Below are 40707 nucleotides of genomic sequence, written 5' to 3' on the forward strand. Positions count from 1 at the left end.
GCGCATGACACCACGAGTCTGGTCCTTGGCGGCATCGATGGCCTGTACTGGTATGACGGAACCCTGGTTGCGATCGAAAACGGCATGTGGCCACAACGCGTCATCCGTCTGACCCTTGGCAAGGATGGCAAGAGCATCACCAAGATGATGCCGCTCGATGTCGCCAATCCGGCATTCGATGTTCCAACCACGGGCACGATTGCCGGTGACGGCCTCTACTACATCGCCAACAGCCAGAAGGGCTTGTATGGAAAGTATGGTGATCTCAAGGATGACGCTGCGCTGCAGCCGGTCAGGATCTTCAGAAGCAACCTGCGATTCGCCTGGGACAAGAACGGTATCAATGCGGGAGGCATGCAGCCGGTGCAGCAGGCCACCCCGGAAGAGGGTCGAAGAATGATCCAGGAAGGGCCGCGCGGCATGAACGAGCCCGCACCTGCAGTCAGCGAGAAGAAGAGCGACTGATCAGCGAAAAACACCCGGCTTGACCGGGTGTTTTTTTGTGTCGCCGGCTGTCCGGGCAAAACCGCCGCTCAGCCTTGCGCTGCGATCTGACGCAAGGCGTTTGCGAAGACTTCTGGCGGCTGCCCACCCGAGATCAGGTGTTTGCCATTGATGATCACCGCAGGAACCGACTGGATGCCGTTGCTGGTGTAGTGCTGCTCTTGTTCATGGACTTCCTGGGCAAATTCATCAGACTCGAGAATCTGCTCGGCACGTTGGCGATCAAGACCTGACTCGCTGGCGATGCGGGCCAGCTCGGCATGCGATGAGACATCGACTCCATCGGTGAAATAAGCGCGCAGCAAGGCGTGCTTGAGCGCAAGTTCGTTTGCGCTGCCCTCAAGCGCAGCCCAATGCAGCAGACGATGGGCATCGAACGTGTTGTAGATGCGATCACGCGCATTGAAGGTGAAACCGAGTGCCTCGCCACGCGCACGAATCGCTTCGCGGTTGGCGGCCAGCTGTTCGGCCGTCGAGCCGTATTTCCTGGCCAGGTGTTCGCCGGTGTCCTCACCTTCGGCAGGCATCTGCGGGTTCAACTCGAATGGCTGAAAGTGCAGATCGACCCTGATTTCGTCGCCGAGCTGATCGATCGCCCGCTCAAGTGACTTGAGGCCGATCGCGCACCAGGGGCAGGAGACATCGGAAACGAAATCGATACGAAGATTTGCGGTCATGGACGGTGCTCCGGGTCAGCGGGGGATGACTGAAGCAGATTGCGGCTAGCTGGCGGAGTATCAAGCTTGAGAGTCATCGGGCGACCGGAGCGTTCGATTGTCGGATGCTGAGAATAGCCATTCGCGATTCGTGCCCGTCAGCAGGTCCTGCCATGCCGACACAGGGCTACCGCGGCCACCACACCACCGTCGTCCCTGCACTGGCAGGGACCCAGTGCCCCTGGTTTGGAACCATTGGAGGTCAGTGCGCTGCCAGTGCAGCGGTTGCTGGAGTCAGCCGTTGACGGAAATGCGATCGCCACGCCATTGAGTGGCCACAAGCGCGAGCACCAGATGGGTTGGCAGCAGCAGCAGAATCCAGGCCAAATTGGCTTGCGGGAACGCCGAAAGGATCTTGCTGAATAGCCCGAACGCAGCGAGCAGGGCGATGATCGCGGCGATTGCTCGGGCGAATGCCGAAACCTTGCTGGGCAAGCGCCAGGATCGCCACCACGTCGGCAGCATAAGCAGGCACAGCGGGCTGAAGATCAGCAGGTTCTCATTGCGCCATGCGGACAGGTGCTCGGTGAAGCTCCAGAGCCCGAGCAGGATCAGGCCGATCAAGCCGCAGCTGAGCGAGATCAATACGGCGAGTACGGAAAAGCTGCGTCGGGCGAGGGCGGACTCGCGGCACGAGGACAGGTACAGCATCAATGCGCCGAGGCCGAGACCGAGGCCGAGGAATGGCCAGCGCAGATCGGGCGGCAATGCCGGCGGTGCAGGCAGACGGGCCTTGGCCAGTACGGTCTCTGACTCGACCAGGGGCAGCAGCGCGCCACTGGCATCCTCGACCTTCATCTCGCGCAGGTGGGCCATGAATTCCATCGGCACGAAACTGTCCTTCCAGTAGGAAAGGCGCTGGTCGGCGAACGGACCGAGCCCGATGTCGATCACCGCCATCAGCATCGGGCTGGGCGAGGTCAAGGCATCGGCCAGCATGCGGTAGGTGTAGCCGCGTGATGGTGAGGTCATATGCATTTTCAGCGAGCCGCCAAGCACCTCGTTGAGCGCATCGCGAATACGTGTCGAGCAGTTCGAAGTGAAGTAGTCGTATCGGTAGTGGCGGTTTTCAGGAAGAAGGTTGGTATCGAGATAGGTTTTCAGCGCGCGCGCCTGCTCGGGCGAGAGGCGAAGATTCTGCCGGGTAACCGAACGCCCCTCACTGGCGTACCAGTTGATTTCGTCCGCGGGGTCCTCAACGGCAATCTGGTAGAACATCCGCCCGCGCAGGAAATTGAGGAAGAAATCTTCCTCGTCGAAATCGAACATGCCGTAGTTGTAGCTGTTCGTCTCGCCACTGGCCGGGTCGTGGATGACGATGGCGTTGTGGCCGAAACGCTGCCAGTAGATCTCGCCGGGGCCGAAGGTCAGCAGGCTGACTTCGAGGGCAGGCGAAGTCGTCGATTCACTGACTTCGGACTGGGCGAGCGCAGGCCAGGCTGCGGCAACGAACGCAAGGCACAAGCCAAGGAAAACGAGGCGTATCACGCCTCCTGGATCCGCACGACCAGTTGCTGCAGGCGTCGGCTGTCACCCTTGGAGACCCGAAACAGGAAGCCATCCAGCTGGATTTCCTCGCCGGGCTGGGGCAAATGACCGAATTCCGCGGTGATCATGGCCCCGATGGTGTCGTAGTCCTCGACCGAAAAGCGTGATTCGAAGCGATCATTGAAACTTTCGATAGGGGTCAGGGCATTGACCAGAAAACGGCCATCAAGCTGCGGCAGGATCAGATTCGGGGTTTCTTCCTCGTCATGCTCATCATCGATATCGCCGACGATCTGCTCAAGCACGTCCTCGATCGTGACCAGGCCGGCGACGCCACCGTATTCATCGACGACAACGGCCATGTGATGGTGGGCAAGGCGGAATTCCTTGAGCAGGATATTCAGGCGCTTGGCTTCCGGGATCAGTGCCACCGGGCGCAACAAGGTGCGAATGTCGTCTCCGCCATTTTCGGCGAAGCACCGCAGCATGTCCTTGGCCAGCAGGATGCCGACGATCTCGTCACGATCTGTTCCGTGGACCGGAAAGCGGGAGTGGCCGGACTCGATAACGATCTCCAGTACGCTGCTCAACGAGGCGTCGGCGGCGATTGAGACCATTTCGGAGCGTGGAACCATGATGTCGCCGACGGTAAGATCGGTGACCTTGATCGCTCCTTCGATCATTGTCAGGGTGTGATTCGAGAGCAGGCCGTTGGCTTGGGCGAGGCGAAGCTCGTCGATCAGCTCTTCGCGGCTGCTGACTTCGCCGGAGAGTGCGTGGGTAAGGCGTCCAAACCATGAACGGTGTGAATTGCTACTGGGGGGATCCTCGCTCATCTTCCACAAACGCATGCCCGATCGGGCGGAACGGCGAAGTGTAGCAAAGATGTGCTTGAATCCATCTACCTGACCTGGTCGTGTTGCCTTGAATTGACCGGGGAGACTTGATCAGCGTTGCCTAAGCCGCTATCATCGCGCGCCCCTCTTGAGCCCGGCTCCTTGCCAGGTTTGGATCGAGGGCTGATCCCAGAATAACTACATAGGCAAATCAACAATGTACGCAGTCGTACTCATATCCGGTAAGCAGTACCGGGTGACCCAGGGCGAGACCCTGCGCGTCGAAAAGCTCGCCGGCGATGTCGACAGCACGGTCGATTTCGACCAGGTGCTGATGGTCGGTTCCGGCGAAGGTGTCAGCATCGGTGCCCCGCTTGTCGCGGGCGCTGCAGTCGGCGCCAGGATCAAGTCGCACGGTCGTGCAGACAAGATCCGCATCATCAAATTCCGTCGCCGCAAGCATCACATGAAGCAGCAGGGGCATCGGCAGCATTACACTGAAATCGAGATCACCGGAATCACCGGTGCATCCGACAAGAAGAAAGCGACCAAGGAGTAAGTCATGGCACATAAGAAAGCAGGCGGCTCAACCCGCAACGGTCGCGACTCGAATCCGAAGTTTCTCGGTGTGAAGATGTCCGGCGGCCAGGCATGCAATGCCGGCAACATCATCATCCGCCAGCGCGGTACCAAGTACCGTCCCGGTACCGGCGTCGGCCTCGGTCGCGACCACACGATCTTCGCGATCGTCGATGGCGTCGTCGAGTTCAAGACCAAGGGCATCAACAAGCGCAAGCACGTCAGCGTGGTACCGGCTGCTACGGTCAACTGACATCGTTTCGCCCTTGTTATGACAGAGCCCCGCCCTGCGCGGGGCTTTTCATTGGTGCCAGCTCGTCGCATTACCGCTTGTCGGATTCCCGTAGGAAGCGGCTTCAGCCGCGATGCTCTTGCTCCTGATGTTCAAAACAGAAAAGCATCACGGCTAAAGCCGTTTGCTACGGGACAGCGAGCGATTGCTGTACGCTTTTCCGAATCCCGTCATCCCCAATCCCGAATCCCGAGCTTTTATGCAATTCGTCGACGAAGCCACCATCAAGGTCCATGCCGGTAACGGCGGCAATGGTTGCGTCAGCTTCCGGCGCGAGAAATTCATTCCCTTCGGCGGCCCGGATGGCGGTGACGGTGCCGATGGCGGCAGCATCTGGCTGGTCGCCGACGAAGGCTTGAACACGCTGGTCGATTTTCGTCACATGCGCAGCTTCAAGGCCGTGCGCGGCGAGAACGGCATGGGTCGCCAGATGGCCGGCAAAAGCGGTGAGGACACCTTCATCCGTGTTCCTGTCGGCACCGTGGTTTCGAACGTCGAAACTGACGAGCAGATCGGCGATCTGACCGAGCATGGCCAGCGCCTGCTGGTTGCCCAGGGTGGCAGGGGCGGGCAGGGCAATATCCATTTCAAGAGCTCGACCAATCGCGCGCCACGCAAGGCCACACAAGGCTCGCCAGGCGAAGAGCGTGAGTTGCGCATGGAGCTCAAGGTGCTCGCCGATGTCGGCATGCTCGGCTTTCCGAATGCCGGCAAGTCGACCTTCATCCGGGCTGTATCGGCGGCAACACCCAAGGTCGCCGACTATCCGTTCACAACCCTGCAGCCGCATCTCGGCGTGGTTCGCATCGAGACTGACAAGAGCTTCGTGATTGCCGATATCCCCGGCCTGATCGAGGGTGCGGCCGATGGTGCCGGCCTCGGTGTGCAATTCCTCAAGCATGTGGCGCGTACGCGGTTGTTGCTGCACATGGTCGATATTGCCCCGCTCGACGGGGAAACCGACCCGGTCGAGCAGATTCGCATTATCGAGATGGAGCTCAAGGGCTTCGACCCCGAGTTGCTCAAGCGCGAACGCTGGCTGGTTTTCAACAAGCTCGATCTGATTCCGGTCGAGGATCGCGAGAAAACCGCCAAGGCGATCGTCAAAAAGCTCAAGTGGAAGCAGCCCTGGTATCTGGTTTCCGCAATCAGTCGCGACAATACCTGGCCGATTGCGCTGGATATCCAGCGCTTCTTCGACGAGCAGCGCCGTGATGCCGCCGAGGCGGCCATCGCAGCAGGCCAGGGCTAAGCCATGCGAGCCAGTGCCTGGCTTGCCGGATTGGGTCAGCGTTGCCTCCAGGCAACAAAAAAGCCGGCTTGCGCCGGCTTTTTGCGTCAAGCAGTGGCGATGGGATCAACCCAGCGCGCGGATGCTCGCGTTCAGGCGGCTCTTGTGACGAGCGGCCTTGTTCTTGTGGATCAGGCCACGTGCGGCGTAGCGATCGACGAGCGGAGCAGCGGCCTTGAATGCCGATTCGGCCTCGGCCTTGTCCTTCGCGTCAATCGCCTTGACCACTTTCTTGAGGGCGGTGCGGACCATGGAACGGGCACTGACGTTGCGCTGGCGAGCCTTTTCAGACTGACGGGCGCGCTTCTTCGCGGACTTGATGTTTGCCAAGGTAAAACTCCAAAAGCGGGGGGCGGAAAAAGGGGCGGGATTATGCCGGTAACAGCGCAAAGAGTCAATTGGAGCTGCCAATGAAGGCGCCGAGTCTATTGCGCTCGCTGTTGACCATGAGTGGTGGAACGTTTGTATCACGCATCCTCGGTCTGGTGCGTGAGATGGCGATTGCCTGGGCTTTTGGAGCCTCGGCGGCTACCGACGCATTCTGGGTCGCATTCCGGATTCCCAATTTCATGCGCCGACTTTTCGCCGAAGGCTCGTTTTCGGTGGCCTTTGTGCCGGTTCTGACCGAGGTCAAGGAAACCCGGTCGCATGCTGAACTGAGGGAGTTGGTTTCGCGCACCATCGGCACCCTTGGCACCATTCTCCTTGTTGTTGTCGCCCTCGGAATACTCGGCGCCGGCTGGGTCACGCGCGGCTTTGCGCCCGGATCGATCGATGAACCGGCCAAGTTCGCTCTGACCACGGATCTGCTGCGGCTCACGTTTCCGTTTCTGCTATTCGTCTCGTTGACCGCGTTGGCTGGAGGAATCCTCAACAGTTTCAACAAGTTCGCGCTGCCAGCGTTGACCCCGGTGATCCTCAACATCTGCATGATCGCCGGTGCATTGTGGCTGTCACCGCTTCTCGAAGTGCCGATCATGGCGATGGGCTGGGCCATCCTCGCTGCGGGAATCCTGCAGTTGCTGATTCAGTTTCCGACCTTGCGCAAACTCGATCTGCTGACTCTGCCGCGCTGGGGCTGGAAGCACGCAGGGGTGCAGAAGATCCTGCGTCTGATGGTGCCGACCCTGTTCGGGTCGTCGGTCGCCCAGGTCAACCTGTTGCTCGACACGCTGATTGCCTCATTCCTGATCACCGGCTCGCAGACCTGGCTTGCACAGAGCGACCGTCTGCTCGAGTTTCCACTGGGAATCTTTGGAATTGCCCTGGGTACGGTGATCCTGCCGACCTTGTCACGGCATCACGTCTCGACCGACCGCGAAGGATTCTCGAATGCGCTCGACTGGGGCCTGCGCATGACCTTGCTGATTGCCGTGCCCGCCATGATTGCCCTGGTCCTGCTGGCGCGGCCGATCCTGTTTACCTTGTTCCAGCACGGTGAATTCACCCCGCACGATGTCGACATGGCATCGATGTCGCTGTCGGCGCTTGCCCTCGGCCTGCCTGCCTTCGCCCTGGTCAAGATTCTCGCCCCGGCGTTCTATGCGCGGCAGAACACCAAAACACCGGTTCGTGCCGGCATCATCGCGATGGTTGCGAGCATGCTGCTCAACGTGATTTTCATTGGCGCCTTGCTGGCGTTCTGGCAGACGCCGGATTCTGCGCAAATCGGCTGGTTTGATCGCCTGTCTTCGGTGCCTGGGCTGCATATGGGTCTGGCTCTGGCCAGTGCTTGCGCGAGCTACGTCAATCTTGCCCTGCTCTGGCGTGCGCTCAAGCGGGATGGGGTCTATCAGGCGCGGCCGGGCTGGTTCAGGCATTCCGCACGCCTCGGCATTGCCTGTGCCGTGATGACGGCTGTTTTATGGCTGGGTCTGGAGCACTGGGCGGATTGGGCGGCAGTGTCAGCCGCTTCGCGGGTGGCGCGCCTCGCGGCGTTGGTAGTTACCGGCGGCGGCAGTTTCGTCGCCGTGATGTTTGCTTGCGGATTCCGTCTGCGTGATCTGCGCGGGCAGTAAGGCCGCTCGCGCAAGCTTTCATGCCGTTGATGTTGATCCGGCGCCTTGTGGCGGTGAACGGGCTGGCGACAAGCCTCGTCGGTAAACGGGCTCCCTTGGTGGATTTCATGCTCGAAACCAATCGTTGCAACGAACGCCATTCCAGGCCCGCCAGCCGTTATACTTCGCCGATGTTCCGGCTTTTTCGCGATAGCCTTGGTGCCTGTCTGGCGCCGCGAGGCAGTGTTGTCTGTATCGGTGCTTTCGATGGCGTGCATTGTGGCCATCGGGCGCTGTTGCAGCGCGTGCGCGAACGAGCGGATGCGCTCGGTGTCGAGGCGGTTGCGATCAGCTTCGAGCCGATTCCACGCGAGTTTTTTGCGCGCTCGACACCGGTGCCAAGACTCGACGATGTGCGCGGCAAGATTCGCCAGATTCGTGCGACAAAGATGGATCTTCTGCTCCTGTTGCGCTTCAACGCCGAACTGGCGGCAATGCCCGCCGAAGCATTTGTCGAGCAGATTCTGCTCAACCGGCTCGAAGTGCAGGAAGTCTGGGTTGGCGAGGATTTTCGTTTCGGCCATGCGCGCAGCGGCAATGTGGATCTGTTGCGCACGATGGGCGCAGTGCATGGATTTCGCGCAGAAGTATTTTCCGAGTTCACTCTTGGCAGCCAGCGCGTTCGCAGCAGCGCCATTCGTGAGTTGCTCGCTGAAGGTGACTTCGTTTCGGCCAGGCATTTGCTTGGGCGGCCATTCAAGATCGGTGGCCATGTTGTCTACGGCCAGCAACTGGGTCGCAAGCTCGGCTACCCGACAGCCAACATCCGCCTTGGATGCCGCACTTCGCCGATCAGTGGAATCTTCGCCGTGCGCGTTCATGGCGTAGCCGAGCACTCGCTGCCGGCCGTCGCCAGTCTGGGTATCCGACCGACGGTCAATGGTGTCGAACCCCTGCTCGAAGCGCATCTGTTCGATTTCGATGGCGATCTTTACGGCCGCCGCATCGACGTCGAATTCGTCGCCAAATTGCGTGACGAGGAAAAATTCAGCACGCTTGAAGCCATGGTCGAGCAGATCGACCTGGATGCAGCCGAAGCACGCGCGTTGCTGGCGACACCTCAATCAGATTTCCCACCCGATGCGGCCAACAAAGACGGTCGTGTCCGATCCAGCGGAGTTTTCGCGTGAGCAAGGATTACAAGAACACCATCAACCTGCCGAAGACCGATTTCGCGATGAAGGCGAATCTCGCCACGCGCGAGCCGGGCATCCTTGCCGATTGGTACGCGAACAACCGCTACGAGGAAATCCAGAAGCGCACCGCATCACGCGAGCATGCATTCATCCTGCACGACGGCCCGCCGTATGCGAACGGCGTGATTCACATTGGTCACGCGGTCAACAAGGTGCTCAAGGATATTGTCGTCAAGTCGAAATTGCTGGCCGGCTTCCGCTCGCCGTATGTGCCGGGTTGGGATTGCCACGGTCTGCCAATCGAGATTGCCGTCGAGAAGAAATTCGGCAAGGTTGGACAGAAGCTCGACGCAACGGAGTTTCGCCAGAAATGCCGTGAATACGCCGCCGAGCAGATCGATCTGCAGCGCGCGGATTTCAAACGCCTCGGCGTGCTTGGTGACTGGGATCATCCGTACAAGACCATGGACTCGAAGTTCGAGGCCGACATGCTGCGTGCGTTGGCGAAAATTTATGCCAACGGCCACATCACGCGCGGTTTCAAGCCCGTGCACTGGTGCTTCGATTGTGGTTCGGCATTGGCCGAGGCAGAGATTGAATATGCCGACAAGGTTTCACCTGCGGTTGATGTCGCCTACGACGCGATCAACCCGAAGGCATTGGCGGCGAAGTTCGGCGTCGAGGTCGATGACGAGACCATCGTCGCCGTACCGATCTGGACGACCACACCGTGGACGCTGCCGGCCAGCCTGGCCATCTCGCTGGGTGCCGAGCTCGATTACAGCCTGATCGTGGGGCCGCAACGCGGTGGAAAGCAGGTATGGCTCGTTGTCGCCACTCTCCTGGCTGACAAGGTGGCCAATCGATACGGGTCGGCGGACGAGAACGGCGCGGCAAATGCGGCTTCGAAATCAATCCGTGGTGCCGAACTAGAGGGGATGGTGCTCCAGCATCCGTTCTACGCGCGCGAAATTCCACTCTTGCTCGGCGATCACGTCACCGCCGAAGACGGTACGGGCGCCGTGCATACCGCGCCCGGACACGGTGCCGAGGATTTCACTGTCTCCAGGCACTATGGCCTGATCGAAAAATACAGCGCCGCCGAACTCAACCCGATCGGCGCCAACGGCGTCTATCTGCCGGGTACGCCGATTGTCGAAGGCCAGTTCATCTGGAAGGCCAACGATTCGATCACCGAACTGGTGCGCGAGAACGGTCATTTGCTTGCGCATTCAAAGCTCGAGCACAGCTATCCGCATTGCTGGCGACACAAGACCCCGGTCGCATTCCGGGCTACGCCGCAGTGGTTCATGAGCATGGAAAAGGAAGGCTTGCGCGCGACCGCGTTGAAGTCGATCAAGGATGTGCGCTGGATCCCGTCCTGGGGTGAAGAGCGCATCACCGGCATGATTGCCGGCCGTCCGGATTGGTGCATTTCGCGCCAGCGCACCTGGGGCGTGCCAATCGCCCTGTTCGTCGACAAGACCACACAATTGCCGCATCCGCGCAGTGAAGCGCTGTTCGAGGAAATCGCAAAGCGGGTCGAGCAGGATGGCATCGATGCCTGGGCCGAGCTCGATGCGAAAGAGCTGCTCGGCGACGAAGCTGGTCAATACGAAAAAGTCAGCGACGTGCTCGATGTCTGGTTCGATTCCGGCGTCACCCATTTCACCGTGCTCGATCAGCGTGACGCGCTGGCGCGCAAACCGGGTGACAAGGTGTTGTACCTGGAAGGTTCTGATCAGCATCGCGGCTGGTTTCATTCCTCGCTGCTGACCTCCTCGGCGATGCACGGCCACGCACCCTACGATGAAGTGCTGACCCACGGTTTCGCGGTTGACCAGAACGGCCGCAAGATGTCGAAGTCGCTGGGCAATGTGGTCGCGCCGCAGAAGGTCGTCGATTCGCTCGGTGCCGACGTGCTGCGCTTGTGGGTTGCCTCGACCGACTACCGCAACGAGATGACCGTTTCCGACGAAATCCTCAAGCGCGTCGCCGATGCCTATCGACGCATCCGCAACACCGCACGCTTCCTGATCGGCAATCTCGACGGTTTCGATCCGGGCAAGCATTTGCTGCCCGTCGATCAATGCCTGCTGCTCGACCAATGGGCGGTGCAGCAAGCGCATGATGTGCAGACCGCCGTCATCGCCGCCTATGATCGCTACGACTTCCCCGAGATCGTCCAGCGCGTGCAGAATTTCTGCACCAATGAAATGGGATCCTTGTATCTCGACATCACCAAGGATCGCCTGTACACGATGCCGACCGACAGCATCGGTCGTCGCAGTGCGCAAAGTGCAATGTTCCGCATCCTTGAAGCCCTGGTGCGCTGGCTCGCGCCGATCACCAGTTTCACCGCTGAGGAAATCTGGCCGCTGTTGCCAGGCAAGCGCAGCGAATCGGTGTTGTTCGAGACCTGGTACGACGGCCTCGCCGCCAGCCAGGCAGCTCCCGAGCAACGCAAATTCTGGAACGAGCTGCTGGAAATCCGCGAAACGACATCGAAGGTTCTCGAAGGCATGCGTGCCGCCGGAGCGATTGGCGCGTCCTTGCAGGCGGAAGTGACCCTGTATCTCGATGCGGCGACGCGCAAACGTCATGCCGACATGGCCGACGAACTGCGCTTCTTCTTCATCACCTCGGAGTTGAAGATCGCCGACATCGCCGACAAGCCAGCCGACGCAGTCCACGTCGAAGGCATTGAAGCCTGGGTCGTGGCCAAGCCGAGCACGGCAGCGAAGTGCGTACGCTGCTGGCATTACCGGGCCGACGTCGGCAGCCACGCCGATGATCCAGAGTTGTGCGGTCGATGCGCAGGCAATATCGAAGGGCAGGGCGAAACCCGACGCTGGTTCTAAAGCGACCCTCCGAAATCTGCAGGAGCGCCTTCAGGCGTCCCGAAAATGGACTTCCTTCGGTCGCGTTGCTTTCCGCCAAGATGCACAAACCGCGCCCGCAAACGCGTGTCTACAAATGCGCGAAAACCTGCGCTTCAATTTCGTGGGTCAATTGCGGCCAAACCCATGCCGCCGTGTACCATGCACGGCCCTATTCAATCTTGACCTACCGGCAATGCCAAATCGTCCCAACGCGTTGAGCTGGCTGACTCTTTCCGTCGCCATCATCGTCGCCGACCAGATCACCAAATTACTCGTGCTCGATCATTTTCAACTGCATGAAACCCTGCCGTTGATCGATGGCTGGCTCAATCTGACCCTGGCCTTCAACGAGGGTGCGGCGTTCAGCTTCCTTTCCGATGCGGGTGGCTGGCAACGCTGGTTCTTCACGGTACTCGCGATTGTCGTCACGATCGTCCTGATCGTCTGGCTGAAGCGTACCGAGCGCGGCGATTGGCGTACGGCGTTGCCGCTGGCACTGGTCGTGGGTGGTGCAATTGGCAATGTCATCGATCGCATGCGTCTCGGCCACGTGGTCGACTTCATTGACGTCCACTACGGCAGTTGGGCCTGGCCGGCATTCAATGTTGCCGATTCGGCGATCAGCGTTGGCGCGGTTTTGCTGCTTGCGTTCGGATTGTTCGGCAAGAAAGTGGAAGCTGCGCGATAATGACCGACATGCAAGTCCTTCTCGCCAATCCCCGTGGTTTCTGTGCCGGAGTCGATCGCGCCATCGAAATTGTCGAACGCGCGCTGGAAACCTTTGGCGCGCCGATCTATGTCCGTCACGAAGTGGTGCACAACCGCTTCGTGGTTGACTCCTTGCGCAATCGCGGTGCCGTCTTCGTCGACGAGCTTGATGAAGTGCCCGATGACGCGACGGTGATCTTCAGTGCGCACGGTGTTTCCCGGGAGGTGCGCAACGAAGCGGACCGGCGTGGACTCAACGTGTTCGATGCGACCTGTCCGCTGGTCACCAAGGTGCATATTGAAGTTGCTCGTCACGGCAAGGCCGGGCGTGATGTCGTACTCATAGGCCACGCCGGTCATCCCGAAGTCGAAGGCACCATGGGCCAGTGGAAAGCCATCAACAAGGGCGCCATCCATCTGGTCGAGACACCCGAATGCGTGGCCAAACTGAAACCTTCTGATCCCGAAAAGCTGGCGTATGTCAGTCAGACCACGCTATCGGTCGACGACACCCGCGAGGTCATTGAGACCCTGCGCAAGCGGTTCCCGAAGATCATCGGGCCGCTCCACGATGATATTTGCTACGCCACGCAAAATCGCCAGGATGCGGTGCGCGAGCTCGGCCAGCAGTGCGACATTGTTCTTGTCGTTGGCTCGCCGAACAGCTCCAACTCCAATCGCCTGCGCGAACTCGCCGAGAAGCAGGGCGTACCCGCCTACCTGATCGATGGTGCCGACGATATCCAGCGCGAATGGCTGCAAAACGGCAACCGGGTCGGCCTGACCGCCGGTGCCTCGGCCCCGGAAGGCCTCGTCCTCGATGTCATCGACCGGCTCAAGGCCTGGGGTGCCGGAGAAGTCCGCGAACTCGAAGGCAAGCGCGAAAACATGACATTTGCGCTGCCGAAAGAGCTGCGTATCAAGGTGGTTGGCTGACGCCAACGGTCTAGCCCGGATTCGGCTGGGCTGCAACGGTCCATATTTCCGCCGGATTTGACCCGTAGCACCACCATGGGCCTGCAAACCGTCGAAAATCTGACCTTGTCCAACCAAATTCTCGCCTCAACCGGCAAAGTCCGACTGGCCGCCAGGCAGGCCCGATGAGTTGCACCAGCGAGCACTCCGGATCCAGTCAGCGCCGTTTATCCGCCAAATGCTACCTCGTGCGTGCACTGCGCTTGCTCTGGCAGGTGCCGCCGGATACGTTCATCGTCATAAGTCCGTTGCAGGACAAGGGGGTTCCATGTCATCCAGGTTTAACCGCATCGATTCGATTGACCGCACCTCGCGCAAAGGCTTCGGCCTTATCGAATTGATGGTTACCGTTGCCATCCTGGCGATTCTGGCCATGATCGCCGGGCCCAGCTTCAATACGGTTATCCGCGGCAATCGCGCCAGCACGCAGACCAACGATTTTCTAAGCGCGATCAAGTACGCGCGCAACGAGTCGATTACGCGTACTCGCGGCGTCACCATCTGCGCTGCCGATACCACGGCCAGCCCTGTACCGACAAAGTGTGGAGGGTCGAACGACTGGAGCAAGGGCTGGATGGTCTTCATTGATGATTCGCTTGGCGCCACGACGCCTGACCCTATCGCGGATGCGAACGTGCTGAGGACTTGGGTCGGCAACGCCAACAACAGCTTGTTGCCCAATGCCGCGCAAACCTTCATTCGCTTCAATCCGCGAGGCGAGGCGAGGGCTGATTCAGCCGGGGCAGTAACGTTTACGCTCAAACCCAAGACCAGTTGCTCAGGCGAACAGCAACGCACGATTGTTGTCACCGAGCTGGGTACCTCCAGTTCAAAACAGGTTGCCTGCTCATGAATCCAGGAAAGTCATACATGCGATCAGGTATCAGCATGCGCGGTTTTACTCTGCTAGAGGTGCTCATTGCCCTGCTGGTTCTGAGTTTCGGCTTGCTCGGCCTCGCTGCATTGCAGGCGTATGCCGTCAAGGCGAACCAGAGTGCCAATTTTCGCAGCCAGGCCACTTCGTTGGCCAATATGATGCTCGACAATATCCGCGCCAATCGGGTCAATCTGGGCGATTACTATTCGGATGACTACGACGATACTGCGTGCACTTCGACTCCGCCGACCTCGTCGCCGGCAGCCTTTGAGCTGGCAGAGTGGCAACGGACGATCCGATGCCAATTGCCCAATGGGCGCGGTGCTGTGGCTCCGATCAGTGCCAATGAAGTCGCCGTATGTATCCGTTGGGCTGATTCTCGCTGGGACAGCGACTCGGGAGACTCCACAGGCAAGTGCACCGTTGATGCAAGCACGTTCAAAGCAGGTCTCGCTGATAACGGTCCCGGTGCAGGTACTGACGGTCAGGTCAGCGTTTTTGTCGTTTCGAGCCGGATGTAGGCGATACCCATGACGAATAAATCCCCCGAACACTCCTTGAATCGCCTTCGATCTGGTCAGGCTGGCGTATCGCTAATCGAGTTGATGATCGGCATCGTAATTGCCGCTCTCCTTGTGCTTGGACTGGTGCAGATTTTCGGCGCTTCAGCGACCACCTCGCAAATGACGGAAGGGCTTTCGCGCGTTCAGGAAAATGGTCGTTTTGCCACCCAGTTTCTGCAACGTCAATTGCGTATGGTTGGTTTCATGGGCTGCGGCGCGGATACCAGTCGCTTCATCCAGGATAGTTTCGTCAACCATTTGGCGAATTTCGATGCCACCGTACCCGGGGGTGACAAGTATCGATTCAATCGGCCGATCGAGGCGTATACCGTCGGCACCGGGACCGCTCCTGCCGAGCTTTCTTCCATCACCGGCATTGTTGATGGCACCGACGTCCTTATCCTCCGCGTATTCAGCGAGGAAAGCGTCCCCGTATTAAGTATCTCGAAAGCGACCAACCAGCTGACTCTCGTGGTAGGTGAGCCGGATGCGCCGTTCCTGCCTGAGGTTAACAAGACCGTCCTGCTGGGTCTGCAGAACTGTCGATCGGCTGATGTCTTTGCAGGCATCCTGAACGGAACGAGCGCAGGTTCGGCGATTGTCGCTGAAGGTCTGACTTCACCCAATGTGTACGCGGATCCATCGGTAGACAATTGCGGTAGCGCTCCGTGTCCTTGGGACTTTCGGATTTCCAATGCATTTCTCAATGCCAAACCGCTGGTCGGTGATCCGAGTCTGAACGCAGAAATTCACCGTGCCGAGTATTACGCTTTGTTCGTCAAACCTAATGCGGCCGGCATCAATTCATTGTTTCTGATGCGCTTCAAGCGCGGAGACGTCGAACTGGCCGCGCCTGAAGAGTTCGTCGAGGGTATCGAGAACATGCAGCTTCGCTTCGGCTATGACACTTCAGTAGTCGCCGATGGTGCCATCGACGAATATCGCACTGCAGAAGATGTCACCAACGGAGCCACCGGCGCGGCTCTCGATGCCAATTGGCGTCGGGTGCTCAGTGTTCGCGTCGGCATGTTGATCCGCAGCCCCGGACGCGCCGGAGTCGCAGACCGCACTTACAAGGTGCTCGGCACGGATGTCACGCCTACAGACAACAATGGAGCAATCCGTGAGGTATATGAGACCACCATTGCCTTGCGTAACCGTCTGTACAATTCCTGAGAACGCCATGAAGCCATTTTCCCAACCCCGATTCCAGCGAAATCACGGTGCAATCCTGTTTGTTGCCCTGATCATGCTGTTACTGCTGACCTTGCTTGGCCTCACCGCGATGCAGGTGACGATGCTGCAAGAGCGCATGTCCGGAAACTTTCGTGTCCAGCAAGTCGCGTTCGAGCGCGCCGAGGGCAAGATGGCCGAGGGCCGGGATCAGGTCAGCGATCCGCTTTACGCTTATGACTATATTTCACCGAATCCGGTTGGATTGTCGGCGGCAAACGGAAACCCTTGGGATTCCTGGTTGACCACCTATCCGCCGGCAGTCCATTTCGAAAAAAATGTTCGCGCCTGCGGGGGAGCCTGCCCCGAGCAGCGCGGCAGCATTGTCGGTGATGACCCGAACAAGAAGCCTCGCTTTTACGTGATTTCCGGCCAGGAAAAAGATCCTGGCAGCCCTGTCAGCAGTGCGTCTTGGGCCACTGTACAAACCATTTACGTCTATTGATCCGTTGCCTGGACGGGAGAACCTCAATGAAACTGCTTAATACCAAACTCGCCGCGATATGCGCCGCGCTGTGCGCTGCGGCGGGAATCGCGCAACCAACCGATGCTTGGGCGCAAGCGGCTTCTGGCGGCGTCGATGTCGCCCAGCAACCCTTGTTCACGGCCAGTGGTCAGGCGCCCTTGAACATGCTCGTCATGGGCAAGGATCACAAGATCTACTATGAAGCTTACAACGACGCTTCGGATCTGGATGGCGATGGCGCGCTTGATATCGGCTACAAGCCCGCCACGATCGATTATTACGGCTATTTCAACTCTGACGTTTGCTACACGTGGGATGGATACAAGTTTGTTCCCAGTTCCGCTGCCAGCGGCAAGCAATGTTCGGGCAAATGGAGTGGTGATTTCCTCAACTACCTGACCACATCGCGCCTCGATGCCTTGCGTCGGGTGCTGTATGGCGGCTGGCGTCAGGTCGACTCGACCACCGAAACCATCCTGCAAGGCGCGTTCCTGCCGCAGGATGGACATAGCTGGGGCAAGGAATACCAGAGTGTCGCGCGCGATGGTTATGACATCAGCAACTACGCGCCGCTTTCCGCGCCCGAAGCCGGCAGATATATCCTGTTCGCGGTAACGACGACGACCGGCATCAATAACTCGTTTGCCTTCCCGGCTTACCAGGCACCGATGCTGCGGGTGTTGAAGAACACCGACAAGCGCGTCTGGAACTGGCTGTCGATTGAAGGCCCGGTGGCGGGCAACAAATGCTTCACTTCTGGCAATTCACGAGTCGATTGCGTAACCAGTGGCGGCTCCTCGTGGGAGATCGTTCCTTCGGACATGTATCAGAACCTCTCCGTCACGACATGGAAGCGGACGTCAGGCAGTGGCAGCCCCGCTGACAAAAACGGCATGGATTCGCTGTTCACGGGCAACGCGGTGAACGGCAATCTTTGTGGCAGCGGGGTGGTCAGTGTGATCGACCGTGCTTCGGGAAATCCGTTCAGTGGTAGCAACGGTTGCACGAATGACAATTTTCTCACGAAGCTCGAAGGCAAGATCATCATTCCTGTTGCTGGCACCTACAAGTTCGGCATCGACGGTGATGATGCGGTCGATCTGTTCATTGATGGCATCCATCGAGTGGGTTGGTACGGTGGTCACGCTGGCGACCGCAGTAATGGCGGCCTCGAGAGTCACTCTGCTTCGTTTTTGCTTACCGCAGGCGCGCATGACATCGTTTTCAGGCACCAGGAAGCGGGGGGCGGCGAAACCTGGGGCCTTTTTCTGCAAAAGACGACGGGTGCCGCCACGCGCGACGACTACCTGGTTCGCGTGCAATCCTGCCCGGCCAGTGACGCAAGCTTGCGCGAGACGACCTGCAAGGCCTATCCGAATGGCCAGTTCAAGCCGACCGGCATCCTGCACGATTACGGTGAAACCTCACGCATGTACTTCGGCCTGATCACCGGCTCGCAGTTCAACAATCTCGAAGGCGGCGTCCTGCGTCGCAACATGTCCAATTTTGGCGCCGAGATCGATCCGGATACCGGCATTTTCCGCAGCAACGTGAACGGCATCGTCAATACGATCAGCGGTTTCCGCATGATCGGCGGCAACTATGGCAACAGCACGACAGACAATCTCAACAGCGATTCCAACTGGAACTGGGCCAATGGCAATGGCCATTGTCCGTCGGTCGGTAATCGAGCCATCGACAACGGCGAATGCCGCATGTGGGGCAATCCGTTGGGTGAAATGGTCTACGAGAGCATGCGCTATTTTGCCGGCGCCGCTGCGCCGACCACGCGATTCAGCACCGGCGACCCCTCGGGGCAGGGAGCCAATGAAGAAACCGCAATGAAGCTGAACAAGGAAACCTGGAAGGATCCTTACGCGGCAGCTCCCACCGGTGGTGGCTTCCTTTCCTGCTCGCGCCCCTTCCAGACCTTGATCAGTGACATCAATCCCAGCTATGACGGCGACGTACCGGGCAGCCCGTTCACAGGAGCGGTCACGACGACGAACGATACACCGACCTCGATTTCAAGTTTCAGTCTGCAAACCGAAGGTCAGGCCATGTGGAATGCCGAATTCGGCGCGGGCTCGAAATCGGTGTTCATCGGCGATGTCAACAACGTGACCGATGGTGCGCCGACGGCGAAGACGGCATCGAGTTTCGGCAATATCCGCGGCCTTGCTCCGGAAGAGCCGACCAAGGGCGGCTCGTATTCGGCAGCGGCAGTGGCGCGCTTTGCCCGGGCAACCGATCTCAATACCGTGACCGGCCAGCAGAACCTCAGCACCTATTCGATCGCCCTGGCCTCGCCGCTGCCACGCATCGATTTTCCGATCGGCGACGGCAAGATCACCTTGCTGCCGTTTGCCAAGACCGCCAGCGGCACCTTTGGTGACGGCACGCGCAAGCCGACCAATACGATCGTCGATTTCTATGTCGAGAAGATCGCCAACCTGCCCGGACAGCCGTCCGACGCAACGATCAACGAAGGCCGCGCCTATGCCGCGTTCCGTATCAACTACGAGGACGTCGAGCAAGGCAATGACCATGACATGGACGCGATCGTTCGCTACCTGGTATCCGCCAATGCGGATGGTACGGTCACCGTAACATTGAACTCGGAATATGCGGCTGGTGGTGCGGATCAGAATATGGGTTATGTCATGTCTGGTACTACGCAGGATGGTGTCTATCTTGACGTTCGTGACACGGACTCCGGTACAGGTAGTTTTTTGCCGTACGCGTTGAATACGCCGAATCCGTTGCTACCGGGCGCCTGTGGCATCACGACACCGCCAACGCCCTGTAACTCACGCTTGCCTTTGACATCGACACGCATCTTCACACCTTCAGCCGCTGGCGCGGCCGGCGGTGCTATTTTCCTCAACGATCCGCTCTGGTATGCCGCCAAGTACGGTGCACCCAAGCCTGCTGAAGTTGATGTTGATAATGATGGAGTGCCAGATAATTACTTCCTGGTCACCAATCCGGCCAACTTGCGCGCGCAGCTCGACAAGGCGTTCGCCGACATCCTTAACAACGCGCAGCCGACAGCGAGTGTGGCGACGAGCACACCGCGCTATGTCCCGGGCGCCACGTTGGCGTACGAAGCTTCGTACAAATCCGACGACTGGTCCGGTGACATCCAGGCCTTCCGTCTGAGCTCTGATGCAACGTATGACAGCGGCGGTTCGGCACAATGGAGTGCCAGCGCGAAGATGCCTGCTGCCAGCGCACGCAATGTTTTCACGGCAAGGCCGGTTGCCGGTGGCTTCACCGGAACGCCGTTCACGACGGCAGGCCTCAATGCCGCCATGCAAGCCACATTGATGGATACCTTGCCGTCCGAATACACCGTTGACGAGTTTGTCGCCTACATCAAGGGTGACCAGAGCAACGAGCAGGGTGTTACTGGCTGCACGGTTCCGACGGATTGTCCGTATCGCAAACGCGGCTCCAAGGTGGGCGACATTCTCAATTCATCGCCTGCAGTCATCGGCGTAACCAGCTTTGGCTATGCCAGCATTCTCTCAACGGTGGATCCGACTGCGGCAGGCAGCTATACGGCCTATGTGGATGCGAAAAAGACCATCTTTGGCAGCAACTCGGAGAATCCTATCGTTTTCGTTGGTGCCAACGATGGCATGTTGCATGCCTTTGATGGCCGCGATGGAGTGGGTGGTGGCGTGGAACAGTTCGCCTATATTCCGAATGCCGTGATTGGTAACCTCAACAAGCTGGCCCGGCCAGGATATGTCCACCACTACTTCGTTGACGGTACGCCGACGGTGACCGATGCGTATCTCGGAGGCTGGAAGACTGTCCTTGCCGGATCAACTGGCGCCGGCGCGCGCGCCGTCTACGCGCTTGATGTCAGCAATCCACGCAGCTTTGGCCAATCGGACGTGATGTGGGAATTCAACAGCTCGCTCGATGGCGACATGGGTCAGTTCGTTGGTCGCCCCTATATCGGCGTTACCGAGGGCAACCAATGGGTAGCAGTATTCGGCAATGGTCTGAACAGCGATCGTCAGCGCGGTGTTCTCTTTATCGTTGATCTTGCGACCGGTGCGCTGATCCAGAAGATCGACACCGGTGTGGGCTGCCCGACGGGTGCTTCTGGTTGCACTGAGGGTCCGAATGGTCTGGCTACTGCGGTTCTAGTCGACAACAGCGGCAACGGTGCCGCGGACACGATCTACGCAGGTGACTATCAAGGCAATATGTGGCGCTTTGAGCTGAGCGGAGGAAGCTGGTCGCTGGGCAACAGCGGGGATCCGATCTTCAAGGCACTGGATCCGACCGGCAAACCCCAATCGATCACCAGTGGCTCCTACACAGTGGCAAATCCGCTCGGCGGCACCATGGTGATCTTTGGCACCGGCCGCTATTTGAACCCGGATGATGCTGATGAAACCCGCCTTGGCCAGGGATCACGCCCGACTCTGGATACCATTTACGGAATCTGGGATAGCCGAAGCTACGATGACGTCAACAACTCGTGGACATCGTTCTTCCCGATCGCGACGCGCGCCAGTGGCACCTACGCGGATCTCGAAAAGCAGGAGATCACGAGTTATACGCCACTCGGGGCAGGAGGCATCAATGGATACCGCACGGCCACGCGAAATCCGGTCGACTTCAAGGAGACAGCAGGTGGAACGGGCAAGTTGGGTTGGTACCTCGACCTGAAGTGCACGGGAGACGATTGCACAGGCGCTTCCGCAACGTCGATTGATGGCGAGCGCGTCACTGCAACCCCGCAAGGCATCCTCAGCAATGTCATCTTCAATACCTTCCGTCCTGAAGGTGACACCTGTGAACCCGGAAGCCTGAACGCGACGATGGTTCTCGATGCCTTGACCGGTGCAGCGGACTACATCCCGATCGCGCCTGGAGCTGGATGGGGAACGGGAATGGCGCCGCCGACCGGAAAGCCGCTGGCCGGCACCGATACGGTTCGCGGACCGCCACCAGGTGAGCCGCCCATCGTGATCATTCATCCGCCGAATCCGCCGGTGCCGTGTCTGCCGGGTAGCCCGGGCTGCGTAGCTCCGCCTACGCCGTGTACTCCGGGAACTCCAGGCTGCGAACCCCCGGTAACCGGTTGCAGCTGGCGCTCGCCGAACTCGGCAGGACGTCCGCCAGGCAAGGCAATTCCGTGCGGTCGCATCTCGTGGAAGCAGATCCGCTGATCGATTGACATACCAAATAGAGGGACACAGGGATGTGTCCATCGCCGATATTCAAGTGACCTGTGGATTATTGGTATTCTGGCTGCAGCAAGGTCCGGGTCAGCCATTCAAGAGGATAAGACGTTGAAAAAGCTCAGGGGATTTACACTGATCGAACTGATGATCGTCGTCGCAGTTGTCGCGATCCTCGCTGCGATAGCCTTGCCATCCTACGATCAATATATTCGCAAGACGCGGCGCGCACAGGCCAAGACGGATTTGCTGGAAATTTCGCTGGCTCTGGAGCGCGCGTACACACTCAATCGCACCTATGTGGGTTTTCCGCAAACCTTCAATCAATCGCCACGAACCGGCACCAAGTATTACGACATCACCTACCCCACGCTTTCCGCAACAGCCTTCACAATCACGGCTACGCCAGTTGCTCCTCAGACGGGCGATACACAATGCAATGTTCTTAGCCTGAACCAGCGCGGCGTCAAGACTGCAAGTGGTACGCTTGGAGTAGAAGGCTGCTGGTAGCATTTGCACCCTTGAGACCAGGTCGGCGCAGTTTGCAGCCAAGCTGCCTTGTCGAATGCATCCCTGACGTCTATACTCCGCACCCCTTCTGCGCCGGAATAGCTCAGTTGGTAGAGCGCGTCATTCGTAATGATGAGGTCGTAGGTTCGATTCCTATTTCCGGCACCATCCCGCATCCGGGAGTCTGCAGCTTTGCACCATCGGTGCAGCTGGGAGATGAAGGCGGGAAGCGGCCGCAAACTGCGGCAAGCCAACCGGCAGTGGGCGATTAACTCAGCGGTAGAGTGCCACCTTCACACGGTGGAAGTCAGTGGTTCGATCCCACTATCGCCCACCATTCCGTTTCCGCGAAATCGCAGCAGCCCCTACAAGGGCGGGCTTCATGGTGGGACCGAATACGATCGGCTGCATCTTGCGATCCAGGCAAATGCTCGCTCGTAAACGAGCTCCTACGGGTTTTTCGTGTCGCCGTGGATAGCGTCGAGGGTGTGCCCTCGTTCGCGATTAACCCAACGCTGAATAGACCTCCGGCAAGGAAGATGCATGCTGGGTCTACTGCGCAATCAAGAACCATTGCTGATAAAGGCCTGTCAGCTCATTTCCAAACACAAACCATGCCCAACCAGCGGCCGCGATGAACGGTCCGAATGGTATCGGGGTGCTTTTATCCTTGCTCTGGGCCGCAAGCGCGATCCCGCCGACGATGGCGCCAATCAGCGAAGACAGCAGGATGATCGGTAGCAAAGCCATTGCGCCCATCCAGGCACCCAGCGCCGCAAGCAATTTGAAATCGCCGTAGCCCATGCCTTCCTTGCCGGTCATCAGCTTGAACAGCCAGAACACCGACCACAAGCTCAGCCAACCAATGGCCGCACCGATGATCGAGGTCGACGGGTCGACAAAGATCGGCACCAGCGACAGCACCAGTCCAAGCCAAAGCAAGGGCAGGGTCAATTGATCCGGCAACAATTGCGTGCGTGCGTCGATACCAGATGCAGCGATCAGTATCCAGGTGAAGACCAGACCGGCCAGCAATTGCAGGCCGAAGCCGAACTTCCAAGCGATGATCGCGCAGGCCACGCCACTGATCAGCTCAATCAACGGGTATTGCCAGGAAATGGCCGTCTTGCAGTAGCGACAGCGCCCGCGCAGGAAGAGAAAGCTCAGCAGTGGAATATTGTCAAGTGGCGACAAGCCATGCTTGCAGTGCGGGCAATGCGAACTCTTGAAAACCAGATCGGGCGGTACTTCCTCTGCGTCGGGCTCGGTCTGACCCAGAAATTCACGGGCCTGCGACATCCAGTCGAATTCAAGGCGGCGCGGCAGACGCAAGATCACGACATTGAGAAAGCTGCCAACCAGCAAGCCCAGTACCGCCACCACTGGAATCAACGCAGCCGGGTGTTCAAGCCAAGACCAGTCCATCAACACAATTCCCCTGGCGAAGCCGAGCCGGTCATGAACAAGTCGACAAGCAAGGCGACGGAAATATCGTAGTAGCCCCGTCAGGGGCGAGAGCTTGGTGGATACGGATGAAAGCTACGCCCCTGAAGGCGCTCCTACGGCTGAATTCGAGTGGAGTTTGCAGGAGTCCGCTAACGGGCGAGTTCTTTCATGTCCAGCCAGATGACCTCGCGCCTGCAGGCGCTCCTACGAAATGTCGTGGTTCGTCTGTATGCTTGCCGCCTCTGCGAAGGTGGCAAGCGTCACGACAAGAAGTCGATCAACCAACAACCGAACCAAGCTTGAAGATTGGCAGGTACATACCCACCACCATGCCGCCGACGATAATGCCGATGATGATCATGATGAAGGGTTCCAACAAGCTGGACAACGCATCCACGGCATTGTTGACTTCCTGCTCGTAAAACTCGGCGATCTTGAACAGCATCGTATCGAGCGCACCGGATTCCTCACCAATTGCTACCATTTGCACGACCATGTTCGGAAACAGGCCTGTCTGACGGATGGCCAACTGGAGTTGGTGGCCGACGGCCACATCTTCGCGAATGCGCTTGACGGCATCGTTATAGACCACGCTACCGGTAGCACCAGCGACCGAATCCAGCGCTTCAACCAGCGGGACGCCCGCCTTGAAGGTAACGCCCAAAGTGCGCGAAAAACGCGCCATGGCGGATTGGCGAAGAACCTGTCCAATTACCGGAAGCCTGAGCATGCTGCGGCCAACAAAGTGCTGAAACTTGGTTGATCGTTTGTAGATGACCCTCAATACCACGACCGCACCAATCACCCACGCCAACACCAGCCACCAGTAGGAAACCATGAACTTCGACATGCCGACGAGCATTTGCGTGAAGGCAGGCAGATCGGCACCGAAGTTCGAGAAAACTGTTTCGAACTGCGGAATCACGAAGATCAACAGGATGCACGAAACCAGCACCGCGACAGAAAGGACCATGGCCGGGTAGAACATGGCTTTCTTGATCTTGCCTTTGATCGCTTCGATGTTTTCCTGATAGTTCGCGATGGTGTCCAGAATGGTGTCGAGAACACCTGCAGATTCGCCCGCCTTGACCAGGTTTTGGTAAAGCTCATCGAACTGGACCGGATATTTGCCTAGCGCCTCGTTGAGGGCAGCACCACCTTCGATCTCGGTCTTGATATCAACCAGCATATCCTTGACGCGTGGATTGGTCTGGCCACCAGCGACAATCTCAAATCCCTGCACCATCGGCACGCCCGCAGCCATCATCGTGGCAAGCTGGCGACTGAAAATTGAAATGTCGCGTGATTTGATCGTGCTGCCAGCCGATCCGAATATTGGTTTGGGCTTGGCCTTGACGGTCTGCGGATTGATGCCCTGACGGCGAAGCTCGGCCTTGACCAGACTGGCCGTCTTGGTCGTCATCTCGCCTTTCATCTTCTGGCCGCGCTTGTCGAGCCCGACCCAGACGTAGGTATCCATCTTGCTCAGCGAAGCACGCGATTTACCCGCGTTGGTCTTGACGCCGGCTCGGGCAGTTGCGCTCGTGGTTGCCATGGCTTAGTCCTTGGTCACTCGGTTGATTTCGGCGAGGCTGGTGAGTCCGTTTTTGGCTTTGAGCAGGGCGGAGGCGCGAAGATCGCGGATGCCGTCAGCTTTTGCCTGCTCCTCAATCTGCAGGGCAGAACCACCAGAAAGAATGATTTTTGAAATTGAATCGGTCAGCGGCATCACCTGATAGATGCCCATGCGACCCTTGTAACCCTCATTGCAGCCCGAGCATCCAACGGCTTCCTGCAATTGCATACCTGCATCAATATCCTCCTGGCTGAATCCTTCCGCCAGCAGCGCAGCTGCAGGAAGCTCCAACGGGCGCTTGCAGGTATGCAATCGACGCGCAAGGCGCTGTGCAATGATCAGGGTTACCGAAGAAGTGATGTTGTACGGCGCAATTCCCATGTTCATCAGGCGCGCAATGGTCTGCGGCGCATCGTTGGTATGCAGGGTCGACAAAACCATGTGACCGGTTTGCGCGGCCTTGATCGCGATCTCGGCAGTTTCCAGGTCTCGAATTTCGCCGACCATCACCACGTCAGGATCCTGACGCAGAAATGATCGAAGTGCCGCGGCGAAAGTCATGCCGCGCTTCGCGTTTTGTTGTACCTGATTGATGCCCGGCACACGGATTTCGACCGGATCTTCAACCGTCGAGATATTGCGCCCTTCGGTGTTGAGAATATTGAGCGCGGTATAGAGAGATACCGTTTTGCCCGAACCGGTTGGTCCGGTTACCAGCACCATGCCGTAAGGCTTTTCGATGGCCTCGAGAAACAGATCGCGTTGATCATCCTCGTAACCGAGTTTGTCGATACCCATCTTCGCGGCCGAGCCGTCGAGAATACGCATGACGATTTTTTCGCCAAACAGGGTCGGGCAGGTGCTGACGCGGAAGTCGATCGATTTGGTTTTCGACAGGTTGAGCTTGATGCGTCCATCCTGAGGCACGCGCCGCTCGGCAATGTCGAGACCCGCCATGACCTTGATGCGCGAGGAAATGCGCGGGGTCAGGCGGATTGGCGGTGAGGCGACATGCTTGAGCATGCCATCCATGCGCAGGCGCACACGGTAATTGGTTTCGTACGGTTCGAAATGGATATCCGAGGCGCCGCGCTTGATCGCATCGACCAGCACCTTGTTGACGAAACGCACCACGGGGGCATCGTCGGCACTGTTGGCATCGACACCGGTGCCGCCGTCATCGTCGCTGACATCGCCGAGATCGAGATTTTCCAGACCTTCGGCGTCCTCCATGTCATCGATGGTCGTGCTGGTAATGTTATGCGCATTCTCGATTGCACGGTCGAGTTGCTGCTCATCGACCAGGATCGGCTCGATGATGTGATTGGACTGGAACTTGATGTCATCCAGCGCACGCAGGTTGGTCGGATCGGAAACACCAACGAACAAGCGGTTACCGCGTTTGAATAGCGGTAGCGCCTTGTGTTTGTTGATCAACTCTTCCTTGACCAGCTTGATCGGGATCTGGCTCAGGTCCAGCGCGGTGACATCAAAAAGCGGTACACCAAACTCGAAAGCGGACGCCAGGGCAATCTGCTGACTCGGCACCAAGCCATTCTCCGAGAGCCAGGCGCCGATCGGAATTTTCTGCTTGCCGGCATCCTCAATGGCCTTGCGCGCTTCACTTTCACCAATCAATCCCTCCGCAACCAGCCGTCGGCTGATACCGGAAAGACCGGTCAAAGAAGTTGGATTCATCTGTGTTGCCATAAGAATGTCGTGCAAGTCCCCGAATACACTGCTGAATCTACCGCAAATGCGGTGCCGAAAGAACACCCGTCGAGCAGTATAGTGTCCCAATACACATAAATTTTGGCCAATGGGTCGGAAGTTGGGGAAATTGCCGCCTCAGTAGCCTTCGGCACCCCTTCTGACGCCGGGATGCCTGATCCATTCCAGTCACTGGTTCCGAGCCTTTCGAAGGGCCACCCCAAACCGTTTCAAGAAAAAGCCGCTCGTCCGGCGCCAGCCGAAGGGCCACTCCCGCGAAAGCAATTCAAACGCCAGACTCTCTGTAGGAGGCAGCTTCAGCCGCGATGCTCCAAAACCAACCGTTCGCCCCCTGATCGAGCCCGGCGCAGGCTTCGAGCTTGTTGAAGGATGAACTCAAATTGCCGAAAGCCTGAGATAGCTTCCAATTATGGTTCGGCAAACTCCTCGCAAGAAGCGGCTTGACCAGCCATTCGGCTATTGAAAGCAGCCACGGTGACACCAGTAAGAACTATGTATATACTCAACGTATATCCATTTTGAAGGTCACTTACATGACTACCGCCAAAGTATTTCAATCCGGCAACAGCCAGGCTGTGCGCTTGCCCAAGGCGTTTCGCTTCAGTACGGACGAGGTGGCTATATTTCGTCGCGGCGACGAAATAGTTCTGCGCGAAAAGCGACCAAGCCTGAGCGACGTGCTCGACCCGCTGCCGCCATGGCCGGATGACATCACGCCAAAAGCCATTCCGGATCTGCCGGTACAGGAGCGCGAGGAATTGTAATGGCTGCTCCGCGCTATTTGCTGGATACCAACATACTCATCTACATATTGTCTGGGCGCTATCCAGCGCTCCGCGCGCATGTAGATCGTCTTGCGCCGGGACACGCAGCCACTTCCGTGGTGGTATGCGGCGAATTGCACTACGGCATCGCCAAAAGCATGCGGCGTGAGGACGCCCTGCAGCGGCTGAACGCGCTGCTCGAACTGGTTCCTGAGTTGCCACTGCCCCCAGATGCTGCCGAACACTACGGCGACATTCGTGCCGAGCTTTCCGCTCGCGGAACGCTGATCGGAGCGAACGATCTCTGGATTGCTGCGCACGCGCGCGCGGCTCGACTGACGCTAGTCACCAACAATGTCCGTGAATTCGAGCGCGTCAAAGATCTGAAGCTGGAGAACTGGGCGGAATGAGAGCGCTGTTGTAGATCGCCGCAGCGCTCTTCAATATGGCCGTTCGCCCAGAGCCAATCGAAGGGCAACTCCCACGACAGAAATCCACACGCGCCAAGCTTTTCGTAGGAGGCGGCTTCAGCCGCGATGCGTTTGGTCTTATTGGCGATTGGGTAGGAGCATCGGGCATAAATGCCTCTCCTACGAAGAGCCGGGGGTGCGATCGTGTCGAAATTGATTGTTGCCGCGAAATCGCCGCTTTTCGTAGGAGGCGGCTTCAGCCGCGATGCTTCCGGATGAGTCAGATTTACCTCAACCGTTCGCTCGCCGAAGGGCAGCCTCAGGTCGCCGCATAGAAAAACCGTTCGTCCTGAGCCAGTCGAAGGATGAACTCCAAACCCTTCTTGTGTCGCAAAAATTCCAACCCAAGCCACCAACGCCATTGCGCGCTATGATTCCCCTTCACTCTGGGGAGCCCGCATTTTGAGCCTGAGCATCGTCCTGCCCGCCAAAAATGAAGCCGCCGCGCTGGCCGATCTGCTGCCGCGCCTCAAGGCTGCGCAACCCGACGCCCAGATCATCGTGGTAAACGACGGTTCCACCGACGAAACCGCAAAACTCTGCGTCACCCATGAAATAACAGCGCTCAACAATCCCTACTCGATGGGAAACGGCGCCGCGATCAAACGCGGCGCGCGCGCAGCGACCGGCGAGATCATCGTTTTCATGGATGCAGACGGTCAGCACGATCCAGCCCTGATTGCGACGCTGCTCGAAAAACTCGACCAAGGCTACGACATGGTCGTTGGCGCACGCGACGGCTCCGGCCAAGCCAACTTCCATCGTGGCCTCGCCAACTCCTTGTACAACTGGTTGGCCAGTCGCATGACCGGCCACGCCGTACTCGACCTCACCTCCGGCTTCCGCGCTGTTCGCGCAGAGAAATTCAGAGAATTTCTGCACCTGCTACCAAACGGCTTCAGCTACCCGACCACCAGCACCATGGCATTCTTCCGCAGCGCCTATCCAGTCGCCTATGTGCCGATCCCCGTGGCCAAGCGTGTAGGTACAAACAGCCATATACGACTACTGAAGGATGGCATCCGCTTTCTGTTGATCATCTTCAAGATCGCTACGCTGTATTCGCCGTTGAAGCTATTCGTGCCGACCAGTGTCGTGTTCTTTTTGCTTGGTACTGGAAACTATGCCTACACGCTCTATACCTTCCATCGCCTGACCAACATGAGCACCTTGATGTGGAGCGCTGCAGTCATCGTGTTTCTGATTGGACTTATCTCCGAGCAGATCACGGCGTTGACCTACCGACGCGAAAAGTGAATGAGCAATCGGCACTTTCGTACGCTGGCGGATGGCGGGCTTGCGCAGGTAGCGACAGCAAGTAGGTGCCCTACTTTCAGCCCTTTCCGTTGCTCGATTTCTACCGAAAAAAAAGCGGGATCGAGCCGATGAAGGTACTTTTCATCAGTACCTCATACCCACGAGATGTTTCCGACTGGCGCGGGATATTCATGCATCATCTGGTCGCCGCGCTGGTGCGTGCCCCATCGATCAGGCTGAATGTTTGGGCCCCACCTGGCGAGCTACCCGATCGAGCGAAAAGCGTCCTGTCCCGCGACGATGCCGAGTGGTTGGCAGCACTCATGGCGGCTGGTGGCATATCACACTTGATGCGTAGTGGTGGGTGGCGCACATGGCTTGAACCGCTGCGTCTCTTGCGCAAGATTGGCGGCGCCTATCGGGCCAATCCGGATCAAGATATCTATCACATCAACTGGCTGCAGTGTGCGCTACCGCTTCCACGCAATCGAAAACCAGCCTTGATCACGGTATTGGGCAATGATCTCAAGCTTCTGAAATTGCCGTTCATGCGCGTGATGCTGCGCAGGGTCATGAAGAAGCGCAGGGTAGCCATTTGCCCCAACGCAGACTGGATGCGGCCTGCGCTTGAAGCCGCGTTTGGAGACATTGCCGAGATTTGTCCGGTTCCTTTCGGCATCAATCCGGATTGGTATGCGATCAGGCGTGAACCCGTCGTCGCGAAACCACATCGCTGGCTCGTTGTCACGCGGCTAACCGCGAACAAACTGGGGCCACTGTTCGATTGGTCGGAAAAGTTCTTCGCTGATGGCGATCGCGAATTGCACCTTTTCGGCCCCATGCAGGAAGGCGTCCAGGTTCCAGACTGGGTTCACTATCATGGCCCCGCCACGCCCGAACAATTGCTGTCGGAATGGTTTCCTGGCGCTTGTGGCCTGATTACCCTGAGCCGCCATGCGGAAGGTCGCCCGCAGGTGATGCTGGAGGCTATGGCGTCGAGCCTTCCCATCATTGCTTCGAGGATGCCAGCGCATGCCGAGATCGTCTTCGACGGGGAAACCGGGTTGTTGTGCGACGACACTGACAGCTACGTCAAGGCCCTGCTGGTATTGGAGGATAAGTTGATCAATCAACGCATGGGTGAAGCTGCGCGGCGTTGGGCTACTCGCGAAATCGGTACATGGGATGACTGCGCGAATCGCTATGTGCAGATCTATCAGCGACTGCTTGGATCCTCGTGAATGCATGGAGGCTGAGGCGAAAATGGGTTTGGTTGAACATCATCAGGCATTGAGACGGCCACAACATCCGGTCTGCTCGATCTGCATTGCCAACTACAACGGTTCCGGATTGCTGGAAGACTGCCTGGATTCAGTGCTGTCACAGCAGGGCGATGTCAGCATCGAAATCATTGTTCATGATGATGCCTCGACGGATGAATCCGTTGCCTTGTTGTGCGCGAAGTATCCTCAGGTGGAGGTGCTTGCCGGTCTGGAAAATGCAGGTTTCTGCATCGGCAACAACCGCATGGTGGCGCATGCGCGTGGTGAGTTCGTCCTGCTGTTGAACAATGATGCGGCACTGCATTCTGATGCGCTGCTTACGCTTCTCGAAGCAGCTCGCGCGCAGTCCCCAGCGGGCATCCTGACCATGCCTCAGTACGACTGGGAGACCAACGAGCTGGTTGACCGTGGTTGTCTGCTGGATCTGTTCTACAACCCAGTGCCGAATCTTGACCGTAGCCGGTCTGAGGTGGCAATGGGAATTGGTGCATGTCTGTTCTTGCCGCGATCATTGTGGAACCACCTCGGCGGATTCCCGGAGTGGATGGGCTCGATTGCAGAAGACATGTTTTTGAGTTGCCGCGCCCGATTACAGGATATGCCTGTCCAGGTTACTCAAAGTAGTGGCTATCGTCACCGGCAAGGTGCCAGCTTCGGCGGTAGTCGCGTCGATGCGAATCGTTTGCAGACCACCTTTCGTCGCAGGCGGCTGAGCGAGCGCAACAAGACAGCCGTGATGGTGATCTGCACGCCCACCTTGCTGGTTTGGCCGTTAGTCGTGCTGCATGCTTTCGTACTGGCCATTGAGGGTGTTGCGTTGACCCTGTTCAGAATGGATAGCCGAATTTGGCGGGAGATCTACGCGCCGACGCTATGGTATGTTTTCAGTGATCTGGGCCGGTTGCGCAAACTTCGTCAAGAAGTTCAACTTTCCCGGCGCACAACCCTGCGAAAGTATGCACGTTGCATGACGCTGCTCCCACGCAAGCTTGCCATGTTGCTGCGATATGGTGTGCCCACATTGAAGTAAGTCTGTGTTCCAACGATCAGCGAACACCGGCCCGGCCATCTAAATGGTCCCAGCCAGATATCAATCTGGACGGCGGAACAGAAACAAGGGTTCTTTCGGATTGACGCCGAGCTTGATGGCATCCACTCCAGGCAATACCTCATCGTGTTGCCGCACACACGAAACCAGTCCTGTCGATGTAAAACGCACAAAAATATCTCGACCGAACAATCGAACGTGGTCGGCCTGCCCATAAGCCTGCGATCGCGCTGCGTCTGTATCAATACCAGGGTCCTGCCAAGTGTGGTGCAATTTTGCGCTGTACGGTGTCTGCAGGATGGCATGCCCGCCCGGCTTTAGTACGCGACGGATTTCACTCAGCGCCTTCAAGTCATCGTCCACATGCTCAAGCACATGGTTTGCGATGACAAGATCAAACGTGCCTTCATCAAATGGCATGTCGAGCATGTCGACGCGTTGCACATCTGGCGAACCGGGGTAGAGATCGCACGGCACGTAACGTGCTGGAGTAGCCGCCGATATGTGCTGTCCGAGTCGCTTCTCCGGTGCAAAATGCAGCACTGACTTGCCTGCCAGGTTTGCGAGCAGGCCCGTTTCTTCCAGATACATAAAAAGATGACGTTCGCGATCATGGGCGCCGCAACGTGGGCACTCGAACTGATCGGGATTGCTGCCGATCATGTCAATGGCATGCATCAATCCCGGGCCACCTTTTGAGCCACCCATATACGGCATGAAACGCCATACGTGGCGGCCGCACATTACGCATTGCTTGCGACCACCCGGTAGCCAACCGGCAAGTGCATATTTGGCGAGCTTCATGAAATTCATTGTCTTCCTGCGTGGCGAACTAGCGACGATATAGAACGCGTAATCTACGGCCCTGCGCGTCCTTCTGCATGCGCCCGATCAGCTCCTTGTATGCCATGCGGATGATGGAACCGAGCACCAATGCGCCCGTTCGGATTGCGCCAAAAGGTGATGCGGCCAAGGCACGCGGTATCCATTCCTTGAGCAGGGTCGCGTTGCGCGTGAGAAGTGCGCGATAGAAGGCGCGGCGCATGAAATCTGCGATGCCGTGGGCCAGGTCATCGTCGGAGATCAGTTCCCGAGGTACGCTCATGATGGCCTCCCAATACATTTTGCGTACGTGCTCGTTGGCATGCGCAACCATCGATCCGGCAGAACTCACCCGATACGCGGTAAGTGGTTCTCCAATTTGCGCAAGGAAACCGTTGCGGGCATGAAAAAGGTGCGCCCAATAGTCAATTTGTCGCTTTTCTGCGCCGAGCCAAGCAAGCTTGCCTTGTGGTCTAAACAACACGGAGCTGTTGTTGAGGAAATTGCCTCTGCGCAGCATCTCGGCCAGGTCGAATTGCTGATCTCCGATATCGTTGAATCGTCCGATTGCATTCCCGGCGTCATCGATCGTCAACGCGTTGGTATACACCGCAGAACAGTCCGGATTCTCCACCAAATAGTCAAGCTGACGTTCGAGCTTGCCCGGCAACCAATAGTCATCTGCGTCCACACGGGCAATGAAGTCGCCGCTCGCGCGGCCGATCAAGCCCTTCATGTTTTCGAATGCGCCAAGCCTTGGGTTGTGACGGAAATGGCTAATCACATCGGGGTGCGCGGCCGCCAACTCTGCCACAATCTCGCTCGTTCCATCGCTGGAGCAATCGTCTCCAACGAGAATTTCCAGATCAGCATCAACTGATTGCTCAAGTACACTCTCAACGCATTGACGAACATAGCGACGCTGATTTAACGTGACTATGCATACTGAAATCAATGATCGTTCTTTCATCAACGCACGTCCGGCTCGTCCGGCTGGTCCGCAGCGCCGTATTCCTTGCCAGTCGCCATCGTGCCACACAATTGCAGCAGCTCTCTTAGCGCCTGACTACGGCTGATCACGGCTCCGCCGAGATACGCTATGGCAGCAACGACAATCGCCAGTAACATCGCAGTCTTCCCTGTAGCCATCAAGTGTAGTACAGCCCATCCGGATGCAGCCGCGCATACGGTCAACATCAGGGTTGCCAGTTGATCACGTAACTGAGCGACTGCGCCGTAGCCGAGGAGCTTCTTCGAATACCAGGTGTTGATTACGGCTGCGAACAAGCTTGATATAAGCACCGCCCACGCGATGCCGATCGCACCCCAAGGACTGCCCGCGATGATCAGGCCTATGGAAATAATGCGTTTGATGACCTCGAGGCGGAACACAAGGTCGGACCGCCCCCGTGCGCCGATGGCCGCCAGATTCAAGACGTGTAGCGGCCAAAAAATGGCGCTCAGCGAGAGAATGGTCAAGAGAGGCGCTGCAGGTGCCCAGCGGGCGCCATACAAAGCGATGATTAACGGTTTGGCGATCACCGCAATACCAACGATGCAAGGCACAAACAAGAACAATGCAATGCGCAGTGAGAATCGCAATGCAGCAATCAACTTCTGAGGTTGGTCGGCGACACTTGAAAACACGGGTAGGCCGACCCGGTTGAGGATGCCGCTCATGAATGACGAGGGCGCCTGCTGCACATTTTGCGCCAATGTGTAATATCCAAGGGTATCGGGCGCAAATAGCTTGCCGATCAGTAACGATTGCAATCTAAGTGAAGCCACGCCCAGCAAATTTGCAAGGAACATGTAGCTGCCAAAGCTGAACAAGCTCCGGAATGATGCAATGTTGAATCGCCCGCCAGGTCGCCACCCGGAGTGGATCCAGAGCAGCACCCCCCGCAACGCGGCGGCTGTGACAATCTGCCAGGCGAGACTCCACACGCCATATCCGCCCCAAGCCAGGCTGATGGCAACAGTGGCGGAGCCTAGTACGCCAATGGCTTCCGCCTTGGCTCGCACCTTGAAGCGCAGTTGCTGAGTCAGTATGGCGTCGGGAACTGCGGAAAGTGCACTTAGCGGCAGAACCCATGCCACCAATCGCATAAGTGACCCAAGCTCGGCTTGCTGATAGAAGTTGGCTATGACAGGTGCGGCAATCCACAGAACGAGGAACAGGACAAGACTAATGACGCAGGTGAACCAGAACACCGTGGTTTCATCGTCGGCCGTTGTGTGTTGGCGCTGAATGAGTGACGTGCTGAACCCGGAGTCCACCAGTAGTGCTCCGATGCTGGTGAATACCAGAAGCATCGCGATCAAGCCGAAGTCGCTCGGCGATAAAAGGCGGGCGAGAACCAGGACAACAAAAAACTGCACACCGTAGCGTGCCGTGATCTCCAGCGCGCTCCAGAGTGTTGCATGGGCGGCACGCTGCGTCGGCGTTGGTGCATGATGGTCGCTCATGCGGTTACGCTCCGGGGATAGACGCCTAGCCCATTGCTTGAATTGGACATCCCGATAAACAGGGTATGCACGCATGCGTTCAGGTCGTTGAGAACATCGGCAGCAAGCACGAAGTCACCGAAGGCAAGGGTTTTGCGAAAGTCTTGAATATTGAAGGTGGCGATACAATTCCAGCGCTGCGTCCGCCAGGTAGAGAGAAAATTCAAGAAGGGTGCCGCGAGCCTGTGTACCGCCAATGCCCGTACCCCCGCGCCACGCAGCGCCAGCACGATCGACAGTGCTGCGACGAAAAGACTCGCTATCCGTGATCCTTTGCCCAGCACGCGAATCATCAGCACGCCGGCAAATGCGGTGAAAAAGCCGAGCATGGCCCGGAGGTAAAATTCCACTGGTAGCAGTATGCGCGCCAAAAAGATGCCGGGACGAAACCGATTGCTCTGCTTCAGGATGGTTTCGATGGGGGGGCAGGCAATAGTCACTAATGGCTGACTACAGGATTGGTACATCGCCGTTGCCCATTCCTTCGAGAGGCCTCGCCGAAACGAATCTCGTAAGGCATGTGCCGCGCAGTTCGTCAGCTATAAGGTCGGCGATGCATTCGTCCAATCCATTTGTGGATCCGAATTCTCCGTGGTTGCGGAATACTCCATAAGGCTCGTTGTCGGTCCGGGAAGTCGAGTCCTGTATGAAGTCATCAACTTGCTCGTTTGATGCGAGTCCGCAAAAGTCAAATAATAATCCGAGTGTGTCACGCGGGTTCTTGACTAGATCCTCGTAGCGAACCAAAAGACAACGATCCGGCCACTGCTTCTCAAGCTCAACGAGCGACCGTGCCAATGCCTTCCATCGCTCGAATCCATACCAATTTTCTTCACGCCCGGCATTCTTCCTTTCTGCGTGCCGCCACTCGCGCTCGAGTGACCACATGGGATCGAATTCGCGAGGAGCATTTGCCCATGAGGCCAGGACGTCGCGCGGATCTCGCACGATCCCGATTGCCTTCATGTTCGGCATCGACTCTAAAAGGTGTGGCAGTAGATGGTGAAATCTGACTTCCTTGTAGACCAAGTGCGTAATGTTGGATTTTTTGAACGAGGGCGTGCTTCGAGCAAGCTTTTTCTCGCCGGTCTGAAGCAGGAACTCGTCTCGTGATTCGAGAAGGTCGGTAAAGAATGCTTGCAAGCCTGCCGAGTCGGTATGGCTGTTGACACGTTCACGAAAGGAATGAGCGAAGAAGGGCTGATAGCGATAGGCGACGTGCTCATTGCTATTGAATAATTGACCAAGCCAGCTTGTTCCTGATCGCGGGGCACCATGAATTCCAACAATGATGGGCTGAAATTCAGTCATGTGGTCAGCTCTACATTGGAGCTAAATAGTTCATAGTTGGAAAGTTGCTCACGGGTTCCAGCAATCCCCTTCCACAAGAGCGTGTCAATGATCGAAAGATAGTGCGCTGCGTTGCCCAGCAAGGTTGGCGCCGCTGTCGTGCGCAAGAATGACAGCTGTACCCCGGCCTCCTGAAATTTATCTTCATTGTAAAGGTCGATACCGCCAACGGAGTTGACGTATTGGGTTGCACCAATGGCTCGGCAGAGACTTATGACTTTTGCCTGCCCTTTCAGATTGGCCGGCAGGTCAATTGTCGACGCTGTCAGGAATTTGCAACCAATGCCGAGCGCCTTTGAAATAGTGTTCAACGATTGCGCATTAAATGCAGCCACATTGGTGACGTTGGTTTCAAGAAGCCCGGTAATGAATGGAAGCAGCTCAATGCCATATGGGGCTTTCAAATAGCTTTCCTCCAGGCGCTTTTTAACACGACGTATAGCGAGGCCGCTGGAAAGCTGATACTCGCGTTGATTAATTGGAGCGCGAAAGTTTGAGCTACGGACTGGTAATGTAAGCCATCCAACATTTTGATTGTTGCGTATGCGGTTGCGATTTATCCAGCCACCTTTCATGTACTGTGCATCATCGTATAGTACGAAGACGTCGACCGCGTGCATAAGCTGGAAGTAGCCTATGTATGGGACAAAGTACGGTTGCATTATTGCCGCGATCACGTTCCGGCGCCTGCGACGATCCGAATGACTGCGGAGATGATCGAGACTTGATCTGAATCGAGTGCTGCGCCAGTAGGGAGAACAATAATTCGTGCAGCAAGGGCGCTTGTCTCACCCAGCACTAGATCCGCATGGGGAAACAGGTCCCGATATGGTTTCATCCTGTGGCATCCCGGCCAGAAGTACTTGCGCGCGAGGATGTTCTCGGCCTGCAAGGAGGAGATGATCTGGTCGCGAGTTGAAACACAGCCTTCACCGATTTCGAGGACGACGTAGTGATGACTGTTGCGTTCGGTCGGATCGTATTTCAGTACACTGATGCCGGGAGTATCGGCAAATGCTTCAGCATAAGCGGCGTGATTGCGCATGTTGATTGCAATGACGTCGTCCAGCGCATCCAGGTTGGTCAGCCCCATCGCCGCACACAGCTCGATCATCTTGCCGTTTGTGCCTGGGTGAATAACGTTGTCATAGCCATGGAAACCAAAGTTTCGCATCAGGCGAACGGCTTCGGCCAACTCGTCGTTGTTGGTTACGACAGCACCACCTTCAAAGGTGTTGAAAGATTTGGTGGCATGAAAGCTGAGCACTTCGCACGCGCCGAACCTGCCGATGGTCTGCCCTTTGTAGGTGCTGCCGAAGGCGTGCGCAGCATCGAACATCAGTTTAAGTCCGTGCTCGTCGGCAATCGCCTGCAACTCGTCGATGGGTGCCGCACGACCCCATAGGTGCACACCAATAATGCCGGTGGTACGTGGCGTGATCATGCGCCGTACGGCTTCAGGATCGAGATTATGAGTCGTGGGATCAATGTCGGCGAATACCGGTGTGATGCCTTGCCAATAGAGCGCATGCGCGGTAGCAACGAAGGTCCACGACGGTACGATCACTTCGCCTCCGAGACCGAGAGCTCGGATGGCGATTTCGAGTGCGATAGTGCCATTGCACATAGCGACGCAATGTTTGACGCCAAGATGGGTGGCAATACGCTGCTCGAACTCCTGCACCATTGGCCCGTTGTTGGTCAGCCACTGGCTGTCGAGGATCTGGTTGACGCGCTGCAGGAATGCATCGCGATCGCCTATGTTCGGGCGGCCTACGTGTAAAGGTTGCTCAAACGCGGGCGGCGCACCATTGATGGCGAGATCGGCTTTGTTACGAATGATCTTGTGCGCCACTGCTTCGCCTCTCGCATTGAAAGCTATTGCCGCGCCTTCCGAAATTCTTGTACCGCGTGGTCAACATAGCGGTCGCCCTTGCCAACGTGCTTTTCCAGCTCTCGCAAGATTTCTTTCTGGGCAGCGGTATTTTCCAGTGTACCTTCCAACTGGTAAAGGAAGACGCCAAAATGGGGATGGTGACCGCTTTCCTTCCATGCGCGCTGCGCCTCGGCCTCCGCCTCGACAAAACGGCTTTGTGAGGCCAGCAGCAGTGAAAGTGAAAAACGTGCCAACCAATCGTTTCTTCCTCCGCTTGTTTGCCCCAGCCAGTTTATGCCGATATCGGCTAGGCGGTTGGCGTCCACTACAGGACATTTGCCGGATTCAATCGAGTTGGCAACGGCTGGCCAGACTTGGACCGTGTAGTTGCTGACTTCTCCGTGTGCAGCTTGCTCGATACGAGCAAAGACATCGGCAGGTACGGGTTGATTGGTGAGGCAATAGGCCAGGATCCGCCGAAGTTGGGGCATCATCGCGTCTTTTGGAGATACGTAGGGTTCCATCAAGTCGATTTGACGTAAGGCTTCCGGCAAGTTTTTGGCTTCGATCGCCTGATTTGATAGTTCAGCTCTGACTCGAACCGAGTCGGGATGGGAGGCCTCCTGTTGTGCCCAGAATAGTGTCGGTTTGCCCCAAATGCTGGCTTGAACCCAAGTGGTGAAGGCATAGGCGGGGAGTAAGGCAATCAGGATCAAGAAACCCAAACGGTGAGATATGGACGTGCCTTGAGGTAGTCGTTGACTCAACCATGCAACCAGCCCGGTCAGCGCCAGTAACAGCCCCAGACTAGGCAGGTAGTTGCGGTGCTCGAAATACAGTTCAAGTGGCAGGATGCTGGATTCGAGCAGATGGCCGCACAAGAAAAAGAGGACCCCCACTGAAAATAGCGGTGCGCGTCGCCGTAAATAGAGTGCCAGTCCGATGATTGCACCCCAACCCAGTAGCGCAACTATTGTCGTGGGCGGTGACAACAGGCCCGTCGATAGCAAGTAATTGTCGTGAAACACGCCTAGTTGATCGCCAACGGGCAACAACCAGGCACCGATGTAATCCCAAAGGATGCGCGCTTCGGTAAGCAATCGTTCGATCAGGGTAAAGTCGCGACCCGCATAATTGAGCAGGCCATCGTGCAACCATATAAGCGCGACCATACCCAACCCCACGGGTATCGCGACAAACAGCGCCAGCCACGTCTTCAACAGTTTCGGGCCTGAATTCGAATTTGATCCAGTGCTGCGTGCAGGTGCGAACAAGGTCCATTCAAGCACGGCAATCAGCAGAGGGATCAAAGCAGCATTTTCCTTGCTGGCCAGGCCGAGAAGCAAGAACAGTGGGAACGCACCGAAAAGCAGCCAGCCGGCACCGGGTTGTCCACGTTCGATGCGTTCTCGGCCAGCAACGTAGGCGAGCAGGGCGGCAATTGAGAACAGCGCTGCGAGCATTGCCATACGCTGAACCACGTAAAGCACGGTGGAAATTTGTAGTGGATTCAGCAACCAGATTGCGCCGAGCAGCAGCCCGATCCAGTGTGCATGCCGCACGGTGAGTGGATCACGTGCAAGCAGGCGCTGTAGTAGAAGAATGACGAAAATGCCGGTCAGCAGATGCAATGCAAGATTGGTGGCCTTGAGCGCATAGACGCTGGCACCGGTCACTACGGCGTTGGCGACGAAGCTGGCTAGGGACAAGGGCCGACCCAATTCGCCAGATTGGTTGCCGAATATCACGTTGACGGCGCTACGCTGACCGGAGATGTATTCCAGCAGCGGGGCAAGATTGTGGTCGTCATCAAGCAGCGTAGGGCCGGTTAGGCCGGGGAGATAGATCCAGGCAGTCAGTGCCAACACCGCCAATATGGCCAGTACGCCTCGCCAGCCAAATGCGGAGTTTTCAGTCGAAAGTTTCATGTTCTGGAGTCTAGCGGATGGTCTGCGATGAGTGCAGTTTCGGTCCACTTCCACTAAAGCTCTGTCGGCTAGAGGAGAAGAACCAAAAAAAAGCCCCGCCAATAGGCGGGGCTTTCATGTCAAAGCCAGATGCTATCCAGCGGTTGGATCAGCCTTGGCAGGTGCCTGGGCGATACTTCGACGGAACCGTTCCTGCGCATGTCCACGCATCGACAACGCCACTCGCCACTTTGGTGGCGCTCGCCGTCAAGGTGATGGTCTTGCCATCAACGTCACCGGCAACGTTTTGCATTACGACTGTAACAGTTGGATTGGTGTACGTAATGGA

At 57.6% G+C, this 40707-nt stretch carries 36 protein-coding genes and 2 tRNA genes; 22 read left to right on the plus strand and 16 right to left on the minus strand.

The window, feature by feature from the left end; genetic code table 11:
• Nucleotides 1–465: hypothetical protein (locus VFN25_RS15175; protein WP_325143399.1), on the plus strand; the 465-nt coding region annotated here is incomplete at its 5' end.
• Nucleotides 466–533: 68 nt separating this feature from the next.
• On the opposite strand, the gene VFN25_RS15180 is transcribed toward VFN25_RS15175, so the two are convergent.
• The 3 genes from VFN25_RS15180 to VFN25_RS15190 form a co-directional block, all read right to left on the minus strand.
• Entirely contained in the window at nt 534–1181 is a 648-nt protein-coding gene (locus VFN25_RS15180; protein ID WP_325143401.1) for a DsbA family oxidoreductase, read from the minus strand.
• A gap of 273 nt (nt 1182–1454) precedes the next feature.
• On the minus strand, nt 1455–2708 hold the full coding sequence (locus VFN25_RS15185) for a DUF4105 domain-containing protein (RefSeq protein WP_325143403.1): 1254 nt from the start codon (nt 2706–2708) through the stop codon (nt 1455–1457).
• Nucleotides 2705–3544, minus strand: coding sequence for an HlyC/CorC family transporter (locus tag VFN25_RS15190; RefSeq protein WP_325143405.1), 840 nt, complete (start codon nt 3542–3544; stop codon nt 2705–2707). The genes VFN25_RS15185 and VFN25_RS15190 overlap by 4 nt, the downstream gene beginning before the upstream one ends.
• Nucleotides 3545–3761: 217 nt before the next feature.
• Between VFN25_RS15190 and rplU the strand changes: the two genes are divergently transcribed.
• The 3 genes from rplU (at nt 3762) to cgtA (ending at nt 5667) form a co-directional block, all read left to right on the plus strand.
• The gene (rplU, locus tag VFN25_RS15195) at nt 3762–4103 is read left to right on the plus strand and encodes a 50S ribosomal protein L21 (protein ID WP_325143406.1); all 342 of its coding nucleotides are present in this window, start codon (nt 3762–3764) and stop codon (nt 4101–4103) included.
• Nucleotides 4104–4106: 3 nt separating this feature from the next.
• Nucleotides 4107–4376: a 50S ribosomal protein L27 gene (gene rpmA, locus VFN25_RS15200; protein ID WP_325143409.1), complete on the plus strand. Its 270-nt coding sequence runs from the start codon at nt 4107–4109 to the stop codon at nt 4374–4376.
• 238 nt (nt 4377–4614) lie between these two features.
• Nucleotides 4615–5667 carry an Obg family GTPase CgtA gene (gene cgtA, locus VFN25_RS15205; RefSeq protein WP_325143410.1) on the plus strand — a complete coding sequence of 351 codons (1053 nt, stop codon included), beginning with the start codon at nt 4615–4617 and terminating at the stop codon, nt 5665–5667.
• 105 nt (nt 5668–5772) lie between these two features.
• Here the strand turns inward: cgtA and rpsT are convergent, their stop codons facing one another.
• A complete protein-coding gene (rpsT, locus tag VFN25_RS15210; RefSeq protein WP_325143412.1) occupies nt 5773–6036 on the minus strand; it encodes a 30S ribosomal protein S20 in 264 nt (87 codons plus the stop codon).
• Nucleotides 6037–6116: 80 nt separating this feature from the next.
• Here rpsT and murJ point away from each other — a divergent pair, with 80 nt between their 5' ends.
• The 13 genes from murJ to VFN25_RS15275 all read left to right on the plus strand — a co-directional run bounded on the left by murJ (nt 6117) and on the right by VFN25_RS15275 (nt 22657).
• Nucleotides 6117–7724: a murein biosynthesis integral membrane protein MurJ gene (gene murJ, locus VFN25_RS15215; RefSeq protein WP_325143414.1), complete on the plus strand. Its 1608-nt coding sequence runs from the start codon at nt 6117–6119 to the stop codon at nt 7722–7724.
• 170 nt (nt 7725–7894) lie between these two features.
• On the plus strand, nt 7895–8893 hold the full coding sequence (locus VFN25_RS15220; RefSeq protein WP_414648981.1) for a bifunctional riboflavin kinase/FAD synthetase: 999 nt from the start codon (nt 7895–7897) through the stop codon (nt 8891–8893).
• Nucleotides 8890–11760: an isoleucine--tRNA ligase gene (ileS, locus tag VFN25_RS15225; RefSeq protein WP_325143418.1), complete on the plus strand. Its 2871-nt coding sequence runs from the start codon at nt 8890–8892 to the stop codon at nt 11758–11760. The genes VFN25_RS15220 and ileS overlap by 4 nt, the downstream gene beginning before the upstream one ends.
• Before the next feature lie 214 nt (nt 11761–11974).
• On the plus strand, nt 11975–12469 hold the full coding sequence (lspA, locus tag VFN25_RS15230) for a signal peptidase II (protein WP_325143419.1): 495 nt from the start codon (nt 11975–11977) through the stop codon (nt 12467–12469).
• Nucleotides 12470–12477: 8 nt separating this feature from the next.
• Nucleotides 12478–13425, plus strand: a complete 948-nt coding sequence (gene ispH, locus VFN25_RS15235) for a 4-hydroxy-3-methylbut-2-enyl diphosphate reductase (RefSeq protein ID WP_325143456.1) — start codon at nt 12478–12480, stop codon at nt 13423–13425.
• Nucleotides 13426–13732: 307 nt separating this feature from the next.
• On the plus strand, nt 13733–14317 hold the full coding sequence (locus VFN25_RS15240; protein WP_325143420.1) for a GspH/FimT family pseudopilin: 585 nt from the start codon (nt 13733–13735) through the stop codon (nt 14315–14317).
• Between the two features lie 17 nt (nt 14318–14334).
• Nucleotides 14335–14862 (plus strand): type IV pilus modification protein PilV, encoded by a 528-nt coding sequence (pilV, locus tag VFN25_RS15245; RefSeq protein ID WP_325143421.1) that lies wholly within the window; start codon nt 14335–14337, stop codon nt 14860–14862.
• A 9-nt stretch (nt 14863–14871) separates the two neighbouring features.
• Nucleotides 14872–16080 carry a PilW family protein gene (locus tag VFN25_RS15250; protein WP_325143422.1) on the plus strand — a complete coding sequence of 403 codons (1209 nt, stop codon included), beginning with the start codon at nt 14872–14874 and terminating at the stop codon, nt 16078–16080.
• Nucleotides 16081–16087: 7 nt separating this feature from the next.
• Nucleotides 16088–16582: a pilus assembly PilX family protein gene (locus tag VFN25_RS15255; RefSeq protein WP_325143423.1), complete on the plus strand. Its 495-nt coding sequence runs from the start codon at nt 16088–16090 to the stop codon at nt 16580–16582.
• 26 nt (nt 16583–16608) lie between these two features.
• The gene (locus VFN25_RS15260) at nt 16609–21798 is read left to right on the plus strand and encodes a PilC/PilY family type IV pilus protein (RefSeq protein ID WP_325143425.1); all 5190 of its coding nucleotides are present in this window, start codon (nt 16609–16611) and stop codon (nt 21796–21798) included.
• A 123-nt stretch (nt 21799–21921) separates the two neighbouring features.
• A complete protein-coding gene (locus tag VFN25_RS15265; RefSeq protein WP_325143427.1) occupies nt 21922–22320 on the plus strand; it encodes a type IV pilin protein in 399 nt (132 codons plus the stop codon).
• A 92-nt stretch (nt 22321–22412) separates the two neighbouring features.
• Nucleotides 22413–22488 (plus strand) — tRNA-Thr (locus VFN25_RS15270).
• A gap of 94 nt (nt 22489–22582) precedes the next feature.
• Nucleotides 22583–22657: transfer RNA gene (locus VFN25_RS15275), tRNA-Val, on the plus strand.
• A 215-nt stretch (nt 22658–22872) separates the two neighbouring features.
• On the opposite strand, the gene VFN25_RS15280 is transcribed toward VFN25_RS15275, so the two are convergent.
• The 3 genes from VFN25_RS15280 to pilB form a co-directional block, all read right to left on the minus strand.
• Complete coding sequence (locus VFN25_RS15280) at nt 22873–23745, minus strand: A24 family peptidase (protein WP_325143429.1); 873 nt, start codon at nt 23743–23745, stop codon at nt 22873–22875.
• Nucleotides 23746–24043: 298 nt separating this feature from the next.
• Nucleotides 24044–25321, minus strand: coding sequence for a type II secretion system F family protein (locus VFN25_RS15285; protein WP_325143431.1), 1278 nt, complete (start codon nt 25319–25321; stop codon nt 24044–24046).
• Between the two features lie 3 nt (nt 25322–25324).
• Entirely contained in the window at nt 25325–27052 is a 1728-nt protein-coding gene (pilB, locus tag VFN25_RS15290; protein WP_325143433.1) for a type IV-A pilus assembly ATPase PilB, read from the minus strand.
• Between the two features lie 554 nt (nt 27053–27606).
• Here pilB and VFN25_RS15295 point away from each other — a divergent pair.
• The 5 genes from VFN25_RS15295 to VFN25_RS15315 all read left to right on the plus strand — a co-directional run bounded on the left by VFN25_RS15295 (nt 27607) and on the right by VFN25_RS15315 (nt 31877).
• The gene (locus tag VFN25_RS15295) at nt 27607–27837 is read left to right on the plus strand and encodes a type II toxin-antitoxin system VapB family antitoxin (protein WP_325143435.1); all 231 of its coding nucleotides are present in this window, start codon (nt 27607–27609) and stop codon (nt 27835–27837) included.
• Nucleotides 27837–28247 (plus strand): type II toxin-antitoxin system VapC family toxin, encoded by a 411-nt coding sequence (locus tag VFN25_RS15300; protein ID WP_325143437.1) that lies wholly within the window; start codon nt 27837–27839, stop codon nt 28245–28247. The genes VFN25_RS15295 and VFN25_RS15300 overlap by 1 nt, the downstream gene beginning before the upstream one ends.
• A 459-nt stretch (nt 28248–28706) precedes the next feature.
• Nucleotides 28707–29564, plus strand: a complete 858-nt coding sequence (locus tag VFN25_RS15305; protein WP_325143458.1) for a glycosyltransferase family 2 protein — start codon at nt 28707–28709, stop codon at nt 29562–29564.
• Nucleotides 29565–29692: 128 nt separating this feature from the next.
• Nucleotides 29693–30805: a glycosyltransferase family 4 protein gene (locus VFN25_RS15310; protein ID WP_325143438.1), complete on the plus strand. Its 1113-nt coding sequence runs from the start codon at nt 29693–29695 to the stop codon at nt 30803–30805.
• A 4-nt stretch (nt 30806–30809) separates the two neighbouring features.
• Complete coding sequence (locus VFN25_RS15315; RefSeq protein ID WP_325143439.1) at nt 30810–31877, plus strand: glycosyltransferase family 2 protein; 1068 nt, start codon at nt 30810–30812, stop codon at nt 31875–31877.
• A 60-nt stretch (nt 31878–31937) separates the two neighbouring features.
• Here VFN25_RS15315 and VFN25_RS15320 read toward each other — a convergent pair whose 3' ends face one another.
• The 9 genes from VFN25_RS15320 to VFN25_RS15360 all read right to left on the minus strand — a co-directional run.
• Complete coding sequence (locus tag VFN25_RS15320; RefSeq protein WP_325143440.1) at nt 31938–32558, minus strand: class I SAM-dependent methyltransferase; 621 nt, start codon at nt 32556–32558, stop codon at nt 31938–31940.
• Nucleotides 32559–32727: 169 nt separating this feature from the next.
• Complete coding sequence (locus tag VFN25_RS15325; protein ID WP_325143441.1) at nt 32728–33687, minus strand: glycosyltransferase; 960 nt, start codon at nt 33685–33687, stop codon at nt 32728–32730.
• On the minus strand, nt 33687–35186 hold the full coding sequence (locus VFN25_RS15330) for a lipopolysaccharide biosynthesis protein (RefSeq protein WP_325143443.1): 1500 nt from the start codon (nt 35184–35186) through the stop codon (nt 33687–33689). The genes VFN25_RS15325 and VFN25_RS15330 overlap by 1 nt, the downstream gene beginning before the upstream one ends.
• Complete coding sequence (locus tag VFN25_RS15335; RefSeq protein ID WP_325143445.1) at nt 35183–35665, minus strand: oligosaccharide flippase family protein; 483 nt, start codon at nt 35663–35665, stop codon at nt 35183–35185. The genes VFN25_RS15330 and VFN25_RS15335 overlap by 4 nt, the downstream gene beginning before the upstream one ends.
• Before the next feature lie 10 nt (nt 35666–35675).
• Nucleotides 35676–36536: a sulfotransferase gene (locus VFN25_RS15340; protein ID WP_325143447.1), complete on the minus strand. Its 861-nt coding sequence runs from the start codon at nt 36534–36536 to the stop codon at nt 35676–35678.
• Nucleotides 36533–37237, minus strand: a complete 705-nt coding sequence (locus VFN25_RS15345; protein WP_325143461.1) for a WbqC family protein — start codon at nt 37235–37237, stop codon at nt 36533–36535. The genes VFN25_RS15340 and VFN25_RS15345 overlap by 4 nt, the downstream gene beginning before the upstream one ends.
• An 11-nt stretch (nt 37238–37248) precedes the next feature.
• Entirely contained in the window at nt 37249–38430 is a 1182-nt protein-coding gene (locus VFN25_RS15350) for a DegT/DnrJ/EryC1/StrS family aminotransferase (RefSeq protein ID WP_325143450.1), read from the minus strand.
• A gap of 23 nt (nt 38431–38453) precedes the next feature.
• A complete protein-coding gene (locus VFN25_RS15355) occupies nt 38454–40379 on the minus strand; it encodes a hypothetical protein (protein ID WP_325143452.1) in 1926 nt (641 codons plus the stop codon).
• A 148-nt stretch (nt 40380–40527) separates the two neighbouring features.
• Nucleotides 40528–40707: pilin (locus VFN25_RS15360; protein WP_325143454.1), on the minus strand; the 180-nt coding region annotated here is incomplete at its 5' end.

Origin of the sequence: Dokdonella sp. (assembly GCF_035703485.1) — a bacterium.
Lineage (GTDB): Bacteria > Pseudomonadota > Gammaproteobacteria > Xanthomonadales > Rhodanobacteraceae > Dokdonella.

Excerpts from the sequence above, each read along its gene's own strand:
- VFN25_RS15285 (WP_325143431.1), bottom strand. The coding sequence starts at position 25,321 with ATGGCAACCACGAGCGCAACTGCCCGAGCCGGCGTCAAGACCAACGCG.
- VFN25_RS15310 (WP_325143438.1), top strand. The coding sequence starts at position 29,693 with ATGAAGGTACTTTTCATCAGTACCTCATACCCACGAGATGTTTCCGAC.
- rplU (WP_325143406.1), top strand. The coding sequence starts at position 3,762 with ATGTACGCAGTCGTACTCATATCCGGTAAGCAGTACCGGGTGACCCAG.
- cgtA (WP_325143410.1), top strand. The coding sequence starts at position 4,615 with ATGCAATTCGTCGACGAAGCCACCATCAAGGTCCATGCCGGTAACGGC.
- pilV (WP_325143421.1), top strand. The coding sequence starts at position 14,335 with ATGCGATCAGGTATCAGCATGCGCGGTTTTACTCTGCTAGAGGTGCTC.
- murJ (WP_325143414.1), top strand. The coding sequence starts at position 6,117 with ATGAAGGCGCCGAGTCTATTGCGCTCGCTGTTGACCATGAGTGGTGGA.
- pilB (WP_325143433.1), bottom strand. The coding sequence starts at position 27,052 with ATGGCAACACAGATGAATCCAACTTCTTTGACCGGTCTTTCCGGTATC.
- VFN25_RS15300 (WP_325143437.1), top strand. The coding sequence starts at position 27,837 with ATGGCTGCTCCGCGCTATTTGCTGGATACCAACATACTCATCTACATA.
- VFN25_RS15180 (WP_325143401.1), bottom strand. The coding sequence starts at position 1,181 with ATGACCGCAAATCTTCGTATCGATTTCGTTTCCGATGTCTCCTGCCCC.
- rpmA (WP_325143409.1), top strand. The coding sequence starts at position 4,107 with ATGGCACATAAGAAAGCAGGCGGCTCAACCCGCAACGGTCGCGACTCG.
- VFN25_RS15220 (WP_414648981.1), top strand. The coding sequence starts at position 7,895 with ATGTTCCGGCTTTTTCGCGATAGCCTTGGTGCCTGTCTGGCGCCGCGA.
- VFN25_RS15325 (WP_325143441.1), bottom strand. The coding sequence starts at position 33,687 with ATGAAAGAACGATCATTGATTTCAGTATGCATAGTCACGTTAAATCAG.
- VFN25_RS15345 (WP_325143461.1), bottom strand. The coding sequence starts at position 37,237 with ATGCAACCGTACTTTGTCCCATACATAGGCTACTTCCAGCTTATGCAC.
- ispH (WP_325143456.1), top strand. The coding sequence starts at position 12,478 with ATGCAAGTCCTTCTCGCCAATCCCCGTGGTTTCTGTGCCGGAGTCGAT.
- VFN25_RS15260 (WP_325143425.1), top strand. The coding sequence starts at position 16,609 with ATGAAACTGCTTAATACCAAACTCGCCGCGATATGCGCCGCGCTGTGC.
- VFN25_RS15315 (WP_325143439.1), top strand. The coding sequence starts at position 30,810 with ATGGAGGCTGAGGCGAAAATGGGTTTGGTTGAACATCATCAGGCATTG.
- lspA (WP_325143419.1), top strand. The coding sequence starts at position 11,975 with ATGCCAAATCGTCCCAACGCGTTGAGCTGGCTGACTCTTTCCGTCGCC.
- VFN25_RS15255 (WP_325143423.1), top strand. The coding sequence starts at position 16,088 with ATGAAGCCATTTTCCCAACCCCGATTCCAGCGAAATCACGGTGCAATC.
- VFN25_RS15355 (WP_325143452.1), bottom strand. The coding sequence starts at position 40,379 with ATGAAACTTTCGACTGAAAACTCCGCATTTGGCTGGCGAGGCGTACTG.
- VFN25_RS15320 (WP_325143440.1), bottom strand. The coding sequence starts at position 32,558 with ATGATCGGCAGCAATCCCGATCAGTTCGAGTGCCCACGTTGCGGCGCC.
- VFN25_RS15240 (WP_325143420.1), top strand. The coding sequence starts at position 13,733 with ATGTCATCCAGGTTTAACCGCATCGATTCGATTGACCGCACCTCGCGC.
- VFN25_RS15295 (WP_325143435.1), top strand. The coding sequence starts at position 27,607 with ATGACTACCGCCAAAGTATTTCAATCCGGCAACAGCCAGGCTGTGCGC.
- VFN25_RS15340 (WP_325143447.1), bottom strand. The coding sequence starts at position 36,536 with ATGACTGAATTTCAGCCCATCATTGTTGGAATTCATGGTGCCCCGCGA.
- VFN25_RS15330 (WP_325143443.1), bottom strand. The coding sequence starts at position 35,186 with ATGAGCGACCATCATGCACCAACGCCGACGCAGCGTGCCGCCCATGCA.
- VFN25_RS15250 (WP_325143422.1), top strand. The coding sequence starts at position 14,872 with ATGACGAATAAATCCCCCGAACACTCCTTGAATCGCCTTCGATCTGGT.
- VFN25_RS15190 (WP_325143405.1), bottom strand. The coding sequence starts at position 3,544 with ATGAGCGAGGATCCCCCCAGTAGCAATTCACACCGTTCATGGTTTGGA.
- VFN25_RS15280 (WP_325143429.1), bottom strand. The coding sequence starts at position 23,745 with ATGGACTGGTCTTGGCTTGAACACCCGGCTGCGTTGATTCCAGTGGTG.